A 55,020-nucleotide genomic window follows, 5' to 3' on the forward strand; every position below is an offset into this window, starting at 1 on the left:
TCTTCGCCTCGGGCGCGGCGATCCGCAGCACCCCGTCGGCGAAGGAGACGGTGGTCTCCTCGGCGGCCTTCATGTCGCGGCTCCGGCCGGCGGTGGCCGGGCGGACCTCGACGGTCGCGTCGGCGCGGTCGGCGGCGATGAAGCGGAGGTGACCGGCCGGGACGGTGACGACGGCGGCGATCGGGGCGGTGGTGGCGAAGGTCTGCATGGTGACTGCTCCCGTATGGTCGTGGTCGGTGTTTCCGACATGGGAAAAGCTACGTTGCTTTCCAACTCTCGACAACACATTCGTTGCACTGGATTGCCATCGGTGCAGGTCAGTGCAGTTATTTCATTGCAATGAATTCAAGATTGACGCAACGACATATGCCAGGACATTGCAATGACAGGAGAGTGAACGCTCCGTCGGCGGCTGTGCGGCGCCCTCGCGGCGCCGTCAGGGTGCCCTCGCGGAGCCCGGAACGGCGACGGCCGGCCCCCGGAGGATCCGGGGGCCGGCCGAAGGGACCGACGGGAGGAAGGGACAGGAGCTACGCGGCGGCCGCCGCCGTCTGCGTGCGCACCGCGCCGATGCTCGCCGCGATGACGAGGGCGATCGCGAGACCGTCCGTCAGCGCGAGGGCCTGGTGCAGGACGAGGAGGCCCGCGGCGGCCGCGATGGCCGGCTCCAGGCTCATCAGGACGGCGAAGGTGGGGGCGGGCAGGCGGCGCAGGGCGAGCAGTTCGAGGGTGTACGGAAGCACCGAGGAGAGCAGGGCGATGCCGAGGCCCATCGCGATCGTCGTCGGCACGAGCAGCGCGTCGCCCGCCTCGGCGATGCCGAACGGCAGGCTGAGGACCGCGCCGAACGCCATCGCGAGCGCCAGGCCGTCGGCCTGCGGGAAGCGGCGGCCCGTGCGGGCGCTGAAGACGATGTACGCCGCCCACATGGCGCCCGCGGCCAGCGCGAAGCCCGCGCCGAGCGGGTCGAGGCGGTCGAAGCCGCCGCCGCCGAGCAGGGCGACGCCGCCGAGCGCGAGGCCGGCCCACAGGAGATTGACGAGCCGTCGGGAGGCGACGACGGAGAGGATCAGCGGGCCGAGCACCTCCAGGGTGACGGCGGCACCGAGCGGGATCCGGTCGACCGACTGATAGAAGAGCATGTTCATGCCCGCCATGGCGGTGCCGAAGGCGACGACGGTCCCCCAGTCGGCGCGGCTGTAGCCGCGCACCTTCGGCCGGCAGACCAGCAGCAGGACGAGCGCGGCGAGCACGAGGCGCAGCGTGACGACGCCGAGCGCGCCGGCCCGGGGCATCAGCAGGACGGCGATGGCCGAGCCGAACTGGACGGAGAGCCCGCCGGCGACGACGAGCGCGACGGGCCCGAGCCGGCCGGAGCCGCCGGAGGCGGCGCGGGCGGCGCGGGCCGCGGGGGCGCGCGGGGCCGGAGCCGCGTCCGCGCGTGCCGCCGGAGCCGCCCTCCCGTCCGCCCGCGCCGCCGGGGCCCGTCCCGTCGCCGTCGTCACCTGGCTGTCCACGACCACTCCTCCCCGGTCCTCCGCCGGACCGGCCCGCAAGTTCACTTCATTAGACTCTCAGTCCAGAGTAATGCACTCACCGCACCCTGACGACCGAATTCCGCTTCCACGCTACGGAGTCCGGCGCGGCAGCGGAAATGCCGATCGGCCTGCGGTTATGCTCCAGAGACATGACCGTGAGCATCGAGCTGCGCCACCTCCGCTGCTTCCTCGCCATCGCCGAGGAGGAGAACCTCACCCGGGCCGCCGCCCGCCTCCACCTCACGCAGCCCGCCGTCTCCCGCACCCTCGCCGCCCTCGAACGGCACCTCGGCGCACGGCTCGTGGACCGCTCCACCCACCACCTCGCCCTCACCGCCGACGGCCGCGCCTTCCGCGAACGGGCCGCCGCCGCACTCGCCGCCTTCGACGCGGCCGTCGACCCCGCCCGGCTGCGCCGGCGCCCGCTCCGCCTCGGCCACGCCTGGTCCGCCTTCGGCCCCTACACCACCCCGCTGCTGCGCCGCTGGCAGCGCGAACACCCCGAGACCCCGCTCGAACTCCTCCGCGTCGACGACCGCACCGCCGGCCTCGCCCGCGGCCAGGTCGACGCGGCCCTGCTCCGCGGCACCGTCGAGGCCCCCGGCCTGGTGACCGCCGAACTGACCACGGAGCCCCGGGTCGCGGCGCTCCCCGCCGACAGCCCGCTCGCGGACCGCCCCGGCGACCTCACCCTCCTCGACCTCGCGGACCAGACGGTCGTCCTCAACACCGTCTCCGGCACGACCGCCCTCACCCTGTGGCCGCTGCCCGCCCGCCCCACGAGCACCCTCACCGTCGCCAACACCGACGACTGGCTCACCGCCATCGCCGCCGCGCGGGGCGTCGGCGTCTCCTCCGCCTCGACGGCCGCGCTCCACCCCCACCCGGGCGTCACCTACCGCGCCCTGCCGGACGCCCCGCCCCTCCCCGTCCTCCTCGCCTGGCGCGACGCGTTCCCCCACCCGGCCACCGGCGCCCTGGTGGCGATGGCCCGCGAGATCGTCAGCGGAGCCGGATAGCGGACCCGTCCCACTCCTCGCGCAGAATCCCGTACGTCACCGAGTCCCGCCACGCCCCGCGTACGCACACGTGCCCCCGGATGCGGCCCTCCTCCGTGAAGCCGGCCGCGAGGAGTGTGCGGGCCGAGGCGGTGTTGAGCGGCGAGCGCGCCGCCCACACCCGGTGCAGATCCAGCGTGCCGAAGGCGAGGTCCAGCAGGAGGCCGACGGTCTCCCGGCCGTAGCCGACGCCCCACGACTCGGCCCGCAGCGCGAACCCCACCGTCGCCGCCCGCTGCTGGTGCGGATCGAGCGCGAGCCGCACGAACCCGACGAGCGCGTCCGTGGCCCGCTCGACGACGACGAGCGCGTACTCCTCCCGGGGCACGGCCCGCGCCGAGGCGATCGACCGCCCGACGATCCCCCGCACGTCGTCGACGGACCGGGCCTCGAAGCTCAGGTGCTCGGTCACGGCCTCGGAGCCGTAGATCCCGTGCACGGCCGGCACGTCCCCGGCCACCGGCTCCCGCAGGAAGAGCCGGTCCCCGTGCGGATAGGCAGAACGCTCCATCCGCCGAAGCTACCCGGCGCCCCCGTCCGCCAACCGGCCCGCCGCGCGCCCCCCCCTACGCGCGCCCCTCCAGCCCCTCCGCCAGGACCTCCGCCAGGTGGCGGGCCCCGCGGTCGGTCAGGTGGGCGATCTGGGTGCGGCAGGAGAAGCCGTCGGCGAGGGTCACCGCCGACGGCGGGGCCGCGCGGAGGGACGGCAGGAGCTGGTCCTCCGCGCAGGCGCGCGACACCTCCTGGTGGCCGGGCTCGAAGCCGAAGTTGCCCGCGAGACCGCAGCATCCGCCCGCGAGGCCGCCCGTCAGGCCCGCGCGCTCCCGGAGACGGCGGTCCGCCGCGTCGCCCAGGACCGCGTGCTGGTGGCAGTGGGTCTGGCCGGTGACCCGGCGGTCGAGCCGGGGCGGGGTCCAGCCGGGGGCCAGGGTCTCCAGCGCCTCCGCGAAGGTGAGCACCCGGGCCGCCAGACGCGCCGCCCTCGGATCGTCGGGCAGCAGCTCGGGGAGGTCGGTGCGGAGCGCCCCCGCGCAGGAGGGCTCCAGGACGACCACCGGCCGCGTCCCGGCCCCCGCGCCGTCCCCTTCGTCCCCCGCGTCCATCACGTCCATCACGTCCATCACGTCCAGGGTTCTCCGCATCACCCGCCGCGCCGCCCCCAGCCTTCCCGTCGACACGTACGTGAGCCCGCAGCAGACCCGACCCGGCGGCAGCCCGACGCCCAGTCCCGCGTCCTCCAGGACCCGTACCGCCGCCCGGCCCACCCGCGGCGCCAGGTGGTCGGTGAACGTGTCCGGCCACAGCGTGAGGTCCGGCGGGCGCACCGCGTCCCGGCCGGTGAACCAGGACGTGAAGGTCCGGGGCGCGACCTTCGGCAGGGGCAGCTCCGGCGTCACCCCCGCGAGCCGGGCCGCGAACGGCAGGCGCGTGACCGTGTTCAGCCCGCTGCCGAGGAGGTCGAGCCAGCGCGGCAGGCCGCCCATCGTCCAGTGCGAGCGCGGCCGGCGCAGGAGTCCGCCCGGTCCCGCGTAGTGGCGGGAGAGGAACTCCGCCTTGTACGCGGCCATGTCGACGCCCACGGGGCAGTCGCTGCGGCAGCCCTTGCAGGAGAGGCAGAGGTCCAGCGCCTCGCGGACCTCCTCCGAGCGCCAGCCGTCGGTGACGATCTCGCCGAGGGCCATCTCGTGCAGGAGCCGGGCCCGGCCCCGGGTGGAGTGCCTCTCCTCGCCGGTGGCGCGGAACGACGGGCACATCACGGACGGGCCCGTGCCGGGGCCGGACACTCGGCACTTGGCGACGCCGACGCAGCGGGCCGCCTCCCGGCCGAGGCCGACCAGGGGCAGGCCCTCGAAGCGCAGTCCGGAGTCGAGGGGCTCCGGCCGGACCAGCATCCCCGGGTTGAGGCCGCCGTCCGGGTCCCACACGTCCTTCACCGCGCCGAAGAGGCCGACGAGTTCGTCCCCGTACATGCGGGGCAGCAGCTCCGCCCGTGCCCGGCCGTCGCCGTGCTCGCCGGAGAGGGAGCCGCCGTGGGCGACCACGAGGTCGGCCACGGCCTCCGAGAAGCGCCGGAAGTCCCGTACGCCCTTCCCGGTCCACAGGTCGAAGTCGATGCGGACGTGCACGCATCCGTCGCCGAAGTGGCCGTACGGGGTCCCCCGCAGGCCGTGCTCGGCGAGGAGGGCGCGGAACTCCCGCAGGTACGCGCCGAGCCGGGCCGGCGGCACCGCGCAGTCCTCCCAGCCGGGCCAGGCGTCCCCGCCCCCGGGCATCCGGGTGGCGGTGCCGGCCGCGTCCTCCCGGATCCGCCACAGCGCCCGCTGCCCGGCCGGGTCCCGTACCACCGCCGCGTCGAGCGCGTCCGCCGCCCGGACGAGCCCGGCGGCCGCGCCCTCCCCGTCGGCCTCGCAGAACAGCCACGCACCGCCCCGGGGCAGCCCGGCGGCCGCGCCCCCGCCACCCCCCACCAGGTCCGCCGCCATCCCCTCCACCGTCAGCGGCCCGTACGCCAGGAGTCCGGCCGCCGCGTCGGCCGCCGCCGTCTCGTCGGCGTAGCCGAGGACGACGAGGACGGGCTCGGCGGGCAGCGGGACGAGGCGGACGGTCGCCTCCGTGACCACGCCGAGCGTGCCCTCGCTGCCGACGAAGGAGCGGACGACGTCGGTGCCCCGCTCGGGGAGCAGCGCGTCGAGGGCGTAGCCGGAGATGCGGCGGGGCAGGCCGGCCGGGTAGCCGGTCCGGAGGAGGGCGAGGTGGCGGTCGACGAGGTCCAGGAGTCCGGCGGGGGCGCCCTGTCCGTCCCTCCCCAGCGTCAACCGCTCGCCCCGGTAGGTCACCACGTCGAGGGAGCGCACGTTGTCGGCGGTCGTGCCCCAGGCGACCGAGTGCGCTCCGCAGGCGTTGTTGCCGATCATGCCGCCGAGGGTGCAGCGGCTGTGGGTGGAGGGGTCGGGGCCGAAGGTGAGGCCGTACGGGCGGACGGCGTCCCGCAGCCGGCCGAGGACGAGTCCGGGGCGGACCACGGCGGTGCGGGCCTCCGGGTCGACGGAGACGAGCCCGTCGAGGTGGCGTGTGAGGTCGAGCACGACGCCGGTGCCGGTGGCCTGGCCGCCGATGGACGTGCCGGCGCCGCGCGGGACGACCGGGACGCCGTGCCTCCGGCACACCTCCAGGGCGGCGGCGACGTCGTCGGCGTCGCGGGGCGCGACCGTACCGGCGGGCACACGGCGGTAGTTGGAGGCGTCCATGGTGGTGAGCGCCCGGGCGGTGGCGGTGAAGTCGACGTCCCCGGCGAGCGCGGACCTCAGGTCGGCGGCGAGTCGTCCGTGCGTTCCCTTGTGTGTTCCCACCACGCAAGGATGTCTCGTTCCTCGTCTCATCCGGCGGACATCGGGCGCTTCCGGGCTTGCCGACCCGATACTCTCCGGCTCGTGGCCGATATCCAGATTCCCGCTGACATCAAGCCCGCAGACGGCCGTTTCGGCGCGGGCCCCTCCAAGGTGCGGACGGAGGCGCTGGACGCCCTGGCCGCCACCGGCACCTCTCTCCTGGGCACCTCCCACCGCCAGGCTCCGGTCAAGAACCTGGTCGGCGAGGTGCGTTCCGGCATCTCCGAGCTCTTCTCGCTGCCCGAGGGCTACGAGGTGGTCCTGGGCAACGGCGGATCGACCGCCTTCTGGGACATCGCGACCCACGGTCTGATCGAGAACAAGTCGCAGCACCTCACCTTCGGTGAGTTCTCCTCGAAGTTCGCGAAGGCCGCGAAGCTGGCCCCGTGGCTGGCCGAGCCGACCGTGATCTCCTCCGACCCGGGCACCCACCCGGAGCCGGTGGCCGAGGCGGGCACCGACGTCTACGCCTACACCCACAACGAGACCTCGACCGGTGTCGCCGCCCCGATCCGCCGGGTCGCGGGTGCCGACGAGGGCGCGCTGGTCCTGGTGGACGCGACCTCCGGCGCGGGCGGCCTCCCGGTCGACATCGCCGAGACGGACGTCTACTACTTCGCCCCGCAGAAGTCCTTCGCCGCCGAGGGCGGCCTGTGGCTGGCGGCGTTCTCCCCGGCGGCTCTGGAGCGGGCGCAGCGGATCCACGCGTCCGGCCGGCACATCCCGGAGTTCTTCTCGCTGCCGACGGCGATCGACAACTCGCTGAAGAACCAGACGTACAACACCCCGGCGCTGTCGACCCTCTTCCTGCTGAACGAGCAGCTGAAGTGGATCAACGGCCAGGGCGGTCTGGACTGGGCCGTGGCCCGGACGAAGGAGTCCTCGGACGCCCTGTACACCTGGGCCGAGGAGTCCAAGTACGCGACGCCGTTCGTCACCGACGCGGCGAAGCGCTCGCAGGTCATCGGCACGATCGACTTCGCGGACGAGATCGACGCGGCGGCGGTCGCGAAGGTGCTGCGCGCCAACGGCATCGTGGACACGGAGCCGTACCGCAAGCTGGGCCGCAACCAGCTGCGGATCGCGATGTTCCCGGCGATCGACCCGGCGGACGTGCGGGCCCTGACGGCCTGCATCGACCACGTGATCGAGAAGCTCTGACCTTCACGCGTGACGTGACGCCTGAGCCACGCGTCGGCGAGGGGCCCGCACCGGTGTGACCGGTGCGGGCCCCTCCGCGTTCAGCGGCTGAGGCGCTGGAAGCGGCGCACCGCCAGCGGCAGGAACAGCGCGGTGAGCGCCAGCGGCCAGACGAAGGCCATCAGGACGGCGTGCTGTTCGACCCAGCTGCCTCCGCCGGCGCCGGGGTTGCCGAAGAGTTCGCGGGTGGCGGCGACGGTCGAGGAGATCGGGTTCCAGGCCGCCACGGGCGCCAGCCAGTCCGGCATCAGCGAGGGCGCCACGTACACGCTGGAGATCATCGTGACCGGGAAGATCACCGCGTAGAGCGCGCCCGCCGCCTCCGTGCTGGGCACCACGAGCCCGCACCAGACGCCGACCCAGATGAGGCTGAAGCGCAGGAGGAGGAGCAGCCCGAAGCCGAGCAGGGTGCCGCCGGCGCCGCCGTCGGAGGTCCAGCCGATGGCGAGGGCGGTGGCGGCGAGGATGGCGAGTTCGGCGGAGGCGACGAGGAGGTCGGAGACGCCGCGGCCGGTGGTGACGGCGGAGGGCGCCATCGGCATGGACCGGAAGCGGTCCATGACCCCTCTGCCGGAGTCGGAGACGACGGCCGTGGCGGTGTTCATCAGGCCGAAGGTCATCGTCATGGTGAACATGCCGGGCATCAGGAAGTCCTTGTAGTCCCCGCCGCCGGGGACCCGCATCGCGCTGCCGAAGACGAATCCGTAGAGGAGGACGGAGACGATGGGGAAGCCGAGCTGCCAGAGGATGGCGACGGGTTTGCGCCGGTAGTTGAGCAGGGTGCGGCGGACGAGGGTGGCGCAGTCGGCCACGGCCCAGGCGGCGCGGCCGCGGGTGCCGGGCGGGGTGAGGTCGGCGGTGGTCACGCGGCGTCCGCTCCTTCGGTGCTGGTGTGGTGGCCGGTCAGGGTGAGGAAGACGTCGTCGAGGCTGGGGCGGCGCAGGCCGATGTCCTCGACGGGGATCCGTTCGTCCTGGAGGGCGCGGGCGACCTCGGTGAGGGCGGCGACGCGGTCGGTGACCGGGGCGTGGACGCGGCGCCCGCTCTCGTCCACGCCGGGCTCGCCGTCGGCGGCCCGGGCGACGATCTTGCGGGCGGCGTCGAGGTCCGCCGGTTCGGTGACGACGACCTCGACGCGGTCGCCGCCGACCCGGTTCTTGAGCCCTTCGGGGGTGTCGTCGGCGATGGCGCGGCCTCGGTCCATGACGGTGACGCGGGAGGCGAGCCGGTCGGCCTCCTCCAGGTACTGGGTGGTGAGGAGGACGGTGGTGCCCTCGGCGACGAGGGCCCGTACGGCGTCCCAGACCTCGCCCCGGCTGCGCGGGTCGAGGCCGGTGGTGGGCTCGTCGAGGAAGAGGACCTCGGGGGCGAGGATCATCGAGGCGGCGAGGTCGAGGCGGCGGCGCATGCCGCCGCTGTAGTCGCCGGCGCCCTTGTCGGCGGCGTCGGCGAGGCCGAAGCGGTCGAGGAGTTCGGCGGCGCGGGTGCGGGAGCGCCGGGCGTCCAGGTGGAAGAGCCGGGCGAACATCTCCAGGTTCTGGCGGCCGGTCAGCCCCTCGTCGACGGCGGCGTACTGGCCGGTGAGGCCGATCCGGGCGCGCACGGCGCGGGGGGCGCGGGCGACGTCGAGTCCGGCGACCTCGGCGCGGCCGCCGTCGGCCTTGAGCAGGGTGGCCAGGATGCGCACGGCGGTGGTCTTGCCGGCGCCGTTGGGGCCGAGCAGGCCGTGGACGGTGCCGCGGCGGACGGCGAGGTCGAATCCGTCGAGGGCGTACGACTCCGTGCCCCTGTCGGCGCGCCGGGCCCGGTAGCGCTTGCGCAGGCCCTCGGCGAGGACCGGGTGTTCGTGCATGGCAGCCTCCACAGCCTTCGCCGTACCGCACGGCGAAACTGAGTACACCGTACTCCATTATGGGTACGGTGTACTCAGTTTTAGAGTGAGGGCCATGAAGTCCTCGACGACCAGCAGCCTCGACCTCCTGTGGGGAACGGGCGAGCGGCCCAGCCGGGGCCCCAGGCCGGGCCTCACCCTCGACCGGATCGTCGGGGCCGCGGTCGCGCTCGCGGACGCCGAGGGGCTGGACGCCGTGTCGATGCGGCGGGTCGCGGGCGAGCTGGGCGTCGGCACGATGTCGCTGTACCGGTACGTCCCCGGCAAGACCGAGCTGCTCGACCTGATGCTCGACCGGGTGCAGGGCGAGTCCCTCCCGGACGGCCCGGTGGAGCCGCCGGCGCACTGGCGGGAGGCCGTCGAGGCGCTGGCCCGCGGCCACCTCGCCCTCTACCGGGCGCACCCCTGGCTGCTGAAGGTCAACGAGGCCCGCTCGCTGCTCGGCCCGAACACGCTGCGCGGCTTCGAACTGTGCCTGACCGGGCTGACCGGTCCGCACGGGCTGGGCCTGAGCGACCCTCAGACCCTGGCCGTCATCGTCACCGTGCAGAGCTTCGTGGCCGGCATCGCGCGCATGGAGCTGCAGACCGCCGAGGCGGTCAAGGAGACCGGCGTCAGCGACGACGAGTTCTGGGCGGCCCAGGTGCCGTTCCTCGAACGGGCCATGGAATCCGGCGAGTTCCCCGCCGTGGCGGGCCTCGCCGACGACACCTTCTCGCGGGAGATCGACCAGTTCGCCTTCGGCCTGGAGCGGATCATGGACGGCCTCGAGGTGCTCGTCAGCCGGACGCGGCCGCCTTCACGTGGTCCACGACGGCCGTGAACTCCGCCGTCGGCGAGAACTCGACGACGTCGACGTCCTCCAGCGCCTCGGGGGCGTGGCCCGGCCCCCAGTAGTACGCCTGGCCGGCCTCGTAGATCTCCTCGCCCGAGGCGGTCCGCATCCTGATGCGGCCCCTGAAGACGTATCCCCAGTGCGGGCACTGGCACAGATCGCCCTCCAGGCCCTTGAGGGCGGGCGCCATGTCGGTGCCCTGGGGAAGGTGGATGAAGGCGACGGTCATGCCGCCTCCGGCCTCCCGCATCCGGAAGTCCAGGCCGCCGCCCTCCATCGCGACCGGGGTGCCCTCGCGCGTGAATGCCGTCATGCCGCCTCACCTCTTCGGTCTCCTTCCAGTCTGACCCCGGGGCGGCTCCGGGGCGACGCGGCGCCGGGGCCGGGTCAGCGGCGGAGCAGCCGCTTGACGCCGAGGACGAGGACGGTGGCGCCGGCGAGGACGAGGAAGCCCTTGGTGGCGCTGCCCCCGGAGCCGGCGGCGCCGGGGGCGGGGCTCGGACCGGTGCCGCCGGTGCCGGGGCCGGGGGCGGTCCGGTCCGGGGTCCCGGTGCGGGGGGCGTCCTCGCGGTCCACGCGGACGACACGGCTGCCGGTGCCCTCGGAGCCGAACATGATGCCGGAGCCGTCGAGGGTGTACGTGACCGATTCCGCCTGGCCCTGGAAGGGGGCGCCGGGGGAGGTGCCGTCGCCGTCGACGCGGCCGTCCTTCCAGACGTACTCGCGGGCGCTGAAGTAGCCGCGCAGGAGCAGCCGTTCCCCGTCGGGCGAGAAGGCGCCGTCGGTCACCCAGGGGACGTCGCCGACGCGGCGGAAGGTGTTGGTGCCGGAGGTGGTGAGGCGTTCGGGGCCGGCGTAGAGGCCGCCGCCGTCCTCGTTCTTGCTGGCGATGTAGACGCGGCCGGTCTTCGGGTGGACCATCAGCGCCTCGGCGTTGCGGGGGCCGTCGGCGTACTTCACGACGTACTGCCGCGCCCGGACGGTCTGGTCCTTCAGGATCTTCGGCTCGGGGAGGCGGTAGATCCAGACGTGGTCCCAGGAGCCGTCGAGGTTGTCGCCGATGTCGCCGACGTAGAGGTCGCCGTCCGGGCCGACCGAGATGGCCTCCATGTCGCGGGGGGTGCCGACGCCGGACAGGGTGATCGTCGCGACCGTCCGGCCCGTGCGGGAGTCGACGGCGAAGATCCGGGGCTCGTCCTGGTCGTTGTGCGTCCAGTAGACGCCGGGGTGGGCGCGGCTGGCGGCGAGACCGCTGGACTCGGTGATCCGGGAGTCCTCGATCGTGAAGTCCCGGTCGGGTTCCTGCCCTTCGGCACGGGCATGGCCGGCCGGGAGCAGCGCGAGGGCGGCGGCCGCGCCGAGGGCGCACAGAGCAGATCGCATGGATCAAGCGTGCCACGGCGGCGGCGGAACCCGCTTGACCTGCGCCGAAGCCACTGTCATGGTCGCGCCATGCCTCCCTTCCACGCCCCCGACGGCACCCTGCTCGCCTACCACGTCTCCGGTTCCGGCGACCCGCTGCTCTGTCTGCCCGGAGGCCCCCTCCAGGACTCCGCCTACCTCGGCGGACTGGGCGGGCTCACCGCCCACCGCACGCTGATCCGGCTCGACCTGCGGGGCACGGGCGGATCCGCGGTGCCGGAGGACCCGGCCTCCTACCGCTGCGACCGGCTCGCCGGGGACGTGGAGGCGCTGCGCGCGCACCTCGGGCTCGCCGAGGTCGACCTCCTCGGCCACTCGGCGGGCGCGAACCTGGCGGCGCTGTACGTGACGCGGTACGCGGAGCGGGTGAGGCGGCTGGTGCTGGTGACGCCGGGCGCCGCGGCGGCCGGGATCGACACGGCGCCGGAGGAGCGTCTCGCCGCGGCGCGGCTGCGGGCGGGCGAGCCGTGGTTCGCGGAGGCGTACGCGGCGCTGGAGGAGCTGACGGCCGGCCGGGGCACCGCCGGGACGTTCGGGAAGGTCGCCCCCTTCTTCCACGGCACGTGGGACGCGGCGGCGCGGGAGCGGCACGCGGCCTCGGACCGGGAGCGGAACGGCGAGGGGGCCGCGGTGTACGGGAGCGAGGGCGCGTACGACCCGGCGGTGACGCGCGAGGCGTTCGCGGGGTTCGGGCGTCCGGTGCTGGTCGTCGCCGGGGAGGGCGACGCGAACACGCCGCCGCCGACCGCGGAGGCGTACGCGAAGCTGTTCCCGTCGGCCGAGCTCGCCGTCCTGGCCGGGGGCGGGCACTTCCCGTGGCACGACGACGCGGAGTGGTTCACGGAGACGGTCGCGGACTTCCTGCGCTGAGGAGCCGTGGCCGGGGTCACGTCGCCGGGCCGCGGGCGCTTCCGGAATGATGTGACCATGCGTTTTCTGTTCGTCGGCGACAGCATGACCATCGGACGCGCCGGCGACTGGACCTGGCGGCACCGCATGTGGCGGCACCTGGAGACGGTGCTGCCCGGCGGGTACGAGATCGTCGGGCCCCGGGACGGGCTGTACGTGCCCGAGGGCGACCCGGACGGCCCGGAGACGGGCGCCGGTCCGCAGGCGTACGCCGACCCCGCCTTCCCCGCCGCCGCCCGCCGGCACCTCGCGGGGTGGGGCGAGGGCTGGCTGCACATGGCGCCGGTGATCGGGGAGACCGTCGCCGCCACCCGCGCCGACGTGCTGCTGGTCTCGCTCGGCCTGATCGACCTCGGCTTCTACACGAACAGCGAGCAGACCGAGGCGAACGTCCGGGCGTTCCTGACGGCCGCGCGGGCCGCCAATCCGCGCGTCCGGGCGGTGCTGCTGCCGGTGATCCCCAATATCCGCGCCGGCTACGACGCCGCCTTCGCCGCCGAGTGCGCCCGCTTCAACGAGCTGCTGGCGAAGGCGGTCGCCGACCTCGACGCGCCGGCCTCGCCGCTGCTGCTGGCGACGGTCCCGGAGTCGTACGACCTCCGCGAGGACACCTACGACGGCACGCACCCGTCCCCGAGCGGCGAGCACAAGCTGGCCGCCGCCTTCGCCGACGCGATGCACCAGGCGTGGGGGCTCGGCGGGCCCTACCGGACCCGGGCCTCCCGCCCGTAGGCCCTCAGGCCGCCCGGGTCATCCGGTTGGCGAAGGTGGAGAGGGTGTAGGCGCCGATCCCGAGGACGACCTCCAGCGCGTTCCCGCGGGTGTAGCCGGCGGCCTCGAAGGCGGCCAGCTCCTCGTCCGACACCGCGCCCGACGAGGCGAGCACCTGGAGGGTGAACCTCCAGAGGGCGTCGAGCCGTTCGGGCGCCGGGGCGGGGCCGAGCGCGGCGAGCTTCGCCTCGTGCATGTCGATGCAGAGGTGGCACTGGTTGCGGCGGGCGACCGTGAGGATCACGGTCTCGCGGGAGTGCGGGTCGAGGTCGCCGCCCTCGAAGGCGGCGGAGAGCGCGAGGAAGGACGCGAGGACCTGCGGGGCCTGCTCCTTCAGGAGCGCGGCGGCGTCGGCGACGCGGGTGGTGAGCTCGGCGTGCGGCAAGACGGTTCCCCCTTCTAGAATGGACAACATGGTTGACCATGCCGTCGGAGAAAACGTAAACCAGGTTGTCGATTCGGGCAAGGGGATTCCCCCGCGCCCCGGCCCCTCAGGCCCTCCCGACTCCCCCGGTTTCGAGCTGCCCCTGCTGCTCTTCGGCGGCTTCCGCACGCTCATCGACCGGCTGCACGCCCGCCTCGCCGACGAGGGCCACACCGGCTTCCGGCCCGCCCACGGCTTCGCCATGCAGGCGATCGGCCTCCGGGGCGCCACCGCCAGCGAGATCGGCCGCCGCCTCGGCGTCTCCAAGCAGGCGGCCGGCAAGACCGTCGACCGGCTCCTCGCCCTCGGATACGCGGAACGCGCCGACGATCCCGCCGACGCGCGCCGCAAACTCGTCCACCTCACCCCGCACGGCCACGCCGTCCTCGCCCGCTCCGCCGCCGTCTTCGACGAGCTGCGGGCCGAGTGGGCCGCCGTCCTCGGCGCCGACCACGTCCGCGCCCTGGAGGCGGACCTGCGGAGGGTCGTCCCCCCGGAGACGGCCTTCCGCCTCGACGCCACCAGCTGGCTCGGCGGCGCCTGACCGCGGGAGCCGGGGAGCCCGGGAGCCCGGAGGTCCGGGCGGCCGAGCCTCGGGGCTCCCGGGCTCCCGCGCCGGCTACCAGGCGAACGCCTCCGGAGAGGGCCCCGGGCCCGGGAAGATGGCGTCCAGCTCCGCCAGGAGCTCGTCCGACAGCTCCACCTCCAGCGCGCGCAGAGCACCCGCCAGCTGCTCCGGGGTGCGCGGGCCGACGATCGGGCCGGTCACACCGGGCCGGGTGAGCAGCCAGGCGAGACCCACCTCACCGGGGGCCAGACCGTGCTTGTCCAGCAGGTCCTCGTACGCCTGGAACCGCGCGCGGTTCGCCGGGTCGGCGAGCGTCTCCGCCGCCCGCCCCTCGGTGCGCCGCCTGCCCTCGGTCTCCTTCTTCAGGACGCCGCCGAGCAGACCGCCGTGCAGCGGCGACCAGGGGATCACGCCCAGGCCGTACTCCTGCGCGGCCGGGATGACCTCCATCTCGGCACGGCGCTCGAAGAGGTTGTAGAGGCACTGCTCGCTGACCAGGCCGACCATGCCGCGGCGGGCGGCGGCCTCGTTCGCCTGGGCGATCTTGTAGCCCGGGAAGTTGGACGAGCCGGCGTAGAGGATCTTGCCCTGTCCGATCAGGACGTCGATCGCCTGCCAGACCTCGTCGAAGGGGGTGGACCGGTCGACGTGGTGGAACTGGTAGACGTCGATGTGGTCGGTGCCGAGCCGCTTCAGGCTGGCGTCGACGGCACGGCGGATGTTGAGGGCCGAGATCTTGTCGTGGTTCGGCCACGCCTCGCCGTCGGCGCCCATGTTCCCGTACACCTTGGTGGCGAGGACGGTCCGGTCGCGGCGGCCGTCGCCCTTCGCGAACCAGGAGCCGATGATCTCCTCGGTGCGGCCCTTGTTCACGCCCCAGCCGTAGACGTTCGCCGTGTCGAAGAAGTTCAGGCCGGCGTCGAGCGCCGAGTCCATGATCGCGTGACTGGTGGCCTCGTCGGTCTGCGGGCCGAAGTTCATCGTGCCGAGGACGAGGCGGCTGACCTTGAGTCCGGTGCGTCCGAGCTGCGTGTACTCCATGAGTCACCAGCCAACTCGTTGGAGCGCGCTCGAAGCAAGGGGTGACCGACCGCCTACAGTCCTGCCACGGAGGTCAGCGCGATGATCGCGAACATCAGTACGAGCACACCGGCCATGATCCGGTTACGAGTCTTCGGGTCCACCCCACGAGGTTAACCCGTGGCCTCCGTCCCGCCGCCTCCCCCCTCCAGGGGCCAGGCGCCGACCGTCTCGTACCGGGGCTGCTCGCCCGCCACCCCGCTCACCGGCAGGTTCGAGCGGACCAGCGCCAGCTCGCCGACCTGCCAGCGGGCACCCTCGAAACCGTGCAGGACATCGAGGTACGGGGCGAGGGAGACACCCCCGTCGCGGCCGCGGGCGATCGTCAGGTGGGCCTGGTAGCGGCGGTGCTCCTCCATCGGGATCCCGGCCCTGCGGGCCGCCGCGTCGGCACGCTCGGCGAGCAGCCGCAGCGCGTCCAGGTCCCCGGCGGCCCCCGTCCACAGGGACCGGCGGCCGAAGTGTCCGCCGCCGTGCAGCCGCAGGCCGAACGGCGGGGTGCGGTGGGCGGCCCGGGCCAGCCGGGTGCGGAGCTCCGGCAGCAGGGCGTCGTCGACCTCGCCCATGAACGCGAGGGTGAAGTGCCACCCCGGGCGGGAGGTCCAGCGCAGGGCGTCCGCCCCCGGGAGGGCGTGGAGCCCGTCGACGAGGGCCCCCAGCTCGGACAGGGCCCCGGCGGGCGGCAGGACGGCGGCGAACAACCTCATGGGCGCCAGTCTGGCACCGGATAGCCTCTGCCGGATGGACTCCGAAGCGATCACGATCAGGCGGGGCGGGGCGGCGGATCTGCCGGCCGTCCTCGCGATACTCGACAGCGCCGTCGTCTGGCTCAACGGCATGGGGATCACCGCCCAGTGGGGCACAACCCCCTTCACCGACCGGCCGAAGACCGTGGAGCTGGTCGAGCGGGTGGTGACCGAGGGCAGCCCCTGGATCGCCGAGGTGGACGGCGTCCCCGCCGGGACGCTGACGCTGACCCCGCACCCCGGGACGTACGTGCCGCCGGCCGGCGAGCCGGAGCGGTACGTGCGGTACCTCGCCACCGACGGGCGGTTCCACGGCCTCGGGGTGGGGGCGGCGCTGCTCGCCCACGCGGCGGAGGAGACCCGCCGCGAGGGCGTCTCGCTGCTCCGCGTGGACTGCTTCGCGGGCAGCGAGGGGCGGCTCGTGGAGTACTACGAGCGGCGGGGCTTCACCCGCACCGATCCGTTCACGGTCGGCGAGTGGCCGGGACAGGTCCTGGAGATGCGGGTGTGAGAGCCCGGGCGGCCCGGCAGCGGCTCAGTGGAAGGTGATGTAGCCGTTGCCGTCGCGGTCGTTCGCGCTCTTCGTGTACGCGTGCGTGTCCGCGGCGGCGCCGCCCGGCTTGATCAGCTTGATCGTGTCCCTGTCGTTGTTCCAGATGAAGTTGCAGTTGTTGCGGTAGGCGACGTTGCCCGCGTCGGACTCCGTGCCCTTGCCGCCGCGCAGCTTCACGTGGTCGCCGGGCTCCAGGTAGTGGTTGGCGCGGAAGGTGTAGCTGTTGCCGACCGCGTCCTTGACCACGTACCCCTTGAGGTTCACCCTGCCGGTCCGGGCGAAGTTCTTGATCGTCAGGTACTCGGCCTTGGTGTTGCCGGTGGTGCAGCTGTTGCTGTCGCGGCCCGGGGCGTCGTACTGGACGCCGGCGATCTTCAGGGCCGAGGAGTACTCGGCGGCCTGGGCCGGGGTGGCGACGAGGGCGCCGGTCAGCGCGCCGGCGGCGAGGGCCGCGGCTATGACGGGACGGATGGAGCGCGTGCGCAAGGGAACCCCCCTTGTCGAGCCTGTGATTGACGGCTCAACATACACAGAATCCCCACACTCCCGTGACAGAACGTTCATTTCCGGACGCGGAAGGGCGGGCGGGAGCCGTGCGCTCCCGCCCGCCCCGAGGCGGAACCCTCCGGATCAGGCCGCCGCGGCCAGCCGCTCCGGTGCGACGCGCGGGACGAACCGCAGGCTCGGATGCCCGTGGCGCCAGCCCATCGCGACCTTCAGATTGCCGATCCTGGCCAGGACGAGGCCGATGACGGCCGCCGCGGCGAGCGAGACGAGCCCGCCGGTCGCGAAGCCGGCGCGGGCCCCGTACGTGTCGGTGACCCAGCCGAGCAGCGGCGCGCCGATCGGCGTACCGCCGGCGAAGACCATCATGTAGAGGCTCATCACCCGGCCCCGCATGACCGGGTCGGTCGCCATCTGGACGGCCGAGTTGGCGGTGATGTTCACCGTGAGGCCGATCATGCCGATCGGCACCAGCAGCAGCGCGAAGAGCCAGAACGACGGCGACAGGGCCGCCGCGATCTCCAGGACGCCGAAGACGCCCGCGGCGATCACCAGCATCCGCAGCCGGGTCGAGCCGCGGCGGGCCGCGAGCAGGGCGCCCGCGAGGGAGCCGGCCGCCATCAGCGTGTTGAGGAAGCCGTAGGTGCCGGCGCCGACGTGGAAGACCTCCTCGGAGAAGGCCGTCAGCCAGATCGGGAAGTTGAACCCGAAGGTGCCGATGAAGCCGACCAGCGCGATCGGCCAGATCAGGTCCGGCCGGCCCGCCACGTACCGCAGGCCCTCCCGGAGCTGCCCCTTGCCCCGCGGGGCGCGCTCCACCTTGTGGAGCTCGCTCGTCCGCATCAGCCACAGGGCGGTCAGCGGCGCGAGGAAGGAGAGGCCATTGATGAGGAAGGCCCAGCCGCTGCCGACGCCGGCGATGAGCACGCCGGCGACGGCGGGGCCGACGAGCCGGGCGGACTGGAAGTTGGCCGAGTTCAGCGAGACGGCGTTGCGGAGCTGGTCGGGGCCGACCATCTCCGAGACGAAGGACTGCCGGGCCGGGTTGTCGACGACCGTCACCATGCCGAGGAGGAAGGCGATCAGGTAGACGTGCCAGACCTGCACCTGCCCGGAGAGGGTGAGCGCGGCGAGCGCGAGACCGCACAGGCCGAGCGCGGCCTGGCTGACGAGCAGCAGGCGCCGCTTCGGGTAGCGGTCGGCGACCACTCCGCCGTACAGGCCGAAGAGGAGCATCGGGAGGAACTGCAGGGCCGTCGTGATGCCGACGGCGGCGGCCGAGCCGGTGAGGCTCAGGACCAGCCAGTCCTGGGTGATCCGGGCCATCCACGTACCGGTGTTGGAGACGATCGCTCCGGTGAAGAACAGCCGGTAGTTCCGGATCGAGAGCGAGGAGAAGGTTCCCCTGCGGGACCCTCCGCCCCGGCGGGTCGAGGTGGGTTTGTGGACGGGGGCGGAGTCTGCTCCGGATCCCGTGCTCAAAGTGCGTCGCCTCCTTGGGCGCTCGGTTCAGAGGTGGGCGAGCTTCTCCAGGACGGGAGCGGCCGCGCGCAGTACGGCCCACTCGTCCTCGTCCAGACCCTCGGCGAGGGAGGCCAGCCAGGCGTTCCGCTTGCGGCGGGCGTCCTCGAGCATGGCCTCGGCCCGCTCGGTCTGGCTGACCACCTTCTGCCGGCGGTCGTCGGGATGCGGCTCCAGCCGGACCAGTCCCTTGGCTTCGAGCAGGGCGACGATGCGGGTCATCGACGGCGGCTGTACGTGCTCCTTGCGGGCCAGCTCACCGGGGGTGGCGGAGCCGCAGAGGGCCAGGGTGCCGAGCACCGAGATCTCGGTCGGGCTCAGCGATTCGTCGACGCGCTGGTGCTTGAGGCGCCGGCTCAGCCGCATGACGGACGAGCGGATCGCGTTCACGGCCGCGGCGTCGTCGGCGGTGCCGTGGGACAGGTCAGGCATGTAGTTAGCCTAACTCATTACTCTCTCTAAAGACCAACTGGTTTCCCGGGTGTCGCACGGATCACGCCACCCCAGGTCACGGGTCGGTATCCATGCATCACCCAAATGAGTGAGTCGGATCCGGAAAGTGACGCAAAGGGGCCCGGGCAGCCCCGACCCTGAACGGCATGGGATCGACAGTGCTCAGCCTGCGCATCGACAGTGAGCTGCTCGACCGGCTCAGGAGTCACGCCGCCAAAAGAGGAATGAGCGTCCAGGACTATGTCGTCCGGACGCTCATTCGGGAGGACTTCGACGAGCGGTTCAAGACCGCCGTCGAGGAGACGGAGAAGTTCTACGGGGCGGAGCCGGAGCCTCCCGGCACCGGCGCCGCCCCGCTCGATCAGGTCAGGCCCAGCGCCGGCATCGCGTAGTAGAAGACGAAGATCGCCGACACCACGTACATGGCCACCGGGACCTCACGGCCCCGTCCGGCCGCCAGACGCAGCACGCTGAAGCTGATGAAGCCGATGCCGATGCCGTTCGTGATCGAGTACGTGAACGGCATCATCACCATGGCCAGGAACGCCGGCACCGCGATGGTGTAGTCGCTCCAGTCGATGTCCTTGATCGACCCGGCCAGGATCAGGAAGCCCACCGCGAGCAGCGCGGGGGTCGCCGCCTGCGACGGCACCATGGTCGCGAGCGGCGTGAGGAACAGCGCCACCGAGAACAGACCGCCCGTGACGACCGAGGCGAGGCCCGTGCGGGCGCCCTCGCCGACGCCCGCCGTGGACTCCACGAAGCAGGTGGTGGCCGACGAGGAGGTCCCGCCGCCGGAGGCGACGGCCAGGCCGTCGACGAGCAGGACCTTGTTGATGCCCGGGAAGTTGCCGTCCTTGTCGATCAGCTTGGCCTCGTCGCCGACGCCCAGGATCGTGCCCATCGCGTCGAAGAAGCAGGACAGCAGGACGGTGAAGACGAAGAGGACGCCGGTGAGCAGGCCGACCTTCTCGAAGCCGCCGAGGATGCTGACCTCGCCGACCAGGCCGAAGTCCGGGGAGGCGATCGGGTTGCCGGGCCACTCCGGGGTGGTCAGGCCCCAGGACGGGACCGTCGCGACCGCGTTGATCACCATCGCGACGATCGTCATGACGACGATCGAGATGAGGATCGCGCCCGGCACCTTGCGGATGATCAGGGCGAGGGTGAGCAGGGTGCCCAGGATGAAGACGAGGACCGGCCAGCCGTTGAGGTGCCCGTCGGCGCCGAGCTGGAGCGGGACGGTGGTGTGCGCGGCGTCGGGGATGCGGGAGACGAAGCCCGAGTCGACGAGGCCGATCAGCATGATGAAGAGGCCGATGCCGATCGCGATGCCCTTGCGCAGGCCGACCGGGACGGCGTTCATGACGCGCTCGCGCAGGCCGGTCGCGACGAGCAGCATCACGACGATGCCGGCGAGGACGACCATGCCCATGGCGTCCGGCCAGGACATCCTGGGCGCGAGCTGGAGGGCGACGACCGTGTTCACGCCGAGGCCGGCGGCGAGCGCGATCGGCACGTTGCCGATGACGCCCATGAGGAGGGTCGAGAAGGCCGCCGTCAGGACGGTGGCGGTGACGAGCTGGCCGCCGTCGAGCTGGTGCCCGTACATGTCCTTGGCGCTGCCGAGGATGATCGGGTTCAGCACGATGATGTAGGCCATCGCGAAGAAGGTGGCGAAACCGCCCCGGACCTCGCGGGCGACGGTGGAGCCCCGCTCGGAGATCCGGAAGTAGCGGTCGAGGGCCGAGGCGGGTGCCTGGGGCTCCTTCGGCTCGGGGGCAGGGGCCTTGGCGGTGGCCGTGGTGCTCATGGAGTGGGTTCCTCTTCGGGAAAGTCCTGAAGTCCTTTTGGCGGTTCATACGAAGGAAACCCGCCATAGGCAAACCGTTTCAGTATGAACACATGAACGAGGGCGAGTCCATCTCCGCGCGTAGATGCCCTCCCGGCAACCCCTGGGAGCCGCTCCCGGGGCCGCCTAGACTGGGCCGCATGGCGAAGTGGACACCGAAGCACGAGGCGCCCGAGCCCCTGGAGGGGCCGGTCGTCGGCACGATCACCGGCGGCACGATCCTCTGGTTCGTCCTCTTCCTCGTCCAGCTCCCCTTCTACGGGTGGTTCGACGACCGCGACCTCACCTGGTGGGTGTGGACCTGCCTGGCCGGCGCCGGCCTCGGCCTGATCGGCATCTGGTACGTCCGCAAGCGCGACGCGGCCATCAAGCGGCACCGCGCGGCCCAGGAGGCCGCCGGGACGCCGGCCCCGTAGCGGCGCGAGGTCCGCGCGCCTCGGCCCCGAGGCGCCGCGGACGTAGCACCACAGGACGATTCCGCTCCTCCCGCGGTCGGATCTTGCCCCTTCTCAGCAGGTGAACGGTCGATTCCGGTCGTACCGTCGGAACCATGACGCAGCGGGCGAAGATCGACACGGACGGCGGCTCCACCCGGGACACCCCGGTGGAGCCCGGACCGCCCGTGGTCCACCGGCCCGCCGGACTCACCGCCGCCGAGGTCGCCGAACGGGTCGCCCGCGGCGAGGTCAACGACGTCCCCGTCCGCAGCTCCCGCTCCACCACCGACATCGTCCGGGCCAACGTCTTCACCCGCTTCAACGCGATCATCGGCGTCCTGTGGGTGATCATGCTGATCGTCGCCCCGATCCAGGACAGCCTCTTCGGCTTCGTGATCGTCGCCAACACCGGCATCGGCATCATCCAGGAACTCCGCGCCAAGAAGACCCTCGACGGGCTCGCCGTCATCGGCGAGGCGAAACCCAGCGTCCGCCGCGACGGACGCGCCGCCGAGATCTCCACCTCCGAGATCGTCCTCGGCGACCTCATCGAACTCGGCCCCGGCGACAAGGTCGTCGTCGACGGCGTCGTCGCCGAGGCCGACAGCATGGAGATCGACGAGTCCCTCCTCACCGGCGAGGCCGACCCCGTCGTCAAGCGCCCCGGCGACCCCGTCATGTCCGGCTCCTTCGTCGTCGCCGGCGGCGGCGCCTTCACCGCCACCAAGGTCGGCCGGGAGGCGTACGCCGCGCAGCTCGCCGAGGAGGCGTCCCGCTTCACGCTCGTCCACTCCGAACTGCGCTCCGGCATCTCCACAATCCTCAAGTACGTGACGTGGATGATGGTCCCGACCGCGATCGGCCTGATCATCAGCCAGCTCGTCGTCCAGGACAACGACCTCAAGAACTCCATCGCCCGGACCGTCGGCGGCATCGTCCCGATGATCCCCGAGGGCCTCGTCCTCCTCACCTCCGTCGCCTTCGCCATCGGCGTCATCCGGCTCGGCCGGAAGCAGTGCCTGGTGCAGGAGCTGCCCGCCATCGAGGGCCTCGCCCGGGTCGACGTCGTCTGCCTCGACAAGACCGGCACCCTCACCGAGGGCGGCATGGACGTCACCGAGGTCCGCCTCCTGAACGGCTCCGACGAGACGTACGTGCACAAGGTGCTCGGCGCCCTCGGAGAGTCCGACCCGCGCCCCAACGCGTCCCTCCAGGCCATCATCGACGCCTACCCCGACGCCGAGGAGTGGCGCTGCACCGAGTCCCTCCCCTTCTCCTCCGCCCGCAAGTACAGCGGCGCCGCGTTCAGCGAGGGCGACGGCGAGGACTCCACCTGGCTGCTCGGCGCCCCCGACGTCCTCCTCCCCCACGGCGACCCGTCCCTCGCCGACATCGACCGGCTCAACGAACAGGGCCTGCGGGTCCTCCTCCTCGCCCGTACGGTCCACGAGCTCGACTCCCCCAACGTCGCGAAGGACGCCCGCGCCACCGCCCTCGTCGTCCTCGAACAGCGGCTGCGCCCCGACGCCTCCGACACCCTCGCCTACTTCGCCGACCAGAACGTCGCCGCCAAGGTCATCTCCGGCGACAACGCCGTCTCCGTCGGCGCCGTCGCCGGCAAGCTCGGACTGCCCGGCGCCGCGAACACCGTCGACGCCCGGACCCTCCCCCCGGACACGGAGGAGATGGCGAAGGTCCTCGACGAGAACGCGGTCTTCGGCCGGGTCACCCCGCAGCAGAAGCGGGACATGGTCGCCGCGCTCCAGTCCCACGGGCACACCGTCGCCATGACCGGCGACGGCGTCAACGACGTCCTCGCCCTGAAGGACGCCGACATCGGCGTCTCCATGGGCTCCGGCTCCGAGGCGACCCGGGCCGTCGCCCAGATCGTCCTCCTCGACAACTCCTTCGCGACCCTCCCGTCGGTCGTCGCCGAGGGCCGCCGGGTCATCGGCAACATCACGCGCGTGGCGACCCTCTTCCTCACGAAGACGGTCTACTCGGTCCTCCTGGCGATCCTGGTGGTGATCAGCCAGATCGAGTACCCCTTCCTCCCGAGGCACCTCACGCTGCTCTCCACCCTGACGATCGGCGTCCCCGCCTTCTTCCTCGCGCTCGCCCCCAACAAGGAACGCGCCAAGCCCCACTTCGTCCGGCGGGTCATGCGGTACGCGATCCCCGGCGGCGTCGTCGCGGCGGCGGCCACCTTCACCACCTACCTCCTCGCCCGCCACCACTACACGGGCGCCGACGCCCTCGGCGCCGAGACCAGCGCCGCGACCCTCACCCTCTTCCTGGTCTCCATGTGGGTCCTCGCGATCATCGCCCGCCCCTACACCGCCTGGCGCCTCGCCCTGGTCGCCGCGATGGGCGGCGCCTTCCTCCTGGTCCTCGTCGTCCCCTGGCTCCAGGAGTTCTTCGCCCTCAGACTCGTCGGCACCACCATGCCCTGGGCAGCCGTGGCCATCGCCGCCGCGGGCGCGGCGGTCCTGGAGATCGCCTGGCGCTGGGTGGACCGCAGGTTCCCGGCGTGACCGCCTGAAAAACCCCCCGCGCCCGAGGCGCGGGGGGCTTCCCGGTCAGTCGAACCAGCGGTCCCGGGCCAGTTCCTCGGTGCGGGTGGGGTCCTCCAGGAGGGCCGCCACTTCGAAGCGGCGGGGCCACTGGGCGGTGGCCCAGGCCAGGGCGGCGGCCACGCCTTCGAGGGTGGCGGCGTGGAGGGTGCCGTCGGGGGTGCGGCGCCAGTCGAGTTCCGTGCCGCCCGCGCGGAGCTCCTCGTGCTCCAGGTAGGTCGCCGGGGTGGCCGGGCCCAGGAGGGCGTGGACCGCGGCCGGGACCTCGTGCTCCTCGCCCTCCGTGGTGACCTCCGCCTCGACCGCCTCGCTGAGGCGGCGGACCTGGAGGAGGTCCGCCAGGTCCGCCGCCCGCGACGGCGAGACCGGGAGGAGGGGGAGGCCCGCCGTGAGCGGGAGGAGGTCGGGCGCGTCGGCCACCAGCGCGTCCGCCGCGTCGACCACCACCAGCTCGCCGTCCACCACCGCGCGCAGCTCGTCCGGGAGCGTCACCTGGTCCGGGTCGAGGTCGGCCAGGGCCGTGTAGAGGGCGTGCAGCTGGGCGCCCGTCACCGGCCGGTCCGGGTCCGCGAGGCGGGTCAGGAGCTCCGCCGCGCCGCCCGGCTCGTCGAGGAGGGCCGCGACGGAGGTGCGGACGCCGAGGGCGCGCAGCACCTGCTCGTCCTCGAAGCCGGTCGCGTCGGCGGGGTCGTACAGGCCGGTGAGGAGCGGGTCCGTGCCGGCCGCGCGGAGGCCGGCGGGGCGGCGGCCGCCGATGACCGGGTGGTCGCGCAGCCACCAGGCCGTGTAGGAGCGGACCGTCTCCGTCGTGCCGTCCGGGAGGAGGACCCGTACGGGCTGGGTCAGGGCGTCCCGGAGCGGCGGCTGCGCCAGCAGGGCCAGCGCCCGCGGCCAGGCGTCGTCGTCGACCAGGTCCAGGTCCCGTACCGCCACGATCTCCGTCGCCACCGGCGGCACCACGGCCTCGGGCAGCCGGTCGAGGACGTCCTCGCACCACACGTCGACCGCGTCCAGGAGTCCCGCGTCGTCCGGCTCCGGGTAGTCGCCCTCGCGGGGCTCCAGGTCGTCGGGGTCGAGGACGAGGTCGGCGGCGCGGACGAGCGCGAAGTTCGCCAGGACACCGCAGGCGGCGAGCGGGGCCTCGCCCCAGCGGGCGGCCAGCTCCGCGTCGACGTGCGCGAGTTCGCCCTCGCGCATGATCGCGTCGAACGCCGAACCGGACAGGACGAGTTCACCCGCGGGGGCGAGTTCGCCGTCCTCGTCGGGGAGGGCCAGCGCGGCCAGCCACGGCTCGTCGCCGGGCTCCAGCCCCGCGTCCCGGACGAGCCCGAGGACCGTCTCCACGAGCTCGTCCGGCTCCAGCGCCTGCTCGTCCGGGTTCCAGAGCTCGTCCGCCTCCAGGGAGGCCGCGACCGCCGCCCGCACCTGCGGTGTCGTCAGGACGGCCCGGGGCGTGGCCGGAAGGGCGCCCAGCTTCTCCAGCAGCGGGTGCGCCGCCTCCGGGTGCGCCACCTTCAGACCCAGCCGGGACAGCTCCGCCGGAGTGCCCTCCTGCGGCAGGAGGACCTGCCGGGGGCCGATCGCCGTACGGCCCGAGTCCAGCGGCACCGGCAGGCCGGTGAGCCGGTCCGGGTCCACGCCGGCGAGCGAGTCGTACAGCCGCTGCCACCAGCCCGGCGCCCGCTCCACGCCCGCCAGCCGGTCCACCGCCTCCGTCAGCGGCACCCGGCCCACGCCGAGCGTCCGCAGCTCGGGGCGGCGCTCCAGGCCCGCCGGGAGGAGCCCCGGGAACACCTCGGCGAGGACCGTGACGGTCTCCGCGCCCGCGCCCTCGACGACCTCCGCCTCGATCGGGCGGAGCGCCGGCACGTCCTCGGAGGCCACCGCCGGCGCGAGGAACGCGACCCGCGGCAGCCGGTCGAGGATCGCCTCGCGCAGCGCCCCGTCGAGGGGCCCCTTGCCCAGCGGGCCCGGCACCAGGTCGAGCGCCCCGCTGGTCACCGGCCGCCAGTCGGCGAGGAGTTCGGCGTACGCGTCGGCCGCCCGCTGCACCAGGAAGTCCGTCAGCGGACCCGGCGCCGGATGCCGGCGGGTCGGGTCCAGCGGCAGCGAGGCGATGAGCAGGGCGGGGATGCCGAGCGGCTCGTCGGTGGGCGTCGGCGCGTGCACGACGGGCGCGGTGCGCGGGTAGCGGGGGGCGCCCGCGCCGTCCACCGGCACGGCCCAGGTGACCGACCAGTGCGGGCGCAGCCGCTCCTCGACCGGGCGGTCCGCGAGGAGCCCCTCGTCGAGGCCACCCGTGTGGGTGACGGTCCGCCAGCGGTGCGGGGCCTCGGCGGCCGAGTCGTCGACGTGGACGTACCCGTCCGCCTCGGAACGGGTCAGCGTACGGACCCCCTCCGGCGTCTCCACGACGATCTCGGCGAGACCCGGAAGAGTGAGCAGCAGGGCGTCGTCGACGGAGGCGAGGAGCCGCTCGGCGAGGCCGTGCGCGGCGGCGTCGCGCAGCGGGAGGACGACGACCGTGTCGTACCCGTCGGGCGCGGTGCCCTCGGCGGGCAGCGGCAGCCGCAGCAGGGGTACGTGGCCGTCCCTGCGGCGCAGTTCGTCGCCGAGGCCCGGGCTGTGCCGGGCCACGTCCGCGGCGAGCTCGCGGGCCTCCGCGAGGGACCAGCGGACGCCGCCGTGCCGGCCCAGGACGGCCGGCTCGTCGGAGACGGCGAGGACGGCGGCGAAACCGACGCCGAACCGGCCCACGGCGGCCGCGGTGTCCTGCTCGGTCCGCTTCGCGGACGCGCGGAGCGTGGACAGCGACTCGACGCCCGCCGCGTCCAGCGGGGCGCCCGTGTTGGCCGCGGCCAGCACCGCGGGGCTGTCCGCGTCGGCGGGGTGCAGGGTGAGGCGCAGGCGGCCGGTGGTGCGGGCGCGGGCGGCGGCGTCCGCGGCGTTCTGCGCCAGCTCGACGACGAGGCGGTCGCGGTAACCGCCCAGGGCCAGGTCCTCCTCGGCGTTCGCGTCCTCGCGGAAGCGGGCGGGGGAGGTGGCCCAGGCGTCCAGGACGCCTCTGCGGAGCCGGGCCGTGCCGAAGGGGTCGCTTCCGTCGGTCGTCGTCCGGACGGTGACGCTCACGTCTGACTCCACTCTGCTGTTCCGGTCCTTCGGTGCGCCGAAGTTACCGCGCCGCCGCCCTTTCCCCCCGACCAGCACCCCCCACGCCCCCACCGCGTCCCGCCTACCCGTCCCGGCACCCCCCATGCGCGCCGGGGCCGCGCCGGCGCGGGACCGTGCGGGCCGGTGCGGGGTGCGTCCGGGCCGCGCCGGTGCGGGGTGCGCCGGTCCTGCCGCCGTGGGGGCACGCGTGCCGGAGGAGGGCGGGCGCACCCCGGTGCGGCCGCACCGGCGCGGGGCGTCCGGGCGCGGAGACGTGGGCCCGGTGCGCGGGGTGGCGGGAGGGCACCGCCCCCGGTGGTCCAGGGGCGTGGCGGGCCCGGGCATGGCGGGCCCGGAGCCCCCGAGGGTGCGGAAGGCTCGGGACCCCGGGGGCGCGGGCGCGGTCCCGGGGGGTGCCGCGGGCGCGGTCCCCCCCCCGGGGGGTGGGTCAGGAGTGGCCCAGGTCTTCCGAGGCCGCGTCGGGGTCGGTCACCGAGCCGGAGTCGGCGGGGGGACGGAGGGGGAAGGGGTCCACGGCGGTGGAGTCGAGGACCGGTTCCGCCGGGCGCGGCGGCGTCGGCATGACGGCGGCCTCCGAGTGGCCGCCGCAGCCGTACGCGAGGGAGACGACGCGCCCGTCCGCGGGGGACAGCTCGTTGGCGCAGAGGCCGAAGGACTGGCGCAGGGAGCCGGCCAGCGGGATCAGGAAGGCGCAGGACTGGCAGGTGGCGGGGGCCGCCTGGGCCATCGGCGTGCGGGGGCCGAAGGACTCGTCCCAGCGGTCGGCGGCGATGCGGAGGCCGTACCGGGAGAGGACGCGGGCCCGGCCCATGCCGATCTCGTCCGCGACGGCGGCGATCGCGCCGCGCGTGGCGCGGTCGGTGATCTCGGCGTCCTCGGCGTCGAGGTGGTCCGCGAGGTCGGAGGAGACCGCGGAGTTCGGCGGCGGGGCGTCCTCGCCGGTGTAGCCGGGCTCCAGGCGCGGGTCGTCCTGCTCGGTGGGCAGGAGGTCACCGGGGCCGAGGTCGCCGGGGCGCAGCCGCTCGCTCCACGGCACCCATTCGGGCGCGAGGAGGGCGTCGGTGCCGGGCAGCAGGACGGTTTCGTCAAGCGTGACGTTCTTGGCCCGGGAGGCGCGGGTGACGGTGACGGCCCATCGCCAGCCGCGGTAGCCGGGCTCCTTGCACTCGAAGTAGTGCGTGACGACCCGGTCGCCCTCCGCGACGACGCCGGAGTGCTCGCCGACGACGCCGGGGGCCGCCGCCTCTTCTGCGGCCTCCCGCGCGAGGTCCACGGCCTCGGCGCAGAGGCGGTCGGGGGCCGGGGTACGCGTGGCTCGCGGGGTACGCGGGGCACGGTCTCGCGTCGTCGCAGCACTCACTGGTATCGCTTCTCTCCTACGCCGTCTCACGGGTGCGCCGGCCGAGGTTCGGGAGCGAGGCTCCGGGAGCGGGGCGGGCGGAGCGGACCTGAGGGCCGCATCGACGTCCGCACCCGACCGGTCTCACACGTCTCGGGCACACCTATCGTCATCCATTCTGCGGGATGCCGAAGGGGCGCGCGGCCGAGAGGAACCGCCGGTGGCGCGCTACGCACGCTACCCCGTTCGCGGGCCTGGGCCCACCTGCGCGCCCCAAGTGACCCGGATCGAGCCCCGGAGCACGCGCCGAGGCGCCCTCTCCCCGGCGTGTCCCGCCCGGCCCCGCGGGCCTCCTCCGCGTCTCTCCCGGCCCTCCGCCGACCCGTCCCCGGCCCCTCCCCTGCCCGTCTCCGGCCCCTCCCCGGCCCCTCCCCGGCTCCTCTCCCGCCTCCTCCGCCGCCCCCGTCCGCGCGCTTCCGACACCCCGGGCGGCCCCGGACTCGGTTCGGGCGGGGTGCCGGTGGGGCACTATGAGGTGGTGGCAGCCGCACGGTCCTCTGGTCGATCCCACGATCGCCCCGGGCCGCTCCGTCGAGCGGGCCGGGCGGCGGGGCGCGCTCTGCATCTGCCGTTCACGGGGACGGCGCGGGGGATCCGGCGGGCGACGCACGCGCACGGGGCGGGCGAGTCGGGGCTCGGGAAGCTGATCGAGCTGCACGCGGTGAACGGCGCCGGGGACGTGATGATCACCGTCGCGCTCGCGTCGACCGTGTTCTTCTCGGTGCCGACCGACGAGGCCCGCGGCCGGGTCGCGCTCTACCTCGCCATCACCATGGCCCCGTTCACGCTCCTCGCGCCGGTCATCGGGCCGCTGCTCGACCGGCTGCCGCACGGCCGGCGGGCGGCGATGGCGGCGGCGATGGGCGCCCGCGCGGTGCTGGCCGTCCTGATGTCGGGGCTGGTGGTGACCGGCGGGATCCAGCTGTACCCGGCGGCGCTCGGCGTGCTGGTGGCGTCGAAGGCGTACGGGGTGGTGCGCAGCGCCGTCGTGCCCCGGCTCCTGCCACCGGGCTTCTCGCTGGTGAAGGCGAACTCGCGGGTGACGCTCGCCGGGCTCCTCGCCACCGGCATCGCCGCCCCTGTGGGGGCGGGGCTCCAGCTGGTCGGGCCGCGATGGCCGCTGTACGGGGCGTGCGCGCTGTTCCTGCTCGGCACGTACTGGGCCGTGCGGATGCCGCACAAGGTGGACTCGGCGAAGGGCGAGCGGCGGGCGCATCTGCTGACGCACGGCGAGAAACGGCCGAGCCTGCGGACGGTGGGTCCCGCGGTGCTGCACGGGCTCCAGGCGAACGCGGCGCAGCGGATGCTCTCCGGGTTCCTGATCTTCTTCCTGGCGTTCCTGCTGCGCGAGCATCCGCTGTCGGGGCAGTCGGCGGCGGTGTCGCTGGGGATCGTGGGCGTGGCGGCGGGGGTGGGGAACGCGTGCGGGACGGCGGCCGGCTCGCTGCTGCGGGACCGGGGGCACCGGCCGGAGGTGATCATCGCCGCGATGATCACGACGGTGCTGGCGGCGGCGATCTGCGCCGCCGTCTTCTTCGGCGGGGTGATGGTGGCGGTGCTCGGCGCGGTGGCCGGGCTGACGCAGGCCCTGTCGAAGCTGTCCCTGGACGCGCTGATCCAGCGCGACGTCCCGGAGGTCGTCCGGACCTCGGCGTTCGCCCGGTCCGAGACGGCGCTCCAGATGGCGTGGGTGGTGGGCGGCGCCCTGGGCATCGCGATGCCGCTGAACGGCACGGTGGGGATGGCGGTGGCGGCCGGCTTCCTGGCGATCGGCGCGCTGCTCGCCGTACGGGGCCTGCTGTCGTCCCGCGGCCCGGGCACGTCCGACCGGCCGCACCGCGCGAAGGTGGCGTGATCCGGACCGGGTCCGGGACCGGGCCGGCCCGTGCGGTCCGGGCCTCGCGACGGCGGCCCGCGCGGGTGCGTACGGGCTGCGCCGCGCGGCACGCCGGACCCCCGCGTGGCAGCGGCGCGGCAGCCCGATAGCCTTCGGCTCATGACCGTTGCGTTCTTCTCCGGCTCGCGCCGCCGGGCCGCTGCCGCCCTCGGGGCCGTCTCCGCCGGGCTCCTCGTCCTCACCGCCTGCGAAAAGCCGACTCCGATCGCGACCGTCACGGTCGGGACCGAATCGATCAATTCCGAGGCGGCCTGCTACAACGACGGCGACCCCATCAAGGAGTCCGACGTCCAGAAGTGCCTCAACAAGAAGGCCGAGAAGTCGATCACCGTCGCCATGGACGACAAGGTCCGCTTCGGTGTCGACCCGGAGATCGCCGACAACGGCTGGACCATCTTCCTCGGTGGCCAGCAGGCCGAGCCGGAGCCGTACAAGAAGACGTACCGGACCATTCCGGCCAGCGCGTTCTTCTCGGCCAGCCAGACCGGCGAGACCCCCGACGAGACGCAGGTGACGATCGTCGAGAACACCGGCAAGACGCTCACCGGCATCTGGCACTTCAAGCTGAAGAAGGAATCCTGATCCTCCGGTGCACCGCCGGACCCTGATCGTGACGGCCGTGGCGGCGGAGGCGGACTCCGTCGCCGGCGGTCTCACGACGCCCGCCCACCCGGGCGGGGAGCTTCCCGTGCCGGGCGGACTCGCGCTGCGCCGGCACGAGGGCACGGACGTCCTCGTGGGCGGGGTCGGGCCCGCGGCCGCCGCGGCCGCGACCGGCGCCGCGCTGACCCGCGCCGCGCTGGCCGGCGAGCCGTACGGGCTCGTCGTCTCCGCCGGGATCGCCGGCGGCTTCCCGGGCCGTGCCCCGCTCGGCTCGCTCGTCGTCTCCGGGACGATCGTCGCCGCCGACCTGGGTGCCGACACCCCCGACGGATTCCTGCCCGTCGAGGAGCTGGGCTTCGGCCGCTCCGTCCACCGCGTGCCGGACACGCTCACCGGGCCCGTCGCCGCCGCCCTGGCGGCCGCCGGGCTCCCGCACACCACCGGGACCGTGCTGACCGTCTCCACCGTGACCGGCAGCGCCGCCCGCGCCGGCGAACTCGCCGCCCGTCATCCGGGGGCCGCCGCCGAGGCGATGGAGGGCTTCGGGGTCGCCGAGGCCGCCGCCGCGCACGGCGTGCCCGTCCTGGAGCTGCGGGCCGTGTCGAACGCCGTCGGCCCCCGCGACCGCGCCGCCTGGCGCGTCGGCGACGCCCTGGACGCCCTGCGGCGGGCCGTGACCGCACTCGAAACCACCCTGTCGGAGGCACGGCCGTGCAGCTGAAGATCGCCTATTCGCCCTGCCCGAACGACACCTTCGTCTTCGACGCCTGGGCCCACGGCCGCGTCCCCGGCGCCCCGCGCCTCGACGTCACCTTCGCCGACATCGACGTCACCAACGGCTGGGCGGAGAGCGGCACCGACGCCCACGACGTCCTGAAGGTCTCGTACGCCGTCCTGCCGTGGATCCTCGACGAGTACGCGCTGCTGCCCTGCGGCGGCGCGCTCGGCCGGGGCTGCGGGCCGCTCGTCCTGACCAGGGACGCCGGGACCGGCGCGGACCTCGCCGGGAAGACGGTCGCGGTGCCGAGCGAGCGCTCGACCGCGTACCTCCTCTTCCGGCTGTGGGCCGCGGAGACCGTGCCGGGAGGCGTCGGCGAGGTCGTCGTCATGCCGTTCCACGAGATCATGCCCGCCGTCCGGGACGGGAAGGTCGACGCGGGGCTGGTCATCCACGAGGCCCGCTTCACCTACGGGTCCTACGGGCTCCACCGCCTCGCCGACATGGGCGAGCACTGGGAGTCCACCACCGGGCTGCCGATCCCGCTCGGCGCGATCGTCGCCCGCCGCTCGCTCGGCGCGGACACGCTGCGGCTGCTCGCCGACTCCGCCCGGAGCTCGGTGCGGAGGGCGTGGGACGACCCGGCCGTCTCGCGGCCGTACGTCATGGAGCACGCGCAGGAGATGGACCCGAAGGTCGCCGACCAGCACATCGGCCTGTACGTGAACGAGTTCACCGCCGACCTCGGCGAGGCCGGTTACGCGGCGGTCCGGGGGCTGCTCACCCGGGCCGCGGCCGAGGGACTGGTGCCGCCCCTCGGCCCGGACGCGCTGTCCTTCCCGTAGTCCGGGAGGACCGGGATCAGACGTCGAGCTGGTCCGCGACCGCCCGCAGCAGGCCGGCGATCTTCTTGCCGGCCGCCTTGTCGGGGTACCGGCCGCGCTCCAGCATCGGCGTGATGTTCTCCAGGAGCGTCGTCAGGTCCTGCACGATCGACGCCAGCTCGTCCGGCTTGCGGCGCTGCGCCGCCGCCACGGACGGCGTCGGGTCGAGAATCGTCACCGAGAGCGCCTGGTCACCCCGCTGGCCCGCGACGACACCGAACTCCACCCGCTGGCCCGGCTTCAGTGCGTCGACTCCGGCGGGGAGCACCGACGAGTGCACGAAGACGTCACCGCCGTCGTCGCGGGAGAGAAAGCCGAAGCCCTTCTCACTGTTGAACCATTTGACCTTGCCGGTAGGCACGTCTGTCCTCGTCCTCGTCGACTCGTCGGGGTAGCAGAAAGAGCGGGTCGCGACGACCCGCCGTCACCAAGGCTAATGGTCCGGGGGCGGGTGACAAGACGCCGCCGAAGTGTTCCTCCGGCCAGGGAACTACCCTGGCGGGATGCGCAGTGAAACCCCCGCAGGAGCGGTGAGCGATTCCGTGGACGACTCCGCGCCGGGCGACGGACTCGTCAAGGCTGGCGTCGTCGTCTTCGCCGTCGGCGCGCTCGCGACGCTGGTCACGGTGGCTCCGCTCTTCCTCGGGACCGACCCCTTCCCGACCGTCGCCTACCTGGTGTCGATGCTGATGGGCGTCGGTTTCGCCCTCGCCGCCGCCGGGGTGCTCCGCTCGGTCGCGGCCCAGCGGCGGCAGGCCCGGCAGGCCGGGCGCTCCGTCTAGACGGTCTCTCCCGCGGCGGCCCGGGCGACGTACGACTCCCACCAGGCGCGGAAGTCCGTCAGGTCCTCCAGGACCACGTCGGCACCGGCGGCGCGCAGCTCCTCGGCGTCGCACGGGCCGGTCGTGACGCCGACCGAGAACGCGCCGGCGGCGGCCGCCCCGCGCACGTCGCCGACGTGGTCGCCGACGTACACCGAGGCGCCGTGGGCGCGCAGCGCCTCCGCCTTGCCCTCGGCGAACAGGCCGCCGACGACCGCGTCCGGCTCGATGCCCAGGTGGACGAAGTGCCGCTCGGCGTGCGGGCCGTTCTTGGCGCTGACGACGACGGTCCGGCCGCCGGCCTCGCGGACGGCGTCGAGGGCGTCGCGGGCGCCCGGCATGGGGACGGTCGGGGCGAAGGCGTGGATCCCGTACAGGGTGCGGTAGCGGGCGGCCATCTCGGTGACCTGGTCGGCGGGGACCCAGTGGGCCATCTCCCGCTCCAGCGGCGGGCCGAGCCGGCCGATGACGACCTCGGCGTCGACCTCGACCCCGTACTGCTCCGAGAACGCCTCCCAGGTGCGGCGGATGCCGGGGCGGGTGTCGAGGAGCGTCAGGTCCAGGTCGAATCCGACGGTGAGCGGGCCTGCGGGCGGAGTGGTCTTCGCGTTCGTCGTCATGGGGGACATTGTGCCCGGGTGTTCGAATACGGCCGCTGCTTAAACTGAGCCAAGCCTTACCGAACCTCCTCCTCGCCCGATGGGTGCTCATGACAGCCGCTTTCCGTTCCAGACGGGTCCTCGCGACCTCGGCGGCCGTCGTCGCCCTGCTGCTCGCCGTCCTCCTCAGCCTCGCCGTCGGCGCCCGGGCCATCGCCCCCGGCACCGTCCTCGACGCGCTCCTGCACGGGGCGACCGGCGACGACGCCGAGGTGGTGCGGCAGCTCCGCGTCCCCCGCACCGTCATCGGGCTGATGGTCGGCGCCGCCCTCGCGCTCGCCGGCACCGCCCTCCAGGGCATCACCCGCAACCCGATCGCCGACCCCGGCATCCTCGGCATCAGCCAGGGCTCCTCGGTCGCCGTCGTCCTCGCCATCGCCTTCCTCGGCGTGCACAGCCTCTCCGGGTACGTGTGGTTCGCCTTCCTCGGCGCCGCGCTCGCCTCCGTCGCCGTGTACGCCATCGCCTCCAGCGGCCGCGGCGGCGCCACGCCCGTGAAGCTGGCGCTCGGCGGCGCGGCGATCAACGCGCTGCTGCTGTCCGTGACGACCGGGGTGCTCACCACGAAGGCGGCGGCGCTCGACGAGTTCCGGTTCTGGCAGATCGGCTCCCTCGACGGACGGGACGCGGCGACGATCGGGCAGATCTGGCCGTTCCTGCTGCTCGGCGCCGTCCTGGTGCTCTCGGTGGCGCGCGGCCTCGACGCGCTCGCGCTCGGCGAGGACGTCGCCAAGGGGCTCGGGCAGAAGGTCGCCACCGTCCGGATCGTCGGCGGGCTCGGCGCGACCGTCCTCACCGGCGCGGCCGTCGCCGCCGCCGGGCCCATCGCCTTCGTCGGCCTCGCCGTCCCCCACATCGCCCGGGCCGTCGTCGGCTCCGACCACCGGTGGGTGCTGCCGATGGCGGCCCTGATCGGGCCGGTGATGGTGCTGGTCGCCGACGTCATCGGCCGGATCGTCCTCCCGCCAGGCGAAGTGCCGGCCGGTGTCATGACCGCGCTCATCGGCGTGCCGTTCCTGGTCACCCTGGTCCGGCGGAAGGCGGTGCCGGCGTGAGCCTCACGAAGACCCCGGCCCGGACCCGCACCGGGACCGCCGGCGCCGCGGCCCGGCCCGCCGGATACGCGCTCGTCCGCACCGGACCCGCCTCCTTCCTCGTCCACCGGCGCTCCGTGCTCGCCGCCGGCGCGCTGCTCCTGCTGCTGGCCGCGGCCTCCGTCGCGTACCTCTGCGTCGGCGAGAAGACCGTCCCGCCCGGCGAGGTCCTGACGATCCTCACCGGCGGCGACTCCCCCGCCGCGTTCGTCGTCGAGGAGCTGCGCGAGCCGCGGCTCGTCACCGGGCTCGCCGTCGGCGCCGCCTTCGGGATCGCCGGCGCGCTCATCCAGACCGTCGCCCGCAACCCGCTCGCCTCCCCCGACATCATCGGCATCAGCCAGGGCGCCGGCGCGGTCACCGTCGCCGCGATGACCTTCGGCCTCGCCCCGTACACGGCGCTGCCGTACCTGTCGATCGCCGGCGGCATCGCCGCCGCCGCGCTCGTGTACGTCTTCGCCTGGCGCGGCGGGCTGCACGCCACCCGCTTCGTCCTCATCGGCATCGGCATCGCCATCGCGCTCCGGTCGCTCATCACCCTCTTCATGACCAAGGGCGACTACCTCGTCGCCCAGCAGGCGCAGATCTGGATGACCGGCTCGCTCAACGGGCGCGGCTGGGACGAGTCCGCGCCCGTCCGCTGGACCCTGCTGGCGATGCTGCCCGCCGTGCTGTGGGCCGCCCGCGCCCAGCGGACCGTCTCCCTCGACGACGCCACCGCGACCGCGCTCGGCGTCCGCCTCGGGCGGGTGCGGCTCGGGCTCGTCGCGGTCGGCGTCGTCCTGGCCTCGGTGGCCACCGGCGTCGCGGGGCCCGTCGACTTCGTGGCGCTGCTCGCCCCCCAGATCGCCCGCCGGGTGACGCGCACCGCGCAGATCCCGCTGCTCTGCTCGGCGCTCCTCGGCGCGCTGATCGTCGTCACCGCCGACCTGATCGGGCGGCGGCTGTTCTCACCGGTGGAACTGCCGGTGGGTGTCCTCACGGCGGCGGTCGGCGCCCCGTATCTGATCTGGCTCATCGTCCGGAGCCGCACGGGAGAGAAGGCATGAGCAGACTGACGGCCCGCGGGCTGACCCTCGCCTACGAGAACCGGGTCGTCGTCGAGGACCTCGACCTGGAGGTCCCCGACGGCAAGGTGACCGTCATCGTCGGCCCCAACGCGTGCGGCAAGTCGACCACGCTGCGGGCGCTCGGGCGGCTCCTCCGGCCCGAGCGGGGCGCCGTGCTGCTCGACGGGGAGGAGCTGGCGAAGCTCCCCACCAAGGCGATCGCCCGCTCCATCGGGCTGCTGCCGCAGACGCCCGTCGCGCCCGAGGCGATCACCGTCGCGGACCTCGTCGCGCGCGGGCGCCAGCCGCACCAGGCGTGGTGGAAGCAGTGGTCCGAGGAGGACGAGCGGGCCGTCACGGAGGCCATGGCCCGGACGGACGTGGCCGCGCTCGCCGACCGGTCCGTCGACGAGCTGTCCGGCGGCCAGCGGCAGCGCGTCTGGATCGCGATGGCCCTGGCGCAGGAGACCGACCTGCTCCTCCTCGACGAGCCCACGACCTACCTGGACATCGCGCACCAGGTGGAGGTGCTGGACCTGGTCCGGCGCCTCAACCGCTCGCGCGGGCGGACGGTGGTGCTCGTCCTGCACGACCTGAACCAGGCGGCGCGGTACGCGGACCACCTCATCGCGATGAAGTCCGGGCGGATCGTCACGCAGGGCCCGCCGGCCGAGATCGTCACGGACACGATGGTCCACGACGTCTTCGGCCTCCCCTCGGTCGTCGTCCCCGACCCGGTCACCGGCTCCCCGCTGGTGGTCCCGGGGGCGCCCTGGACCGCCTGACGGCCCGGCGCCCGCCTCAGCCGCGGCGGGCGCGCAGGAGGAGGTAGAGGGCCGAGAGCAGGGCGGCGGCCCTCAGGGTCCAGGGCCAGGTGTCGGAGAGGGCCGTGTTCATGGCGCCTTCCGGCACCGCGTCGCCCCAGCGCCCCCGCACCCGTCCCCACAGCCAGGTGACGCCGCCGGCCGCGGCGAGGCCGGGGAGGACGAAGACGGCCGTCTTGACCTGGGCGGGGGTCAGCCGGCGGGAGCCGTACGCGATGAGCCAGCCGAGAGCCAGCGCCGGAAGCCAGCCGAAGGCCGCGCCGGCGATCAGCAGGAGCGCGGCGAGCAGCAGGAACGGGTGGGCGACACGCCGGGCCGGGGCCTCGGCCTCCGGCTCCGGCGCGGCCTCCGGTTCCTGGGGGCGGCGCCGGCGCAGGAGGCGGGTCAGGCTGCGGCGCCCGGGCGCGGGCCGCCCCGTCTCCCCGGGGGTCTCCTTCTCCGGGGGCTCGGGGTCCGGCGGGCGGAAGAGTTCCGGTGCCTCCACCCCGCCGACGAAGCCCGGCACGAGGAGGTCTCCGTCGTCCGTCTCCGCGTGCCACCAGCCGCGCGGGTGCGGGACCGGTGCCGGGGCGGGCGGCGCAGCCGGGTCCGGGGCGGGGTCCGGGGCAGAGGCGGCCGGGGCGGAGGCGGCCGGGGCGGGGGCAGGGTCCGGGGCCCGGTCCGACCACCAGTCCGCCCGTTTCCGGGCCGCCGCGCCGTCCCCGCCCGCCGCCCGCTCCACCACCTCGTCCGGCGTGCCGAGGTCGCCGAGGATGCCGCGGACGGCGGCGGGGGACTCCTCGCCGCGGGTGGTGCGGCGGCGGTCGATCTCGCCGCGGAGGCCCGCGACGAGGGCGCTGCGGTCGCCCGGCGGGAGCTGCCGCTGCTGGGCGAGATCGCCGACCTCGCTCAGGTAGTCGAAGACCATCCGGTCGCTCTCGATGCCCACGCCGCCCCTCCACCGTCCGGCCGAACGCCGTCCCGGTCCTGACGGTAGCGCCTGTGCAGCGGATAACGTGGTGCGGATGGGGATCGGCGAGCTGGACCGGGAGGCGCACGTGCCCGAGGGACGTCCGAGTGGGACCGCGGCGAGCCCGCGCACGCTGGCCGAGGCGCTGCGGGCGCGCGGGGACGACGGGCTGGCGGCGCTGCTGCGGGCCCGCCCGGACCTGCTGGGACCGGTGCCGAACGATCTGACGCAGCTGGCGACCCGGGCCGGGACGCGGGCGTCGGTGGTGCGGGCGCTGGAGCGGCTCGACCGGTTCACGCTCCAGGTGGCCGAGACGCTGGCGGTGGCGCCGGACCCGGCTCCGTACCCGGTCCTGCTCGACCTGTTCGCCGGCGGCCAGGAGGTCCCGGAGATCGAGGAGGCGCTGCCCCGCGCGGTGGCGCTGCTGCGGGAGCAGGCGCTGGTGTGGGGCGAGGACGACCGGCTGCGGCTCGTGCGGACCGCGCGCGAGCTGCTGTCGCCGTCGCCGCAGCACCCCTCGCCCACCGGGCTCGGGCCGACCGTCGCGGAGGCGACGGCGGGGATGTCGCCGGGGCGGCTCCAGGAGATCGTGGCGGCGGCGGGGCTGCCGTCCACGCACGACCCGGTGTCGGCGGTCGCCGCGCTGACAGCGCTCTTCACCGACCGGGAGCGGATGGGGGCGCTGCTCGACACGGCGCCGCCGGAGGCGCTCTCCGTGCTCGACCGGCTGGTGTGGGGTCCGCCGTACGGCGAGGTGACGGCGAGGCCGACGCCGCCGGTGGGGTGGCTGCGGGACCGCGGTCTGCTGCTGCCGGTGTCGCCGCGCACGGTGGTGCTGCCGCGCGAGGTGGCGCTGCACCTGCGGGGCGGGCGGGCGCACCGGGCGCCGGAGCCGCGCGCGCCGGAGGTGGGGGTGGCGCGCGCGTACGGTCCCCAGGCTGTGGACGGGGCCGCGGCCGGGCAGGCGTACGCCGCCCTCGCGACCGTCGAGGAGCTGCTGAAGTCCTGGGACCACGGCGGCCCCGCGGTGCTGCGGGCCGGCGGCCTGGCGGTGCGGGACCTGAAGCGGACCGCGGCGGCGCTGGACGTGCCGGAGCCGGTGGCGGCCTTCTGGCTGGAGCTGGCGTACGGGGCGGGGCTGCTGGCCTCGGACGGCGAGGCGGACGAGCGGTACGCGCCGACGCCCGCGTACGACGACTGGCTCGACCAGCCGCCGGCCGAACGGTGGGCCCGGCTGGTCACCTCCTGGCTGGCGGCGACCCGCACCCCGGGCCTCGTCGGCGGACAGGACGCGAAGGGCCGGACGCTGTCCGCGCTCGGCCCGGACCTGGACCGCGCGGCGGCGCCGGAGGTGCGCCACCGGGTCCTCGGCCTGCTGGCCACGCTGCCGCCGGGCACCGCGGCCGACCCGGAGAGCCTGCTGGCCCGGCTGCGCTGGGAGCGGCCGTCGCGGGGCGGGTCCGGCTCCGCCGCGAGCCGTACGGGCGGGCCGCCGGCCCCCGCGGCGGACCCGGGCGCCGAGCCCGGAGCGGCGGGGGCGTGGGCCTCCGCGACCCGGCCCGCCGGGGCGCCCGCGCAGCCCGCGGCCGCCCGGCCCGCCGCCGATCTGCGGGAGCGGCTCGCCCGCTGGGTGCTCGGCGACGCCGAACTGCTGGGGATCACCGGCCGCGGCGCGCTGTCCACGGCCGCCCGGGCGCTGCTCAACCTGCCGCTCGGGAAGGCCGCCGGGCCGGCCGCCGAGGGCGGCGGGGTGGAGCCGGAGGTGGCGGCGGAGCGCGCGGCGGAACTCCTCGAACCGCTGCTCCCGCAGGCCGTCGACCACGTCCTCCTCCAGGCCGACCTGACCGCCGTCGCCCCCGGCCCGCTGCTGCGCCCGCTGGCCGAGGCGCTCTCGGTCCTGGCGGACGTGGAGTCGAAGGGTGGCGCGACGGTCTACCGCTTCACGGCCGGTTCGGTGCGGCGCGCCCTCGACACCGGCCGCTCCGCGTCCGACCTGCACGCCTTCCTGGCCGCGCACGCCCGTACGCCGGTGCCGCAGCCGCTCGCGTACCTCATCGACGACGTGGCGCGGAAGCACGGGCACCTGCGGATCGGGGCGGCGTCCGCGTACGTCCGCTGCGACGACGACGCCCTGCTCGGCGAGATCCTGGCCGACCGCCGCTCCGCCCCGCTGCGGCTGCGCCGCCTCGCGCCGACGGTCCTGGCGGCGCAGTCGGACCCGGCGTCGCTGCTCGAAGGGCTGCGGTCGATGGGGTACGCGCCGGCCGCCGAGTCGGCGGAGGGCGACGTCCTGATCACCCGGGCCGACGCCCACCGCACCCCGCCCCGGACGGCCCCGGCGCCCGTCCCCGACGGCCCGCCGGCCCCGGACGCGACCCTGCTCACGGCGGCGGTCCGGGCGATCCGGGCGGGCGACCGCGCCGCCACGGCGGTCCGCAAGGAGCCCGCCGCCCCCGCCGCCTCCGGCGGTCTCCCCCGCACCTCGGCGGCGGAGACGCTGGCCACCGTCCAGGCCGCGGCCCTCACGGGCTCCGCCGTCTGGATCGGGTACGTCAACGCCGAGGGCGCCGCCAGCCAGCGGGTCATCGCCCCCGTCCGCGTGGAGGGCGGCTTCGTCACCGGCTACGACCACACGGCCGACGAGGTCAGGACGTATCCGCTGCACCGCATCACGGGCGTGGCGGAGCTGGCGGACGAGGAGGTCTGAGGCGGGCCGGGGGACGGCCGGGCGCGGGCGCGGCTCAGGAGGACGCGTTCCCCGTCACCAGCATCACGAGGAGGACGACGACGCCGAGACCGCCCAGGATCTGGGGGTAGGCCGCGGCGATCGCGCAGGCGAGACCGGCGAGACCGATCCGGGTGCGGCGGCGGCGGGTCGTCCGGGCGAGGAACCAGCCCGGCAGGGCCACCAGGAGCGGCACCAGGAACGACACGGCGATCACCACGGGGTGCGCCGACAGCAGCTCGACGGTGCTGCCGGTGAGCAGCAGGAGCACCGGCGCGCCGAGCGTCCCGGCCAGCGGGGCGACCCACCACAGGGGGTCGGGGGCGTCGGCGGGGCGGGTCCGGGGCGTCCAGGCGGTCTGTGTCATGCCCCCATCCCATCTCCCCGCGCCCCGCCGCCGCCTCCGCGCACGTACTCATCCGCCCGCGCCCGGATACCCATCCGGCCCCCGCCTCTCCCCCTCGCCGCCCCCTTCCCGGCGGTTCGTCCGTCTCCGTCGTGGCGGCCCGCTCCACCGACCGGCCCCGCATCGGGCAGACTGGAGGATTGGCCGTTACGGGAACGGCCGGCTGCCGGAAGGACCTGATCACGCGTGAACGGGCCACTCATCGTCCAGAGCGACAAGACGCTGCTCCTCGAGGTCGACCACGAGCTCGCCGAGGCGTGCCGTCGGGCGATCGCGCCCTTCGCCGAGCTGGAGCGGGCACCCGAGCACATCCACACGTACCGGGTGACGCCGCTCGGTCTGTGGAACGCCCGGGCCGCCGGCCACGACGCCGAACAGGTCGTGGACGCGCTCGTGGAGTACTCCCGCTACCCGGTGCCGCACGCGCTCCTCGTCGACATCGCCGAGACCATGGACCGCTACGGGCGGCTCACGCTCTCCAAGCACCCCACGCACGGCCTCGTGCTGACCACGACGGACCGGCCCGTCCTGGAGGAGATCCTCCGCTCGAAGCGGGTGCAGCCGCTCGTCGGGGCGCGGATCGACCCCGACACCGTCGTCGTGCACCCGTCCGAGCGGGGCCAGATCAAGCAGACGCTGCTGAAGCTGGGCTGGCCCGCCGAGGACCTCGCCGGATACGTCGACGGCGAGGCGCACGCGATCGACCTCGCCGAGGACGGCTGGAGCCTGCGGCCGTACCAGCAGCACGCCGTCGAGGGCTTCTGGCACGGCGGCTCCGGTGTCGTCGTGCTGCCCTGCGGCGCGGGGAAGACGCTGGTCGGGGCGGGGGCGATGGCGAAGGCGAAGGCGACGACGCTGATCCTCGTCACCAACACCGTCTCCGCCCGGCAGTGGAAGAACGAGCTGGTGAAGCGGACCTCGCTGACCGAGGACGAGATCGGCGAGTACTCCGGCACGAAGAAGGAGATCCGGCCGGTCACCATCGCCACCTACCAGGTCCTCACGACCAAGCGGAAGGGCGTCTACCCGCACCTGGAGCTCTTCGACTCCCGCGACTGGGGCCTGATCGTCTACGACGAGGTGCACCTGCTGCCCGCGCCGGTCTTCAAGTTCACCGCCGACCTCCAGGCCCGCCGGCGTCTCGGCCTCACCGCCACCCTGGTGCGCGAGGACGGCAAGGAGGCGGACGTCTTCTCGCTGATCGGGCCCAAGCGGTTCGACGCGCCGTGGAAGGAGATCGAGGCGCAGGGGTACATCGCGCCCGCCGACTGCGTCGAGGTGCGGGTGAACCTCACCGAGTCGGAGCGGCTGGCGTACGCGACGGCCGAGGCGGAGGAGAAGTACCGCTTCTGCGCGACGACGGCGACCAAGCGGCGGGTGACCGAGGCGCTGGTGAGGAAGTTCGCCGGACAGCAGATCCTCGTCATCGGCCAGTACATCGACCAGCTCGACGAGCTCGGCGCGCACCTCGACGCCCCGGTCATCAAGGGCGAGACGTCGAACAAGGAGCGGGAGCGGCTCTTCGACGCCTTCCGCAACGGCGAGATCAACGTCCTCGTCGTCTCGAAGGTCGCCAACTTCTCCATCGACCTGCCCGAGGCGACGGTCGCCATCCAGGTGTCCGGCACCTTCGGCTCCCGGCAGGAGGAGGCACAGCGCCTCGGCCGCGTCCTGCGCCCGAAGGCCGACGGCCACCAGGCCCACTTCTACTCGGTCGTCGCCCGCGACACCATCGACCAGGACTTCGCCGCCCACCGGCAGCGCTTCCTGGCGGAGCAGGGGTACGCCTACCGGATCGTCGACGCGGACGAGCTGCTGGCGCCCTGACCCGCCCGGCCGCCCGGGACGGGCTCAGTCCATCAGTGCCAGGACCGGGCCCGCGAGGGCCAGGGCGTACTGGGCGGCGACGAAGGCGCGGCGGGGTGCGGCGAGGGCCACCACGCCCGCCAGGGCGGCGAGGCCCACCGCCCAGAAGCCGGCCGTGACGAAGCCCCCGCCGACGCCGTCGCCGGAGACCGCGTCGGTGAGGGTGACCGCCATGGTGGCCACCAGGCAGACCGCGACGAGCAGCAGGCCGACGCCCGCGGCGATCCGCGGGGCGGAGGAGTGCGGGGCGGCACCGGGAGCGGTGCCGGGGTCGGGGGTGGTGCCCGGTGTCGTCGTCATGCCCCGATCCCACCACCCCGCCGCCCCGGCCGGCGGCCGTGCGGATACTCAACCGCCCCGGGGCGGGTACTCAGCTCCGCCCGGGCGGGCCGGTCCGGCGGGGGCGCGCCGGGGCGGGTCCGTCCGTGCCGGGCGCGCCCGGGGGGCTTCAGTCCCGGCGCCCGCGCCCGGGGGGCTTCAGTCCCGGCCCGGCGCGTGCGCGGGGCGGGGGTTCCTGACGGCCGCGCCGGTGGGGGCGGGGGTGCCGAGGAGGGCGACGTCCAGGGCCGCGCCGCCGAAGGCGCGGGCCGCGCGGAGGGCCGTCGCGGCGAGGCGGCGGGGGCGGGGGACGGTGGTCACGAGGGTGAAGGTCGTCGCGGTCATGACTCCATGATGGAATCCGGACATTCCCCGCACATCGCCCTGGGGGTGGAATCCGTGTCCCCCTTACGGCGGACCCCTCCCCTACGGGAAATCGATTCGCCCAGGTCCCCCGCCCGGAGCTAGAATCACCCGCTTCCCCGCCTCCCGTCCCGCCGCGCGGCACGAGGAGCGCGCCGCCGCCCGGTCGGAAACCGGCGGCCACATCGACGTGTCCGTGTGTCCGTATGCCCGACCGGAGGCTTCACCGTGTCCGCAGCTGTGCCCACCGACGACCCGCTCGTGCGCGAGCGGTCCCACCTCTCCGCCTCCCGCGCAGCGCTGCGCGCGATGCGCGAGGAGGTGGAGGCGCTGGACATCAAGGACGTCACCGCGAACTGGGTCAACTCGATCGTCCTGGAGCGGCAGATCGAGGACCGCATCAAGGCGCTCGCGGACCTCGCCCACACCCCGCTCTTCTTCGGCAGGCTCGACTACCTGCCGCCCACCCAGCACGGGCAGCGCTTCTACATCGGCCGCCGGCACGTCCACGACGCGCACGGCGACCCCATGGTCATCGACTGGCGCGCGCCCGTCTCCCAGCCGTACTACCAGGCGTCGAAGAAGGACCCGCGGGACGTGGGGCTGCGCCGCCGCTTCGGCTACACGGGCGGCGAGCTCACCGCCTACGAGGACGAGCACCTGTCCGACCCGGCCGAGCTGGAGCGGACCAGCCGGCTGCTCCAGGCGGAGATCGAGCGGCCGCGCGTGGGCCCCATGCGGGACATCGTGGCGACGATCCAGCCGGAGCAGGACGAGATCGTCCGCTCCGGCCTGTCCGGCACGCTGTGCGTGCAGGGAGGCCCCGGCACCGGCAAGACGGCCGTCGGCCTGCACCGTGTCGCCTATCTGCTGTACGCCCACCGGGAGCGGCTGGCCCGCACCGGCACCCTCGTCATCGGCCCGAACCGGTCCTTCCTCCAGTACATCGAGCAGGTGCTGCCCGCCCTGGGCGAGCTGGAGGTGAAGCAGGCGACCGTCGACGACCTCGTCGCGCACGTGGAGGTGCGCGGCACCGACGAGGCGGCGACGGCGGTCGTGAAGGGCGACGCCCGGATGGCGGAGGTGCTGCGGCGGGCGGTCCGCTCGCACGTGAAGCTGCCGGCCGAGCCGCTGATGGTGGTCCGCGGCTCGCGCCGCTGGCGGGTCCCGGCGTACGAACTGGAGGAGATTGTCCGCGAGCTGACGGAGCGTGACATCCGGTACGGGGCGGCCCGCGAGGCGCTCCCGCAGCGGATCGCGCACGCCGTCCTGGTGCGGATGGAGCAGGCCGGCGAGGCGCCCGACGACCGGGTGCAGAACGCGGTCGCCCGGAACGCGGCCGTGAAGGCCGTCGTGAAGGAGTGCTGGCCGCCGGTCGAGCCGGCGAAGCTGGTGCTGCGGCTGCTGAGCGATCCGGAGTTCCTGGCGGAGCACGCGGCGGGGCTGCTGAGCGACGAGGAGCAGAAGCTGCTCCTCTGGGCGAAGCCCGCCCGCAGCGTGAGGACGGCGAAGTGGTCGGCGGCGGACACGGTCCTCATCGACGAGGCGACGGACCTGGTCGAGCGGACCCACTCGCTCGGGCACGTGGTCCTCGACGAGGCGCAGGACCTGTCCCCCATGCAGTACCGGGCGGTGGGCCGGCGGTGCACGACCGGTTCGGCGACGGTCCTCGGCGACCTGGCGCAGGGCACCACGCCGTGGGCCACCCGGAGCTGGGAGACCGCCCTCGCGCACCTCGGCAAGCCGGAGGCGCGGGTGGAGGAGCTGACGGCCGGCTTCCGCGTGCCGAGCGAGGTCATCGCGTACGCGTCCCGGCTGCTGCCGCACATGGCGCCGGGGCTCGCGCCGGTGGAGTCGGTCCGGGAGAACCCGGGCGACTTCGGGATCCGCGAGGCGGCGGAGGACTCCGCCGGGGCGGTGGTGGCCGCGTGCGCGGACGCGCTCGCGCACGAGGGCTCGATCGGCCTGATCGCCGCCGACGCGCGGATCGCCCCGCTGGCGGCGGCCCTCGACGCGGCGGGGATGCCGTACCTCGCCCCCGGCGAGGAGACGACCGCCGAGTCGCGGCTCACGCTGGTCCCGGCGTCGCTCGCGAAGGGCCTGGAGTACGACTACGTGGTCCTCGACGAGCCCGCGGCCGTCGTCGACGGCGAGCCCGACGAGCGGACGGGCCTGCGCCGCCTCTACGTGGCGCTGACCCGTGCCGTCTCCGGTCTGACGATCGTCCACGCGGCCCCGCTGCCCGGGCAGCTGGAGCCGGTGGCGGCGCGGGGCTGAGCGGCCCCCGGTCAGTCGGTGGCGATGCCCCGCGCGGCGAAGATCTCCGCCGCGCCGGGCACCGCGAGCACACCGTCCTCCACGAAGGTGACCTCGCGGAGGTTGGGCAGCAGGTCGAGGTCGTCGAGCGACCGCACGTCGAAGAGGTCGTCCTCGCCGTCCCAGGCCGGGGCGCAGTGGCGGAAGACGTCCGTCCCGGCGTCGAAGCACAGCTCCTCGACGCCGGCGAGCAGCTCGGCCGGGATCTCCAGCGCCTCGAAGTACTCCCGGGACTCCGGCAGCACCTCCTCGGCGAGGCCGTTCTCCAGGACGTGGGAGACGGGGTCACCGATGCCCCGCCCGGCCAGCCGCGCGTTCAGGTCGTAGACCGGGAGGAGCGTCCCCTCCCGGTACATGAGCTCCTCGATGACGAGCAGCTTGAGGTTGAAGTCGTGGAACCGAGTCATGGGGACAGGGGTACCACGGCGGTGCGACAGTCCCCGCGGGGCGTCAGTCGCCGGCGGGGCGTCAGTCGCCGGCGGGGCGGAGGAAGTCGCCGCCGACGGAGCGGGCCGTGGCCTCGACCTCCTCGCGGTCCTCGCCCCCCGCCGTGAACAGGGCCATGCCGAGGCTCCCCTTGTCGGCCCACATGCACAGGCCCCGGAGCGTCCCGGAGGACGTCTCGGTGTAGCGGGCACACTGCATCCAGCCGCCGTACGGGCCCGCGCCGGCCTCCCAGGAGTCGTGGACGGTGCCGGCCGCCCCCGCCATCGCCTCGAAGGCCGCCCCGTCGCGCACGTCCGACTCCCGCGCCTCGTGGAAGTCGCCGACGACGACGGCCACCAGGTACGCGGCAGCGGCGTCGGGGGTGGCGTCCTTCTCGACGTAGACGCGGGCCGCCGATCGCGTCGGCGCGAAGCCGGGCAGGGACCGGAAGGGTTCGAACTCCTCCCGGAGGTCGTACCCGGTCAGGCCCCGGTACGTGTCGTGGGCGACGATCTCGTAGCGCGGGTAGGAGAGGGAGGCGGCGTACGCCGTGCCGCCGGCGAGCAGCGCGAGCGCGAGGCCGGCGCCGGCGAAGGCGTACTCGCGCCGGGTGACGCGCGGCACGGGCGGCAGTTCGGGCGCCGCGGGGACGTCGCTCCCGCCGTCCGGGGAGGGCGCGGGGTCCGCCACGGCCTCGGCCGTCCGGGCCGCCGCCCGTTCGCGGGCCGCCCGCAGGTGCCCGCGGAGGCCGAGGAACGGCAGGGCCAGCAGCAGGCCGATGCCGCTCGCCACGCCGTAGGGGACCTGCGGCAGGACGGTGAGGCGCAGGACGACGAGCAGGACGACGGCCGCGCCGACGGCGAGGCGGTATTCGAGGCCCCGGAGCAGCAGGAAGCGCGGCCAGGCACGGCCGGGGGCGGCGAGTGCGGCGGTGGTCTCGGCGAGGACGGCGAGCCTCAGGTCGTGCGGGGCGGCGGCGGCCCAGTCGGCGGTCCGGGCGGCGGCCGCCTCGGGCGTGGGCCCGTCGGCGAGGGCGCGGGCCGCGTCGTAGGTCTGCACGCGGCGCTCCGAGGCGGCGGCCCTGGTGCCGGTGGCGACGGTGGTCCCGGCCGACTCGGCGCGCCGCAGCTCGGGCGAGTCCGGGGCGAGTTCGCGCAGCCGGGCGAGGACGGACTCGCCGCGGGCGCGCCGCCCGGGGCGCTCGAACGCGTCGGTGCGGGCGCAGAGTTCGGCGTATCCGCCGAGGAGCGCGATGTCGTCGGGGAAGGCGTCGAGGCCCTGCCGGAAGACCCGTTCGGCGTGGTCGTCGTGGTCGTCGTCGTCCTCGGCCATGTGCGCGCGGGCGAGCGCGAGGTAGAGCCCGGCGTCGGGTCCGTCGGCGTCGAGCGCGTCCCGCGCGGCGGCCCGCGCCTCTCCCGGCCGCCCGGCGGCGGTGAGCGCCTCGGCGCGTGTACGGATGTCGTTCAAGAGAGTCCCCACCCTGATGGAAACGGCCGGGTCGAGCCCCGGCCGCGAGCGCCACCCTGACCTGGGATCGGAATCTCTGTCAACCATGTTCGTGCGCCTTTGACCTGGCCTTTCTCTGTACATTCGGGCACAACCGGACGCGCTGGGAGGGGTTTGGTCAGACGAACTCGGGCAGCGCCTCGGTCCAGGTCCGGCGGGCGACGGCGGCGAGGACGGGATGGGGGGACGGGGCGGTGCCGGGGCCGCCGGAGTCGCCGTAGTAGTGGTCGGTGACGAGGCCCCAGCAGAGGGCCCAGCCGCGGCCGCGCGCCCAGGTGGCGTCGTCGACGCGGGAGGCGGTGCGGAAGAGGGGGCGGGTGGCGGGGGTGAGGAGGGTCCAGGCGGGCATGAGGTCGACGGCGGGGTCACCGGTGCCGAGGCAGCCGAAGTCGATGACGGCGCTGAGCCGTCCGTCGCGGGTGAGCAGGTTGCCCGGCAGCAGGTCGCCGTGGAGCCACACCGGCGCGCGGTCCCACGCGGGGAGCGCGAGGACCTCCTCCCAGGCGGCGAGCGCGGTCCGCTCGTCGAGCAGTCCGGCGGCGGCGAGCGCGGAGACGGCCGTCGGCAGGAAGCCGCCCTCCCACTCGGTGACGGCGCCGCCGCGGAAGGAGCGGGGTCCGCCGGTGGCGTCGACCGCCCGCAGGGCGACACCGAACCGCCCCAGTTCCCCGGCGGCGTGGGCGAGGTCGGTGACGGGCGCGGTCCAGGCGTCGGCGCCGTCCAGCCACGCGTACACCCCCCATGCCCGCCCGAACCCCTCTCCGGGGACGCCGGCGCCGACGGGCACCGGGACGGGCAGCGGCAGCGCGGGCGCGAGCCGGGGCAGCCACCGCTGCTCCTTCTCGGCCTGCCCGTCCGCCCATTCCGCCTCGGGCAGCCGGACGACGAGCTCGTCGCCGAGCCGGAACATCGCGTTGTCGGTGCCGGCCGAGGTCACCTTCCGCACGTCGAGTCCCGCCCACCGCGGGAACTGGGCGGCGACGAGCCGCCGTACGAGTCCTTCGTCGATTCCGTCCGCCATGCGGGGAGGCTAACGAGGGAACGGGGGGCGGCACGAAGGGTTTTCACCGCCCCCGGGGGCGGGCGGGTCAGGCGTCGACCGCCTCCCGCCAGGTGCGGACCGCGTCCGCGGAGACGGGGGCGGTCCAGCCCTGGGGGCGGGCGGCGCCACCGATGTGGAAGGCGGTGAGGCCGGCGGCGCGCAGCCGCGGGAGGTGGTCGAGGCGGAGACCGCCGCCGACGAGGATCTGGGGCTCGTAGCCGGGCTCGCCGGTGCGGGCGGCCTCGGCCTCCAGGACCGGGAGGCCGGCGTCGACGCCGGTGGCGGAGCCCGCGGTGAGGTAGGTGTCGAGGCCGGGGAGGTCGGCGAGGCGCTTGCGGAGGCCGTCGCGGTCGGCGGCGCGGTCGATGGCGCGGTGGAAGGTCCAGCGGGCGCCGTCGAGGACCGCGATGAGCCGTTCGACGGCGACGAGGTCGGGCGCGCCGTCGGGGGTGAGGAAGCCGAGGACGAACTGGTCCGCGCCGGCGGCGCGGAGCTCCGTGGCCCGGGCGACCAGCGCGTCGAGATCCGCGGGGCCCCCGGCGGCGAAGCCGTCCGCCAGGCGGAGCATCACGCGGAGCGGGATGTCGACCGCGCGGCGGATGGCCGTGAAGCCGGCCGTCGACGGGGTGAGGCCGTCCGCCGCCATGTCGGTGACGAGTTCGAGGCGGTCGGCGCCCCCGGTCTGGGCGGCGACCGCGTCCTGCTCGTCGAGGGCGATCACCTCCAGGACAGCACGGTTGCTCATTGCGCCCATTCCTCCATGAATGACGGCTACAGGTCTAGTCCAATGACCAGACTAGCCGTGCGAGTGACCTCCCGCATCGTGCTCGGCCGTCTCCGAGGCCGTGCCGGACGGCGTCGCCGCGGGCGCCGGGGCGGTGCCCGGAGCCCCCGCCTTCACCGTGAACGCCGCCGTGCGGACCTTGCCCTCGTGCTGGAAGTCGAGGAAGAGGCGGTACGTGCCCGCGCTCGGCGCGGTCGCCGTGAAGGAGACGTCGGGGCCGGGGCCGCCCTCGTTGGGGTGGACGTGGAGGTAGGCGAGGTCGCCCTGGCGGAGCGCGACCAGGTGTCCGTACGCGCCGAGGTAGGGCTCCAGGTCGGTGACCGGCCTGCCGCCCTTGGTGACGGTGAGGCGCAGCTCGCCGGCCTTGCCGGGGTCGAGGGTGCCGCCGAGGCGGACCTGGTAGCCGTCGACGGTGGCGGTGGGAGCGGCGGCGGGGAGCGGCCGGGGGGTGTAGGCGCCGGGGACGCCGAGGTCGACGCCGAGGGTGAGGCCCTTGGCGCCCTTCGCGGCGGGCTTGAAGTCGGCGAACGCCTTGTAGCCGCCGGCGGCCGGGAGGTCGGCCTCGACGGTCCAGGTGCCGTCGGCCGCCTTCTCGGGGTGGAGGTGGCGGAAGACCGTCAGGTCGCGCGAGGCGACGATGAAGTGGAGCTCCTTGCCGTGCTCGGTGGTGAAGGCGGTGACCTTCCTGCCGCCGGCGTCCTCGATGGCGAACTTCAGGGTGCTGCGGCCGACGGGCGGGGCGGGGGTCTCCAGGGCGAGGGTGTAGCCGCCGTCGGAGACCTGGAGGCCGCCGGGGAGTTCGGCGCCGGCCTGGGCGGGGGCCTCCTCGTGGCCGGCGTGGCCGCCCGCGGAGGCGCTGGGCTCGGGCGTGGCGGCGGCGTGCTCGCCGTGTCCGGCCTTCGCCGGCTCCTCCACCGGGCCGACGCCCTTCCCGACGCCGTACGCGGTGCCGAAGGTCGCGGCGAGTGCGGCGGCGAAGGCGGTGATCTTCACTCCGGTGTTCATGGCTGCTCTCCCATGTCGGACGCGCCTGCGGTTGCGGGTGCGCGGTGGCGGTGTTCCTCGTTCTCTGCACTTCACCATACCCCTGGGGGGTATCAAGTCAAGTCGGGGCGACACTTGCGTCGGATACCACCGGGGGGTATACATGGATCCACACCGCCGATACCCCCCGAGGGTATCCCGGTCCCTTGGACACACGATGGAGGACGACATGGGTTCCTGCTGCACCCCCGACAACAGCTGCTCGACCGGCACCACCACCGCGGTCGCCGTCGCCGACGCCACCAGCACCGTCTACGCGGTCTCGGGCATGACCTGCGGCCACTGCAGGACCGCGATCACCACCTCCGTCGGCGCGCTGGAGGGCGTCCTCTCCGTGGACGTCGACGTCGACGGCGGCCTGGTGACCGTCACCACGGACGGCGCGCCCGACGACGCCGCCATCACCGCGGCGGTCGACGACGCGGGCTACGAGCTGACCGGCCGCGCCTGACCGGCGGCACCTGACCGATCCGGCCGCCGGGGCCCGTCCCGCACCCCCGCCCGGGCCCCGGCCCCCGCCCGTACTCCCGAGGAGCAGGAAATGACCACGACGACCCCCGGCACCGCCCAGGTCGAGCTCGCCATCGGCGGCATGACCTGCGCCTCGTGCGCGGCCCGGATCGAGAAGAAGCTCAACCGCATGGACGGGGTCGAGGCCACCGTCAACTACGCCACCGAGAAGGCGAAGGTCACCTTCGCCGCCGACATCCCGGTCGCCGACCTGATCGCGACCGTCGAGGCGACCGGCTACACCGCCGAGGAGCCGGCGCCCCCGAAGGCCGACGCCCCCGGCGACAGCGGCCCCACCGACGAGGAGAAGGCCGACGAGGAGCTGCGGCCGCTGAAGCAGCGGCTGATCACCGCCGTCTCGCTCGCCGTCCCCGTCATCGCGATGGCGATGGTCCCGGCGCTCCAGATCGAGTACTGGCAGTGGCTGAGCCTCACGCTCGCCGCGCCCGTCGTCGTCTACGCCGCCTGGCCCTTCCACAAGGCCGCCTGGACCAACGCGAAGCACGGCGCGGCCACCATGGACACCCTGATCTCGGTCGGCACGATCGCCGCGTTCCTGTGGTCCCTGTGGGCGCTCTTCTTCGGCACCGCCGGCACGCCGGGCATGACGCACCCCTTCGAGTTCACCATCGCCCGCACCGACGGCGCCGGGAACATCTACCTGGAGGCCGCCGCCGGCGTCACCGCCTTCATCCTGGCGGGCCGCTACTTCGAGGCCCGCTCGAAGCGGAAGGCCGGCGCCGCGCTCAAGGCGCTGATGCAGCTGGGCGCCAAGGAAGTCACCGTCATCAAGAACGGGCGCGAGGTCACCGTGCCCACCGCCGAACTCCAGGTCGGGGACCGCTTCCTGGTCCGCCCGGGCGAGAAGATCGCCACCGACGGCACCGTCGTCGAGGGCTCCTCCGCCGTCGACGCCTCCATGCTCACCGGCGAGTCCGTGCCGGTCGAGGTCTCCGCCGGCGACTCCGTCACCGGCGCCACCCTGAACGCCGGCGGCCGCCTGGTCGTCGAGGCCACCCGCGTCGGCGCCGACACCCAGCTCGCCCGGATGGCGAAGCTCGTCGAGGACGCGCAGAACGGCAAGGCCGCCGCCCAGCGCCTCGCCGACAGGATCTCGGCCGTCTTCGTGCCGATCGTCATCGCGCTCTCGCTCGGCACCCTCGGCTTCTGGCTCGGCACCGGCCAGGGCCTGACCGCCGCCTTCACCGCCGCCGTCGCCGTCCTGATCATCGCCTGCCCGTGCGCCCTGGGCCTGGCCACCCCGACCGCCCTCATGGTCGGCACCGGCCGCGGCGCGCAGCTCGGCATCCTGATCAAGGGCCCCGAGGTCCTGGAGACCACCCGCAAGGTCGACACCATCGTCCTGGACAAGACCGGCACCGTCACCACCGGCCGGATGACCCTCCTCAAGGTCCACACCGCCGCCGGCACGGACGAGGCCGACGTGCTGCGCCTGGCCGGCGCCCTGGAGCACTCCTCCGAGCACCCGATCGCCCAGGCCGTCGCCACCGGCGCCGCCGCGAAGGTCGGCACCCTGCCCACCCCCGAGGACTTCGCCAACATCCCCGGTCTCGGCGTCCAGGGCGTCGTCGACGGCCACGCCGTCCTGGTCGGCCGCGAGAAGCTCCTGGAGGAGTGGGCGATGTCCCTCCCGGCGAGCCTCAAGGCCGCGAAGGACGCGGCGGAGAAGGCCGGGAGGACGGCCATCGCGGTCGCCTGGGACGGGGAGGCCCGCGCGGTCCTGGAGGTCGCGGACGCGGTCAAGGAGACCAGCGCGGAGGCGATCCGCCGGCTCAAGGGCCTCGGGCTCACCCCGATCCTGCTGACCGGCGACAACAAGGCGGTCGCGGAGGCCGTCGCCGCCGAGGTCGGCATCGGCGAGGTCATCGCCGAGGTCATGCCGCAGGACAAGGTGGACGTCGTCAAGAAGCTCCAGGCCGAGGGCCGTTCGGTCGCCATGGTCGGCGACGGCGTCAACGACGCCGCCGCGCTCGCCCAGGCCGACCTGGGCCTGGCGATGGGCACCGGCACGGACGCCGCCATCGAGGCCGGCGACCTGACCCTCGTCCGGGGCGACCTGCGGGCCGCGGCGGACGCCATCCGGCTCTCCCGCAAGACCCTCGGCACCATCCGGTCCAACCTCTTCTGGGCCTTCGCCTACAACGTGGCCGCCCTGCCGCTCGCCGCGGCCGGACTGCTCAACCCGATGATCGCCGGCGCCGCGATGGCCTTCTCCTCGGTCTTCGTGGTCGGCAACAGCCTGCGGCTGCGCGGCTTCCAGGCCGCGGACAAGTGACCCCCTCCCTCCCTACCGACTCCTCTCCACCGATGTGACGGGAGCCCGCCGTGGCCGGTTACGTGCAGCACAAGGAAGACATCATCAGAAGGCTCCGGCGGATCGAGGGACAGGTCCGGGGGGTGCAGCGGATGGTCGACGAGGACGTCTACTGCATCGACGTCCTGACCCAGGTCTCCGCGATCAACGCGGCCCTCCAGTCCTGCGCCGTCGCCCTCCTCGACGAACACCTGAGCTGCTGCGTCACCGAGGCCATCGCCGCCGGCGGGGACCAGGCCAAGGTCAAGGTCGGCGAGGCGTCGAAGGCGATCGCCCGGCTGATCCGGACCTGACGGAGTCCGCCACCGCCCCCGTGCCGGAGGCCCGCGACAGCGGGCCGCCGCACGGGGGCGGCGGCCGTGCACGGGGCCGCCAGGAACCCGCCACCCTACCCCTGGGGGGTATACCTCGGGCGGGTGTGCGACCCGTACGATGAGCCGCCCGCGAGGGGAGGGGATGCACGTGCGCCGGCTGGGAGAGCTGGAGGCCGAGATCATGGACCGGCTGTGGGCCTGGCAGCGGCCCGCCACCGTCCGCGAGATCGTCGACGACATCAACCGCGGCCGCCGGGTCGCCTACACCACCGTCATGACGGTGGCCGACATCCTGCACCGCAAGGGCTGGCTCCGCCGCGAGAAGGCGGGCCGCGCCTGGCTCTACGAACCCGTGCGCGGCCGCGAGGAGTACACCGCCGGCCTCATGCGCGACGCCCTCGGCGACAGCCAGGACCGCCCCGCCGCCCTGCTCCGCTTCGTCGAGGCCATCTCCGACGAGGACGTCGAGGCCCTCGACGCGGCCCTGCGCACGGCGCGCGGCGAGCTCGACGCGGGGACCGGGACCGCGCGGGGAGGCCGCGCGTGAACCACCACGCCCTCGTCCCCCTCGGACTCGCGCTGCTCTCCGGCCTCGTCGTGCCCTGGCTGCTGGTCCGGGCCCGCTGGGCCCAGCAGGTGCCCCGGCTCGCCGTCACCGTCTGGGCCGCCTGCGGCGCCGTCTTCACCGTGGCGTGCGCCCTGCTCCCCGCGCAGCTGCTGCTGCCGAACGTGTCCAGCCACCGGCTCACCGACATGGTCCTGACGCTCCGGCTCCCCGCCCCCGGGGAGCTGCTCGCCCTGCGCGGGCGGGAGGCGGCCGCGCTGGGCGTGGCCGCCGCCGTCCTCGCCGTGCCCACCGCCGCGTTCGCCCGCGGACTGCTGCGGGCCCGCCGGGCCCGCCGGGCGCACGGGGACGTGCTGCGCCTGATCGGCCGGTACGACCCCGAGCTGCGCGCCACCGTCCTCGACCACGCCCGGCCCGCCGTCTACTGCCTGCCCGGCCGCAGCCGGCGGGTCGTCGTCTCTTCCGGCGCCGTCTCCACGCTCACCCCCGCGCAGCTCGCCGCCGCCCTCGCCCACGAGCGGGCGCACATCACGGGCCGGCACCATCTGCTCGTCGCCGCCGCCGAGGCGTTCGGCACGGTCTTCCGGCGGCTGCCGCTCGCCCGGCACGGCTCCGCGGCGGTCCCGCTGCTCCTGGAGATGGCCGCCGACGACCGGGCGCTGCGCCGCTGCACCCGCGACGCGCTCGCCACCGCGCTCTACGCCCTCG

The 55,020-nt window shown here is 74.5% G+C and carries 53 protein-coding genes and 1 pseudogene (1 of these 54 only partly in view); 26 read left to right on the forward strand and 28 right to left on the reverse strand.

The genetic code is table 11. The annotated features are described in order from the left end of the window. A pseudogene (locus ACFVU3_RS32885) lies at positions 1-208 on the reverse strand (hypothetical protein); the annotation flags it as partial. Between the two features lie 322 nt (positions 209-530). Continuing rightward, on the reverse strand, positions 531-1,505 hold the full coding sequence (locus ACFVU3_RS32890; RefSeq protein ID WP_390072174.1) for a DMT family transporter: 975 nt from the start codon (positions 1,503-1,505) through the stop codon (positions 531-533). A gap of 149 nt (positions 1,506-1,654) precedes the next feature. Here ACFVU3_RS32890 and ACFVU3_RS32895 point away from each other — a divergent pair, with 149 nt between their 5' ends. Continuing rightward, complete coding sequence (locus ACFVU3_RS32895) at positions 1,655-2,557, forward strand: LysR family transcriptional regulator (protein WP_390072050.1); 903 nt, start codon at positions 1,655-1,657, stop codon at positions 2,555-2,557. Here the strand turns inward: ACFVU3_RS32895 and ACFVU3_RS32900 are convergent. Together ACFVU3_RS32900 and ACFVU3_RS32905 are read right to left on the reverse strand one after the other, a co-directional pair. After that, on the reverse strand, positions 2,541-3,107 hold the full coding sequence (locus ACFVU3_RS32900) for a GNAT family N-acetyltransferase (protein WP_390072051.1): 567 nt from the start codon (positions 3,105-3,107) through the stop codon (positions 2,541-2,543). The two genes, ACFVU3_RS32895 and ACFVU3_RS32900, sit on opposite strands and share 17 nt — an antisense overlap. Positions 3,108-3,162: 55 nt before the next feature. After that, the gene (locus ACFVU3_RS32905; protein WP_390072053.1) at positions 3,163-5,976 is read right to left on the reverse strand and encodes an FAD-binding and (Fe-S)-binding domain-containing protein; all 2,814 of its coding nucleotides are present in this window, start codon (positions 5,974-5,976) and stop codon (positions 3,163-3,165) included. 51 nt (positions 5,977-6,027) lie between these two features. Between ACFVU3_RS32905 and serC the strand changes: the two genes are divergently transcribed. Beyond that, positions 6,028-7,146, forward strand: coding sequence for a phosphoserine transaminase (gene serC, locus ACFVU3_RS32910; RefSeq protein ID WP_390072055.1), 1,119 nt, complete (start codon positions 6,028-6,030; stop codon positions 7,144-7,146). Positions 7,147-7,226: 80 nt separating this feature from the next. Here serC and ACFVU3_RS32915 read toward each other — a convergent pair whose 3' ends face one another. Then, positions 7,227-8,051 (reverse strand): ABC transporter permease, encoded by an 825-nt coding sequence (locus ACFVU3_RS32915; protein ID WP_390072056.1) that lies wholly within the window; start codon positions 8,049-8,051, stop codon positions 7,227-7,229. After that, the gene (locus ACFVU3_RS32920; RefSeq protein WP_390072058.1) at positions 8,048-9,037 is read right to left on the reverse strand and encodes an ATP-binding cassette domain-containing protein; all 990 of its coding nucleotides are present in this window, start codon (positions 9,035-9,037) and stop codon (positions 8,048-8,050) included. The genes ACFVU3_RS32915 and ACFVU3_RS32920 overlap by 4 nt, the downstream gene beginning before the upstream one ends. Positions 9,038-9,131: 94 nt before the next feature. On the opposite strand from ACFVU3_RS32920, the gene ACFVU3_RS32925 reads away from it, so the two are divergent. Further along, positions 9,132-9,899, forward strand: a complete 768-nt coding sequence (locus ACFVU3_RS32925) for a TetR/AcrR family transcriptional regulator (RefSeq protein ID WP_390072060.1) — start codon at positions 9,132-9,134, stop codon at positions 9,897-9,899. Here ACFVU3_RS32925 and ACFVU3_RS32930 read toward each other — a convergent pair. Both ACFVU3_RS32930 and ACFVU3_RS32935 read right to left on the reverse strand, forming a co-directional pair. Continuing rightward, the gene (locus ACFVU3_RS32930) at positions 9,856-10,224 is read right to left on the reverse strand and encodes a hypothetical protein (RefSeq protein ID WP_390072062.1); all 369 of its coding nucleotides are present in this window, start codon (positions 10,222-10,224) and stop codon (positions 9,856-9,858) included. The genes ACFVU3_RS32925 and ACFVU3_RS32930 overlap by 44 nt on opposite strands. Before the next feature lie 74 nt (positions 10,225-10,298). Beyond that, positions 10,299-11,294, reverse strand: coding sequence for a WD40 repeat domain-containing protein (locus tag ACFVU3_RS32935; protein ID WP_390072063.1), 996 nt, complete (start codon positions 11,292-11,294; stop codon positions 10,299-10,301). 69 nt (positions 11,295-11,363) lie between these two features. Between ACFVU3_RS32935 and ACFVU3_RS32940 the strand changes: the two genes are divergently transcribed. Then, positions 11,364-12,203 carry an alpha/beta fold hydrolase gene (locus ACFVU3_RS32940; protein WP_390072065.1) on the forward strand — a complete coding sequence of 280 codons (840 nt, stop codon included), beginning with the start codon at positions 11,364-11,366 and terminating at the stop codon, positions 12,201-12,203. Between the two features lie 57 nt (positions 12,204-12,260). Beyond that, complete coding sequence (locus ACFVU3_RS32945; RefSeq protein WP_390072066.1) at positions 12,261-12,974, forward strand: GDSL-type esterase/lipase family protein; 714 nt, start codon at positions 12,261-12,263, stop codon at positions 12,972-12,974. A gap of 4 nt (positions 12,975-12,978) precedes the next feature. Here ACFVU3_RS32945 and ACFVU3_RS32950 read toward each other — a convergent pair whose 3' ends face one another. Continuing rightward, positions 12,979-13,398 carry a carboxymuconolactone decarboxylase family protein gene (locus ACFVU3_RS32950; protein ID WP_390072068.1) on the reverse strand — a complete coding sequence of 140 codons (420 nt, stop codon included), beginning with the start codon at positions 13,396-13,398 and terminating at the stop codon, positions 12,979-12,981. A 28-nt stretch (positions 13,399-13,426) separates the two neighbouring features. Between ACFVU3_RS32950 and ACFVU3_RS32955 the strand changes: the two genes are divergently transcribed. Next, positions 13,427-13,981 carry a MarR family winged helix-turn-helix transcriptional regulator gene (locus ACFVU3_RS32955; protein WP_390072070.1) on the forward strand — a complete coding sequence of 185 codons (555 nt, stop codon included), beginning with the start codon at positions 13,427-13,429 and terminating at the stop codon, positions 13,979-13,981. Positions 13,982-14,056: 75 nt separating this feature from the next. Here the strand turns inward: ACFVU3_RS32955 and ACFVU3_RS32960 are convergent, their stop codons facing one another. After that, on the reverse strand, positions 14,057-15,046 hold the full coding sequence (locus tag ACFVU3_RS32960; RefSeq protein WP_390072071.1) for an aldo/keto reductase: 990 nt from the start codon (positions 15,044-15,046) through the stop codon (positions 14,057-14,059). 152 nt (positions 15,047-15,198) lie between these two features. Next, positions 15,199-15,792 (reverse strand): RNA 2',3'-cyclic phosphodiesterase, encoded by a 594-nt coding sequence (gene thpR / locus ACFVU3_RS32965; RefSeq protein ID WP_390072072.1) that lies wholly within the window; start codon positions 15,790-15,792, stop codon positions 15,199-15,201. Positions 15,793-15,826: 34 nt separating this feature from the next. On the opposite strand from thpR, the gene ACFVU3_RS32970 reads away from it, so the two are divergent. After that, positions 15,827-16,342: a GNAT family N-acetyltransferase gene (locus tag ACFVU3_RS32970; protein WP_390072074.1), complete on the forward strand. Its 516-nt coding sequence runs from the start codon at positions 15,827-15,829 to the stop codon at positions 16,340-16,342. Between the two features lie 24 nt (positions 16,343-16,366). On the opposite strand, the gene ACFVU3_RS32975 is transcribed toward ACFVU3_RS32970, so the two are convergent. The 3 genes from ACFVU3_RS32975 to ACFVU3_RS32985 form a co-directional block, all read right to left on the reverse strand. Next, positions 16,367-16,870 (reverse strand): lamin tail domain-containing protein, encoded by a 504-nt coding sequence (locus tag ACFVU3_RS32975; RefSeq protein WP_390072076.1) that lies wholly within the window; start codon positions 16,868-16,870, stop codon positions 16,367-16,369. Positions 16,871-17,014: 144 nt separating this feature from the next. Further along, positions 17,015-18,370: an MFS transporter gene (locus ACFVU3_RS32980; RefSeq protein ID WP_390072077.1), complete on the reverse strand. Its 1,356-nt coding sequence runs from the start codon at positions 18,368-18,370 to the stop codon at positions 17,015-17,017. A 27-nt stretch (positions 18,371-18,397) separates the two neighbouring features. Continuing rightward, positions 18,398-18,841, reverse strand: a complete 444-nt coding sequence (locus ACFVU3_RS32985; RefSeq protein WP_390072079.1) for a MarR family winged helix-turn-helix transcriptional regulator — start codon at positions 18,839-18,841, stop codon at positions 18,398-18,400. A 167-nt stretch (positions 18,842-19,008) separates the two neighbouring features. Between ACFVU3_RS32985 and ACFVU3_RS32990 the strand changes: the two genes are divergently transcribed. Continuing rightward, positions 19,009-19,254: a hypothetical protein gene (locus tag ACFVU3_RS32990; protein ID WP_390072081.1), complete on the forward strand. Its 246-nt coding sequence runs from the start codon at positions 19,009-19,011 to the stop codon at positions 19,252-19,254. On the opposite strand, the gene ACFVU3_RS32995 is transcribed toward ACFVU3_RS32990, so the two are convergent. Beyond that, on the reverse strand, positions 19,224-20,675 hold the full coding sequence (locus ACFVU3_RS32995) for an NCS2 family permease (RefSeq protein ID WP_390072082.1): 1,452 nt from the start codon (positions 20,673-20,675) through the stop codon (positions 19,224-19,226). The genes ACFVU3_RS32990 and ACFVU3_RS32995 overlap by 31 nt on opposite strands. A 179-nt stretch (positions 20,676-20,854) precedes the next feature. Here ACFVU3_RS32995 and ACFVU3_RS33000 point away from each other — a divergent pair, with 179 nt between their 5' ends. Further along, on the forward strand, positions 20,855-21,130 hold the full coding sequence (locus ACFVU3_RS33000; protein WP_390072084.1) for a DUF2530 domain-containing protein: 276 nt from the start codon (positions 20,855-20,857) through the stop codon (positions 21,128-21,130). Positions 21,131-21,264: 134 nt separating this feature from the next. After that, positions 21,265-23,685, forward strand: a complete 2,421-nt coding sequence (locus ACFVU3_RS33005; RefSeq protein ID WP_390072085.1) for an HAD-IC family P-type ATPase — start codon at positions 21,265-21,267, stop codon at positions 23,683-23,685. A gap of 45 nt (positions 23,686-23,730) precedes the next feature. Here the strand turns inward: ACFVU3_RS33005 and ACFVU3_RS33010 are convergent, their stop codons facing one another. Then, positions 23,731-26,865 (reverse strand): sacsin N-terminal ATP-binding-like domain-containing protein, encoded by a 3,135-nt coding sequence (locus ACFVU3_RS33010; protein WP_390072087.1) that lies wholly within the window; start codon positions 26,863-26,865, stop codon positions 23,731-23,733. 457 nt (positions 26,866-27,322) lie between these two features. Continuing rightward, positions 27,323-28,255 carry a DUF3027 domain-containing protein gene (locus ACFVU3_RS33015; protein ID WP_390072089.1) on the reverse strand — a complete coding sequence of 311 codons (933 nt, stop codon included), beginning with the start codon at positions 28,253-28,255 and terminating at the stop codon, positions 27,323-27,325. Between the two features lie 517 nt (positions 28,256-28,772). Between ACFVU3_RS33015 and ACFVU3_RS33020 the strand changes: the two genes are divergently transcribed. From ACFVU3_RS33020 to ACFVU3_RS33035, 4 genes are all read left to right on the forward strand, one after another. Further along, complete coding sequence (locus ACFVU3_RS33020) at positions 28,773-30,149, forward strand: MFS transporter (protein WP_390072091.1); 1,377 nt, start codon at positions 28,773-28,775, stop codon at positions 30,147-30,149. 141 nt (positions 30,150-30,290) lie between these two features. Then, positions 30,291-30,773: a DUF2771 domain-containing protein gene (locus tag ACFVU3_RS33025; protein ID WP_390072092.1), complete on the forward strand. Its 483-nt coding sequence runs from the start codon at positions 30,291-30,293 to the stop codon at positions 30,771-30,773. 7 nt (positions 30,774-30,780) lie between these two features. After that, complete coding sequence (locus tag ACFVU3_RS33030) at positions 30,781-31,515, forward strand: futalosine hydrolase (protein ID WP_390072094.1); 735 nt, start codon at positions 30,781-30,783, stop codon at positions 31,513-31,515. Beyond that, positions 31,506-32,357 carry a 1,4-dihydroxy-6-naphthoate synthase gene (locus ACFVU3_RS33035; RefSeq protein ID WP_390072095.1) on the forward strand — a complete coding sequence of 284 codons (852 nt, stop codon included), beginning with the start codon at positions 31,506-31,508 and terminating at the stop codon, positions 32,355-32,357. The genes ACFVU3_RS33030 and ACFVU3_RS33035 overlap by 10 nt, the downstream gene beginning before the upstream one ends. A gap of 16 nt (positions 32,358-32,373) precedes the next feature. Here the strand turns inward: ACFVU3_RS33035 and ACFVU3_RS33040 are convergent, their stop codons facing one another. After that, the gene (locus ACFVU3_RS33040) at positions 32,374-32,757 is read right to left on the reverse strand and encodes a cold-shock protein (RefSeq protein WP_189846836.1); all 384 of its coding nucleotides are present in this window, start codon (positions 32,755-32,757) and stop codon (positions 32,374-32,376) included. A gap of 142 nt (positions 32,758-32,899) precedes the next feature. Here ACFVU3_RS33040 and ACFVU3_RS33045 point away from each other — a divergent pair, with 142 nt between their 5' ends. Then, complete coding sequence (locus tag ACFVU3_RS33045) at positions 32,900-33,178, forward strand: hypothetical protein (RefSeq protein ID WP_390072097.1); 279 nt, start codon at positions 32,900-32,902, stop codon at positions 33,176-33,178. Here the strand turns inward: ACFVU3_RS33045 and ACFVU3_RS33050 are convergent. Then, positions 33,175-33,846 (reverse strand): HAD family hydrolase, encoded by a 672-nt coding sequence (locus tag ACFVU3_RS33050; RefSeq protein ID WP_390072099.1) that lies wholly within the window; start codon positions 33,844-33,846, stop codon positions 33,175-33,177. The two genes, ACFVU3_RS33045 and ACFVU3_RS33050, sit on opposite strands and share 4 nt — an antisense overlap. Before the next feature lie 80 nt (positions 33,847-33,926). On the opposite strand from ACFVU3_RS33050, the gene ACFVU3_RS33055 reads away from it, so the two are divergent. From ACFVU3_RS33055 to ACFVU3_RS33065, 3 genes are read left to right on the forward strand one after another with little or no spacing between them, the layout of a single operon-like run. Next, positions 33,927-34,931 carry a FecCD family ABC transporter permease gene (locus tag ACFVU3_RS33055; RefSeq protein WP_390072100.1) on the forward strand — a complete coding sequence of 335 codons (1,005 nt, stop codon included), beginning with the start codon at positions 33,927-33,929 and terminating at the stop codon, positions 34,929-34,931. Beyond that, the gene (locus tag ACFVU3_RS33060; protein WP_390072102.1) at positions 34,928-36,019 is read left to right on the forward strand and encodes a FecCD family ABC transporter permease; all 1,092 of its coding nucleotides are present in this window, start codon (positions 34,928-34,930) and stop codon (positions 36,017-36,019) included. The genes ACFVU3_RS33055 and ACFVU3_RS33060 overlap by 4 nt, the downstream gene beginning before the upstream one ends. Continuing rightward, positions 36,016-36,804, forward strand: coding sequence for an ABC transporter ATP-binding protein (locus tag ACFVU3_RS33065; RefSeq protein WP_390072103.1), 789 nt, complete (start codon positions 36,016-36,018; stop codon positions 36,802-36,804). Before ACFVU3_RS33060 ends, ACFVU3_RS33065 begins: the two co-directional genes overlap by 4 nt. A gap of 16 nt (positions 36,805-36,820) precedes the next feature. Here ACFVU3_RS33065 and ACFVU3_RS33070 read toward each other — a convergent pair whose 3' ends face one another. Further along, positions 36,821-37,771, reverse strand: a complete 951-nt coding sequence (locus ACFVU3_RS33070; protein WP_390072105.1) for a hypothetical protein — start codon at positions 37,769-37,771, stop codon at positions 36,821-36,823. Positions 37,772-37,847: 76 nt separating this feature from the next. On the opposite strand from ACFVU3_RS33070, the gene ACFVU3_RS33075 reads away from it, so the two are divergent. After that, the gene (locus ACFVU3_RS33075; RefSeq protein ID WP_390072106.1) at positions 37,848-40,499 is read left to right on the forward strand and encodes a helicase-associated domain-containing protein; all 2,652 of its coding nucleotides are present in this window, start codon (positions 37,848-37,850) and stop codon (positions 40,497-40,499) included. Positions 40,500-40,533: 34 nt separating this feature from the next. On the opposite strand, the gene ACFVU3_RS33080 is transcribed toward ACFVU3_RS33075, so the two are convergent. Next, the gene (locus tag ACFVU3_RS33080) at positions 40,534-40,884 is read right to left on the reverse strand and encodes a hypothetical protein (protein WP_390072108.1); all 351 of its coding nucleotides are present in this window, start codon (positions 40,882-40,884) and stop codon (positions 40,534-40,536) included. 225 nt (positions 40,885-41,109) lie between these two features. Between ACFVU3_RS33080 and ACFVU3_RS33085 the strand changes: the two genes are divergently transcribed. After that, on the forward strand, positions 41,110-42,750 hold the full coding sequence (locus tag ACFVU3_RS33085) for a DNA repair helicase XPB (RefSeq protein ID WP_390072109.1): 1,641 nt from the start codon (positions 41,110-41,112) through the stop codon (positions 42,748-42,750). Positions 42,751-42,774: 24 nt separating this feature from the next. Here ACFVU3_RS33085 and ACFVU3_RS33090 read toward each other — a convergent pair whose 3' ends face one another. Beyond that, the gene (locus ACFVU3_RS33090; protein WP_390072111.1) at positions 42,775-43,089 is read right to left on the reverse strand and encodes a hypothetical protein; all 315 of its coding nucleotides are present in this window, start codon (positions 43,087-43,089) and stop codon (positions 42,775-42,777) included. Between the two features lie 177 nt (positions 43,090-43,266). After that, positions 43,267-43,452, reverse strand: a complete 186-nt coding sequence (locus ACFVU3_RS33095) for a hypothetical protein (protein WP_390072113.1) — start codon at positions 43,450-43,452, stop codon at positions 43,267-43,269. A gap of 246 nt (positions 43,453-43,698) precedes the next feature. On the opposite strand from ACFVU3_RS33095, the gene ACFVU3_RS33100 reads away from it, so the two are divergent. Continuing rightward, positions 43,699-45,747, forward strand: a complete 2,049-nt coding sequence (locus ACFVU3_RS33100) for a HelD family protein (RefSeq protein WP_390072115.1) — start codon at positions 43,699-43,701, stop codon at positions 45,745-45,747. A gap of 11 nt (positions 45,748-45,758) precedes the next feature. On the opposite strand, the gene ACFVU3_RS33105 is transcribed toward ACFVU3_RS33100, so the two are convergent. The 5 genes from ACFVU3_RS33105 to ACFVU3_RS33125 all read right to left on the reverse strand — a co-directional run bounded on the left by ACFVU3_RS33105 (position 45,759) and on the right by ACFVU3_RS33125 (position 50,549). Continuing rightward, entirely contained in the window at positions 45,759-46,193 is a 435-nt protein-coding gene (locus ACFVU3_RS33105; RefSeq protein ID WP_390072117.1) for a DUF6892 domain-containing protein, read from the reverse strand. Between the two features lie 61 nt (positions 46,194-46,254). Beyond that, positions 46,255-47,679, reverse strand: coding sequence for a hypothetical protein (locus ACFVU3_RS33110; protein ID WP_390072118.1), 1,425 nt, complete (start codon positions 47,677-47,679; stop codon positions 46,255-46,257). Positions 47,680-47,836: 157 nt separating this feature from the next. After that, on the reverse strand, positions 47,837-48,739 hold the full coding sequence (locus ACFVU3_RS33115) for an aminoglycoside phosphotransferase family protein (RefSeq protein ID WP_390072120.1): 903 nt from the start codon (positions 48,737-48,739) through the stop codon (positions 47,837-47,839). Positions 48,740-48,806: 67 nt separating this feature from the next. Continuing rightward, positions 48,807-49,505 (reverse strand): copper homeostasis protein CutC, encoded by a 699-nt coding sequence (locus ACFVU3_RS33120; RefSeq protein ID WP_390072121.1) that lies wholly within the window; start codon positions 49,503-49,505, stop codon positions 48,807-48,809. A 51-nt stretch (positions 49,506-49,556) separates the two neighbouring features. Continuing rightward, positions 49,557-50,549, reverse strand: a complete 993-nt coding sequence (locus tag ACFVU3_RS33125; RefSeq protein ID WP_390072123.1) for a hypothetical protein — start codon at positions 50,547-50,549, stop codon at positions 49,557-49,559. A gap of 208 nt (positions 50,550-50,757) precedes the next feature. On the opposite strand from ACFVU3_RS33125, the gene ACFVU3_RS33130 reads away from it, so the two are divergent. The 5 genes from ACFVU3_RS33130 to ACFVU3_RS33150 form a co-directional block, all read left to right on the forward strand. Continuing rightward, complete coding sequence (locus ACFVU3_RS33130) at positions 50,758-51,039, forward strand: heavy-metal-associated domain-containing protein (protein WP_390072124.1); 282 nt, start codon at positions 50,758-50,760, stop codon at positions 51,037-51,039. Positions 51,040-51,129: 90 nt separating this feature from the next. Further along, positions 51,130-53,394, forward strand: a complete 2,265-nt coding sequence (locus ACFVU3_RS33135; protein WP_390072126.1) for a heavy metal translocating P-type ATPase — start codon at positions 51,130-51,132, stop codon at positions 53,392-53,394. A 50-nt stretch (positions 53,395-53,444) separates the two neighbouring features. After that, positions 53,445-53,726, forward strand: a complete 282-nt coding sequence (locus ACFVU3_RS33140) for a metal-sensitive transcriptional regulator (RefSeq protein WP_031010474.1) — start codon at positions 53,445-53,447, stop codon at positions 53,724-53,726. Positions 53,727-53,895: 169 nt separating this feature from the next. Continuing rightward, a complete protein-coding gene (locus tag ACFVU3_RS33145) occupies positions 53,896-54,294 on the forward strand; it encodes a BlaI/MecI/CopY family transcriptional regulator (protein WP_390072127.1) in 399 nt (132 codons plus the stop codon). Next, positions 54,291-55,020 carry the 5' portion of a M56 family metallopeptidase gene (locus ACFVU3_RS33150; protein WP_390072129.1) on the forward strand. 182 nt of this gene lie beyond the right edge of the window, so 730 of the gene's 912 nt are visible here — the first part of the coding sequence; it begins with the start codon at positions 54,291-54,293; its stop codon lies beyond the right edge, outside the window. The genes ACFVU3_RS33145 and ACFVU3_RS33150 overlap by 4 nt, the downstream gene beginning before the upstream one ends.

Origin of the sequence: Streptomyces sp. NPDC058052 (assembly GCF_042885515.1) — a bacterium.
Classification (GTDB): domain Bacteria; phylum Actinomycetota; class Actinomycetes; order Streptomycetales; family Streptomycetaceae; genus Streptomyces.

Excerpts from the sequence above, each read along its gene's own strand:
- ACFVU3_RS32900 (WP_390072051.1), bottom strand. The coding sequence starts at position 3,107 with ATGGAGCGTTCTGCCTATCCGCACGGGGACCGGCTCTTCCTGCGGGAG.
- thpR (WP_390072072.1), bottom strand. The coding sequence starts at position 15,792 with ATGAGGTTGTTCGCCGCCGTCCTGCCGCCCGCCGGGGCCCTGTCCGAG.
- ACFVU3_RS33045 (WP_390072097.1), top strand. The coding sequence starts at position 32,900 with ATGCGCAGTGAAACCCCCGCAGGAGCGGTGAGCGATTCCGTGGACGAC.
- ACFVU3_RS33125 (WP_390072123.1), bottom strand. The coding sequence starts at position 50,549 with ATGAACACCGGAGTGAAGATCACCGCCTTCGCCGCCGCACTCGCCGCG.
- ACFVU3_RS33135 (WP_390072126.1), top strand. The coding sequence starts at position 51,130 with ATGACCACGACGACCCCCGGCACCGCCCAGGTCGAGCTCGCCATCGGC.
- ACFVU3_RS32935 (WP_390072063.1), bottom strand. The coding sequence starts at position 11,294 with ATGCGATCTGCTCTGTGCGCCCTCGGCGCGGCCGCCGCCCTCGCGCTG.
- ACFVU3_RS33055 (WP_390072100.1), top strand. The coding sequence starts at position 33,927 with ATGACAGCCGCTTTCCGTTCCAGACGGGTCCTCGCGACCTCGGCGGCC.
- ACFVU3_RS32905 (WP_390072053.1), bottom strand. The coding sequence starts at position 5,976 with ATGAGACGAGGAACGAGACATCCTTGCGTGGTGGGAACACACAAGGGA.
- ACFVU3_RS33120 (WP_390072121.1), bottom strand. The coding sequence starts at position 49,505 with ATGAGCAACCGTGCTGTCCTGGAGGTGATCGCCCTCGACGAGCAGGAC.
- ACFVU3_RS33065 (WP_390072103.1), top strand. The coding sequence starts at position 36,016 with ATGAGCAGACTGACGGCCCGCGGGCTGACCCTCGCCTACGAGAACCGG.
- ACFVU3_RS33130 (WP_390072124.1), top strand. The coding sequence starts at position 50,758 with ATGGGTTCCTGCTGCACCCCCGACAACAGCTGCTCGACCGGCACCACC.
- ACFVU3_RS32895 (WP_390072050.1), top strand. The coding sequence starts at position 1,655 with ATGCCGATCGGCCTGCGGTTATGCTCCAGAGACATGACCGTGAGCATC.
- ACFVU3_RS32925 (WP_390072060.1), top strand. The coding sequence starts at position 9,132 with ATGAAGTCCTCGACGACCAGCAGCCTCGACCTCCTGTGGGGAACGGGC.
- ACFVU3_RS32990 (WP_390072081.1), top strand. The coding sequence starts at position 19,009 with ATGGGATCGACAGTGCTCAGCCTGCGCATCGACAGTGAGCTGCTCGAC.
- ACFVU3_RS32995 (WP_390072082.1), bottom strand. The coding sequence starts at position 20,675 with ATGAGCACCACGGCCACCGCCAAGGCCCCTGCCCCCGAGCCGAAGGAG.
- ACFVU3_RS32955 (WP_390072070.1), top strand. The coding sequence starts at position 13,427 with ATGGTTGACCATGCCGTCGGAGAAAACGTAAACCAGGTTGTCGATTCG.
- ACFVU3_RS33115 (WP_390072120.1), bottom strand. The coding sequence starts at position 48,739 with ATGGCGGACGGAATCGACGAAGGACTCGTACGGCGGCTCGTCGCCGCC.
- ACFVU3_RS33090 (WP_390072111.1), bottom strand. The coding sequence starts at position 43,089 with ATGACGACGACACCGGGCACCACCCCCGACCCCGGCACCGCTCCCGGT.
- ACFVU3_RS33025 (WP_390072092.1), top strand. The coding sequence starts at position 30,291 with ATGACCGTTGCGTTCTTCTCCGGCTCGCGCCGCCGGGCCGCTGCCGCC.
- ACFVU3_RS33080 (WP_390072108.1), bottom strand. The coding sequence starts at position 40,884 with ATGACACAGACCGCCTGGACGCCCCGGACCCGCCCCGCCGACGCCCCC.
- ACFVU3_RS33005 (WP_390072085.1), top strand. The coding sequence starts at position 21,265 with ATGACGCAGCGGGCGAAGATCGACACGGACGGCGGCTCCACCCGGGAC.
- ACFVU3_RS32930 (WP_390072062.1), bottom strand. The coding sequence starts at position 10,224 with ATGACGGCATTCACGCGCGAGGGCACCCCGGTCGCGATGGAGGGCGGC.
- ACFVU3_RS33000 (WP_390072084.1), top strand. The coding sequence starts at position 20,855 with ATGGCGAAGTGGACACCGAAGCACGAGGCGCCCGAGCCCCTGGAGGGG.
- ACFVU3_RS33095 (WP_390072113.1), bottom strand. The coding sequence starts at position 43,452 with ATGACCGCGACGACCTTCACCCTCGTGACCACCGTCCCCCGCCCCCGC.
- ACFVU3_RS32945 (WP_390072066.1), top strand. The coding sequence starts at position 12,261 with ATGCGTTTTCTGTTCGTCGGCGACAGCATGACCATCGGACGCGCCGGC.
- ACFVU3_RS32985 (WP_390072079.1), bottom strand. The coding sequence starts at position 18,841 with ATGCCTGACCTGTCCCACGGCACCGCCGACGACGCCGCGGCCGTGAAC.
- ACFVU3_RS33105 (WP_390072117.1), bottom strand. The coding sequence starts at position 46,193 with ATGACTCGGTTCCACGACTTCAACCTCAAGCTGCTCGTCATCGAGGAG.
- ACFVU3_RS33075 (WP_390072106.1), top strand. The coding sequence starts at position 37,848 with ATGGGGATCGGCGAGCTGGACCGGGAGGCGCACGTGCCCGAGGGACGT.
- ACFVU3_RS32940 (WP_390072065.1), top strand. The coding sequence starts at position 11,364 with ATGCCTCCCTTCCACGCCCCCGACGGCACCCTGCTCGCCTACCACGTC.
- ACFVU3_RS32920 (WP_390072058.1), bottom strand. The coding sequence starts at position 9,037 with ATGCACGAACACCCGGTCCTCGCCGAGGGCCTGCGCAAGCGCTACCGG.
- ACFVU3_RS32970 (WP_390072074.1), top strand. The coding sequence starts at position 15,827 with ATGGACTCCGAAGCGATCACGATCAGGCGGGGCGGGGCGGCGGATCTG.
- ACFVU3_RS32960 (WP_390072071.1), bottom strand. The coding sequence starts at position 15,046 with ATGGAGTACACGCAGCTCGGACGCACCGGACTCAAGGTCAGCCGCCTC.
- ACFVU3_RS33050 (WP_390072099.1), bottom strand. The coding sequence starts at position 33,846 with ATGTCCCCCATGACGACGAACGCGAAGACCACTCCGCCCGCAGGCCCG.